The organism is Rhodococcus sp. P4_B6 (genome assembly GCF_056402215.1).
Window position 1 is genome coordinate 1 of record NZ_JBFUHV010000056.1, and the last position, 53,206, is coordinate 53,206.

Genomic DNA, 53,206 nt, shown 5'->3' on the forward strand with positions numbered 1-53,206 from the left:
GTGATGCACGGTGCATCACCCACGACCGCCTTCGTCGAATGTGTCGCTGACTAACCGAATGCTGTCCATCTGGCCGGGGCTTTCTGGAGTGCTCAGTACACCTTCCCCGCCCGGTCCTGGGTAAGATCTGGCGATCAGGTTGTGGATCGCGGTCTAATTCGTTTCTGTCCCGAACGCTCGGACTGAGCGCCAACCATCATGACGCGGCGACCCGCCTCGCCTGTCGTAATCCAACAGACGAGGCGAAATTTCTAATACTGCGTGCAAACGTCTCATGATCCGTCGAGCGGTGCAGCACCCTGGCGCACGGGTCAGTCTTCCCGCTAGACCAATCCGACGGGAAGTTGGGTGATCCCTTAGTCAACGTCCCGGCCATCTCCGCCTGATCACCCCCGACCTCGTCTGATCAATCCATCGGGGTGATGCACGGTGCATCACCCCGATGCGGTGGGCTCCAGGGCTTGAGAACACAAATCCGAGGGCTCGAAGCGAATTCCAGTCGACTCGCCCGGCCGTCGCACATCCAGCGCCGTCAACCGCTAGTCCAGGATCGCCGGATGGCAATCGAACATGACTGAGGCCGTTGATTCTTCTAGCGATTTGGCCGGGTACCGGTCGGCTTATGCATCCACTCATCGGTTGAAAGTTCGGCTCGGGAGTGCCAGCCGCCGCGTCTCGACGCCACCGCAAAACGCCGGGTAGGTCATGGGACGAAACGTTTACGGGTGCACGTGACTTGGGTCAAGACGGCGGTCTGTGTCCGCCACCGCGCTCGTCGGCCGCAGACTGATCGGTTCCGCGTCTGACCGGCCTGTCGTAGCCAGGTGCATGGGCCTACGATATCGACCTGCAGCAGATCCGGACGGACCAACTTGCCGGCGCAACCCCCGACCTGCTGCACTAGCTACTGACGGTTCACCCACACCCTGATGAGGCCGACGCACGGTGCGGCGCCGACTACGGAACAACGCTCCGACGAGCGCGGCAACGGCCGGAACGGCTACCGGCACCGCGGCTTCGACACCGTCGACGTGGCGATCCTCAAGCTGCGATCCGGTTCGTACTTCCCGGAGCATCTGGTTGCTGCGGCGCCGCAAGAGCGCCGAAAGGCACAGGCCACCGTGATTGTCACTTGCTACCTGCTCGGCGTCTCCACCCGGCGGACGGAGCGGCTCGTCTACCCGTTGGGCATCAGCTCGCTGTCGAAGTCGCAGGTATCGGTCATGGCCGAGGACCTCGACGCCCAGGTCGAGGCGTTCCGCAGCCAGCCACTCGATGCCGGGCCTTACACGTTTGTCGCTGCCGACGCACTGGTGCTCAAGGTGCGGGAGAACGGGCGGGTGGTCAACGTGCAAGCGCTGGTCGTGGATGGGACCTGGTCCGAGGACGGGGCCGGGGGCTGGAATTTTTCCGGTCCCTGGTCGCCCGCGGCTTGTCTCGGGGTGCGATTGGTGACCTCCGACGCGCACGCCGTGCCGGTGGTTGCGATCGGCGATACCCTTCCGAGTGCCTTGTGACCGAGGTGCCGCACCCCCATTACTTCGACGAACCTCATGGCGGTGACCCGAGAAGGCGTCGCGGCCTTGGGTGAAGATGATGCTGCACTCGGTCTACGACCAATCGGCGCCGATTCCGTTCATGCCTAATATGATCGAATCATTGGCGCTTCCGCCGAGAAGCTGCCGAAGGTCGCCGATCACCTCGACGCCGCCCGGCCGGACCTGTTGGCACGTTCACCGCATTCCTCGAGCAGATCTGGACGAACAATCCGCAGGAGGACCTCCATAAGGAAATCCGCCGGACAACCGATGTGGTTGGAGTCTTCCCCGACCGCACCGCCCGGATTCGGCTCGTCGGAGCGGTCCTCGCCGAACAACACGACGAGTGGATCGAAGGGCGCCGCTATCTCAGCCTGAACGCGCTGGCCCGCTCCCGCAGCGACAATTCCCACCGACAGCACCAGCGAGTCCACCGAGGAGGTGACACCGGCCTTGACTGCCTTGCTCACCAACGAGTAGGCACACAACGACCTTCGTACACCACGCCCCGGGACTTGACCCGGTGAGACGAACGATGGACCAAGGACACGACTAGACACTGCAATACAAACCGGCCACCGGCCCGGCGACTGGTTGCGCCGGGCGCCAAGCTCTAACGCGCAGTGCAGAAGTGGGCCCATGCATCTGGACTGCAAAATCACGCTCGGCCTCAGCGATCGCCATTCGCTGAGGGGCCATGACGCCCTAAACCATCGCCTACGCAGCGCACGTACCTGCACCCAGAACCCTTTCGCGAATTGGCTGCCCCAGAACCGGCCATTGGCTTCTGCCTAAGTCGATCATCAGTGGTCAGGTATGCGCATCAGCCTTTCGACGCTCAAGCAGCTTCGACGTTAGGGCTTGTTTGCACCGCTCACGGTGCCCAGGAGTCGCCACGACGTGATCACGGCAACCGAGACGCGCGTCGCGGTCAGCAATGCGCTGACGGGCTTCCTGGGCCGCTTTTTGGGCCATCTCAGATGGTGAGGGGCGGGACCAATCGATCTGAGTCAACCGCCACCGGAGGTATCCAACAGGCCTCTCGATATGTTGCGGCCAAATCCAGCCCCGCTGTTGGGTATCGCGCGTGAGCTCAGCGGCGATGTCACGCCCGCACCAGCGATTCCAATCAACGCCGGCACTCGCAAGGACTTCGCAGATTGCCCCAATGTGCCCAGCCGATTCGAATGCTGGTGCATGAACGACCAGCTCTGCGGCTGTGCGCTGCAGGGCGATCGGTCGAGGTTGCTGTGCCAGGGCCTTCGGATGCTTAGATTGCTGGCCCGCGCGCGCTCGCGCGCGTTTTGGTGATAACTCTCTAACAAGAGATAACAACTTAAATCCCCTGGAAGGGGATAGGGGGCCACGAGCGAGCAATTGGGGATAACTCGAGCGAGCCACATTCTTTGAGCGTTGGACCTTCTTGGAGAGCTTTTTCCCCGCGCGTCCAGCGGCTATGACCAGGGATTTCGGTGATGTCAGCGCCCAAACTGACGCCGCACGACGTTGAATCCGCCCGTGATGAGATTCAGCAGCATACGATTCGTCAGCTCTCAGGTACCTCCCTCGTACCATCTCGCGGGCGACAGAAAGTGTCTGAAGTGCCCTTCTCGCGCGTTTTACAACTGACACGCTGACTCCGCTGCGGTGGGCGATCGTATCCCGCGCGGCGCATACGCGCCGGCCCGTTGACCGCTCTGCGAACGAGGCCATGGTCACGGCCACGGCGAAGACAAACTCTGTGCTCACCTTGAATCGCCGGCAAACGTCACGTCCGGTAGTGGAGTTCAACACATTGCGGACCTGGAGCTGCCAGGCAGTTCGCCCGGTCCATGCTGGTGTTGAGGCTTGTCGGCCGGGATCGACGGGTAACGACCAGGACCGGCCACGCTGCTCGCTCTCTGCGTTGAGTCGCTCGATTTCATTGACCCGCTCGACAGCGGCCGAGACGAGAGCGTCCCATTCTGGGTCGTTGGTCGTAGAAACCTCGCCAACAGGGGTGATCTGAACAGCGTCGACGGAAAATGCGGCCGCTTGAGCCGCAGAATTGGGGTGCATGACGCGCCTTTCACGCGCCCTTAACCAGGTTGTTGCCGTGAGTCGCTGGCATCACCAGCAGGACATGGCTTACCCTGACAAGAGCGCACGGTATCGACACGACTGCTCGCGGGACTGCCAATCACAGGAGCGGTCGTGTTGGAACGGCCAAATATGGGCGGTGGGTCTCATCCGGAAACGGTGGGACCCACCGACGTTTTCGCTAGTGGAATCGACACCCCCTCACGGCATGCGTAAACGCCGGAAGGGCCGGCGACATGAGGTCTGCGTACACGGAAGTGTCACGTTGACGCTGAGATGAGACGTCGCGAACACCAATATCACGTCGTGTCGCGTGCGCACGACGAATCGCGCGTCCTATACTCATAGAAGGCAGACCTCCTCCCTTGCGTGGCGGTTTGTACGACGAGCGGAACCCCCGGAGCTGGCGAGCGAAGGGGGGTTTCGCCTTTTCTGGGCTCTGTTCAGCCCGTCATCGGCAACTCTTCCTGTCTGGCTTGCGCTGGAATCGCTGGCTCGTTCTCGAGTGCCAGCTGAACAAGCGCGATCATCCGATCGGTGATTGTCTTGACACGACCATCGTCAACCGGTGCGAGAATCCGGTCGGCGATCTCCGCGGGGAACTCAACCCCGATATGGCGAACGGCGACGTCGCGGGCTGGGCGCCCGCCCCGACTTTTCCGAGTTGTCATGCCTTAAATCCTGCTCTTTGGGTTTAACTAAACCGCGCAGCGACACGCCGGGTTAAATAAAACTCGAAAATGACGCGTTGGAGCCTCCTCCAGGCGTGAATCTGGCTCTGAATCGTATGCGATCGACACTCTGCCTAGCGGAGAAATATCTGATCAAATCTCGCGATGCGGCCGAAGGCGATCACACCACCCGAGAAACGTCACGTGATGAATGAAAATCTGTGTGGTACAGCAATTTACGCACACTTGCACCGCGTCGCCGGCAACAAGGGATTGGAAGAAAATCACGCACTGTCCATCGCGAATGCCACCCGCGCTCCCCGTAAGGCCAATCTCTGATCTCGCCATTTCCGCAGATCGGACCTCCTTTTAGGACTTTCGATGCACTCCCTATCGGCGTGCTAGCGAGATGTGGCGAAACCCATTTGTTCGAGCCGCGGAACCGTTGGAAACGAATCACCGCCTCATCCGCCAAGGCATCTTCGCAGGAGTTGAATTTTGCGGTGCCATCGAAAGGAGTCACCCCCACCACCCTCAATCCGATGGGTGACACCGACACTCCGATTGGCCTTCGGGTGGCGCGCTACGCAGCCTTCACGTGGGACGAAGTAGTACAAACGCGCGCAACGAACGCCGCAACTCGGCCGAGAATCCTTGCCGACCTTTCGAACGATGACAGCCATGGCCATCTCCTAGTCGTCATGATCGGCGCGGGTCCGACTCTCGATCTGCTTGAGTCTCGGGCTGAGCGGCCCGTGACTACCACCGGGACGGCTGCCATTCGGACGGCCTCGATGTTGAACGTGCGCGATGCCTCGTGTTCGATACCGTTGAGCTCCTCGACGAGGATTGGACTCGGCGAGAAGGGTGGTTGGGCGCGTCTGACAAAGAAACGAGCAGTTGCGCCGCGTCCACTGGCGACTAGGCATACATGCCCAGTACAAGTGCGATGCTGGCGATTCAGCCTTCCGCCAAAGTATCCAGACGAAGGACGGGGAATTGACGCGGACAAGATCGCATTCACACAACCGGCGGCGATTAGCAAGACATACAGTCTGGCGGCGAAGGACGTTGTCGTGATTGTCCGTGCCGGCCGACTATCGCTGCGGGGCAGTAGCGCCGCTAGCTGACGGAAAGATTAGCAATGGTGGTTGGACCGTGCGGTTGGTGACGCTGCAAAGACGTGAGTGCGGCGTCCGAGCCGGTTGGGGAGCCCTAGATTCTTTCACAGTGCCCCGACTCGCGAGACTTCGTCCACGTACGGATCTCGAAGACCTACTTCTGCCGAAGATAGTGACGCCGACCTTTCCGATGGCGGACACCCCTATAGCCATATGTTGGTGGATCGATATTGGTCTCAGTGGGGGATGGATGGTGATGTACGGTGCATCACCCGGAGGTCAGGTGGTGGTGATGCACCGTGCATCACCGGTTGGGTATGGCACCCCGCCTCGCCAGGCACTGAGGCTTTCCGCCGTCACAGCCGCACGCGGTTTGCAACCTGTGCCATCTACGCGGTGATGCACCGTGCATCATCTGTGCGGCGTGGATCCCGTTTTGCCTGGGGGCGTTGATTCGATGTTGCGTCGCGCCACGTTCTGGGCTGTCGGATCCGCATTCTCGGTTTGGGGTGGTTTATGGCTGCGGTGATGCACGGTGCATCACCGAGCTAGGTCCTTCCTCAGGGGCGTTGCGGACCTGCGACCCCGATGTGATGGATAGGTGAGTTGCCGCTGATTTCGCGAGGGGCGCGATGACCATATTGACGGAGCAGGGACTGCGAGGCCGCTGAACAGGCCTAGTCGGACTGATATACCTCAGCGTGTGGGCTCGACTTCCTGGTACTTCCACCTCCTGGTCATCCCAATTGATCTGCGCGATGCTCGACTTTCGGCTCGATCGGCGCTGTGACGTAGGGCGATAGCAGGACTTGTTGTCGGTCAACACCGCTCGCGCCTCGCAACGAAGGGCGCCGAAGAACGCTCACCCCGTTCCCGGGGAGTGGAGGCGGCGGCCATGCCTTCGTCATAGTGCTCGTCCGAGTACGTCAGCCAGGAATGGGCGTCGAACGCGCGGTCTAGGAATTCGTGGGCCAGTCCCCGAGTCCTGTTGGGGCGGTTGTCGATGATCCCGTAGCTACGCGCGGCCGCTGGAAATGCGACCGATGGAGGGGAAACCCGATGCCTGACCGGCGTATGGCATCCGCGACACCCGATACCGGCGCGAGACCGCGTCGAGGTGTATTGAACCAGATGCGGGGGGCCGCCAATGCGTTGGGAAATGTTCTTAGGCAAGACAATCGGCCCAGCGCCGCCTCGCCGGATCGACCGGGCGCCAATCGACCGCGAAGGCAAGTGGGCGTCGGCGTGTTTCCGCAAGCGCATCGAGTACTTCGGCGGTGTGCGCGAACCACACAAATGCAGAGATCTACGCCTACTCGCGGGGTCCTTCGCCACCTACCCAAGACAGCCATCGGGTGATGCGCGGTGCATCACCCGGAAGTCGCGTGATGCACCGTGCATCACCCGAAGCCAATCCGGTTGGTTTGAGAGAGATTCGGTCTGGATCCAATACTTTCCTCTTCATAGATAGACCACGGTCGAGGCTAGAGTAAAAGGTTGCCGAGGTGGACTGTGACAATCGCCGGGGTCTTCGTGGCAAACCGCAGTCGGAGCGACTACCTCTAGTCTCTGCCAGTGGGGGCCCGGGCAGGTCAGGTTCAAAACAAAAGGGAGATCCACGCGTCCGTCAAGTCACCGATTGTATATGATCGACCGAGGCTGAGGCACCGAGGTGGCGGCGCTAAGAGCGGCGTAAACACCTCTTCTGCAATCGAATTCGGCGTAACAGTAACTTCGGGACGCGCCTGCCGATTGTCGTGAGGCRCAGCGCCGCAAGCCAGTATAGGTTGGCGAGAGTTCACTGCACCGGAGATGGATGGGCTCGTTTGACGCCACCACGTCGCATCGGGGCCAGATCGAGCCGCCTCAAGTTCCGAACCACGCGGAACCCCGCCGGAGCTGGCGGACGGCGGGGCCGCGACACCGGCAGTCGAGGATCGGTCAAGCAGCGCGAACCATACTGGCTGAACAGGATTCAGCTCAGGCGTTGCGACATCAGCGGCCTGCACATCGGATCAGCCGGTGCAAAACCGATCGTATGATGGCGACGGTGTCGATTCCAAGAGTGTGACGCACGCCACATACATTTTCTCGTCGGCGTTCACGACGTGTCCAGGAAGCTAACGGCGGCGTGCGAGGCCAGCTATACGCGTTTTGGCGTTGAAGACGCCGTTCATGGCGCGATCCGCAATCGATCCGTCGGTCGGTAGCAGCTTGATCTGGCGGGCGAACTTCATTTGGTCGTAGCGCACAGTGGTGGTGACGATGACGAAGTAGTCGAATCCCTCGAAGTCGATTCGCCGTCCGGTAGCGGCGATGCCGACGAAGGTGCCGACGTGCCGTCCGGTCAGGTGCCAGTGGACCAAGACGTCGTTGCCGGACTCGGCGATCGAGATGAGCTCGAAGGCAAAGTCGGTGACGGCGGCGAACACCTAAATTTAATTGAAGTAGGCGGCGATCTCGGCGCTCCCATGAGATGTTCCGGTTGGGAAGTGCACGGTGGAGCGTGCCGTCCAGAATTTGCGTAGGCTGTCGACGTCCTGGGCATTGATGCGGTCGAAAGTCCACTGGACGAGTTGTGCGGTGGAGGCGTCTTTCGGTGGAGCGATGGGGTCGAGGTAGAGCTGCGATCGGGCATTGCTACTCCCTGCACGTTGACCTGCAAACGTTGGCGAGCCTCACGCGGGATTTCTTCAGTCAAAGCTAACGTCGCACGCGCCAATCGTCGACTACTCGGGCACGATGCCAACGCCGTCGGAGACGAGACACGGGGGTTTGTCAACACCCGTTCGCTAAGGACATCTCCCAGTCTGCTGTCGACAACTCCAGTCGAGAGAGTCAACATCAGCGAACCCTCAATCAACCTGCGCCTGAGTCATATCGGGCAGCGCCCACGTCCACCTGATGATTGGAATCGTCACGATGTCCGGGGGCGGGCGGAGCACAAGAGCGCTTGCGCGCAACTTTGCAGGAATATCTGCGCGCAAATAGGTGAGCATGTGCCTATACTTCCTATAGGCACCACACGATCTGCTGATCGTCGAATTCGAGGTACGAAGCTCATTGGACGGCGCGCTGATGGTCAGCCACCCCGAGGAGAAAGGAACCTTCGATGCCGAACTCCCGCGGACTGGGAAGTCGCTCAGACCGGTCGCGGGGCCGAGCGCCCGCTTCTGAAGCGTCCGCGTTTTCGGCCGTATCAAGTCAGGATTCCGCGTCTCATGACGCTGCGAAGAGGCCTCCAGCTGGCGCGATGTTGGAGCCGAAGAAGGGGCCAGAGAAGGAACCCTTGAACACGCGCGTGCTGGCGAGCACATCCCGCCGCCTCGGATGGTTCACAAATGAGTACGGATACTCGGTGACGAATGTTGTCGACGTTGCGTTGCAAGAGTTTTTCGCGCGCAACGGAGTTCCCGATGTCGACTCAAACGGCGAGGTTGTCGACTAGATGGACCGCGGAGGGCGATCGATGGCAGGCGAGGACCAATACGCGCTATTCGAATTCGATGACACAACAGCTGACATCACGGCGGATGAGATCGCCGCTGAATCGGAATCAGACGACTCGCAGGATGTTGTCGAAGAAGTCTCGACGCCAGAACCACCACAGTCTCACCACGACGTGGGCAGCCCGCCGGTATGGGAGACGCTGCCCGCAGGAGAAGAAGCCGATGGCCATGCGTTGATCGTGACCGCCGCCGGGACCTACACACCGTCCGGGCGGGAGTTGACCGGTCCCGTCGACTCCGTCGAGAAGCTGGACAAACTGATCCGCTGGGCCTCGCTGACCCCGTTGGGCGCCCCCGCCCAGATCTGGATCGTCGGACAGGCCGCATGCGAACTGCTCGGGTGGATCATCGACCCGGGCAGCGAAGACGACGTCGACGACATGGAAGCCCTCCGCAACCGCGCCGCCCAAGAGCTGACCGCCGTCCTCCACGCCACCCTCACCCCACTACTGAATGCAGGGTGGGAACTCCGCGGCGAGCCCGGGCACGTGGTGCACCTGTCCCGCTCGATCGGGAACTTCACCTCCATGGTCGATGTGGTGATCGAACCATACGTGTGGACCTACTGGAACAAGGACTTCGGTTGGCACAACCGCGTCGGCGACATGGGCATCCTCGGCTCACCCACCGCCGGAACGTATCTCCCGGACAACGACCTCCCGGCAGCTCGTGAACTCGGCCGGCGACTGGCCTGGTGCGCCAAGCACCTCGGGGTGCTCCCGGGACCAACGCCCGCGCGCACCGGCGCCGCCCTCGTCGACAAAATCAAGCGTGAACGCACCCGCAGCGGCAAAGGCATCGTCGTCACCACACCTGGTTCGGTCCCACCCCTCGACGGCCCGCCACGGGGAGACCTCGAACCCGCTGTCGGCTGGACACGCCTCCCGGAGGCCGATGACCTCAACAACGCCCACCGGTTGGTCTCGATCGACCAACGCGCCGCCTACCTCGCCTCCGCGGGCATGCTCGAATTTGGCTACGGACAGCCCAAACACCTAGCTGGTGACAATGCCACGGCCGCGGCGGTAGGGGAGAAGGGTGCACCGTTCGGGCTGTGGCGGATCACCCTGCCTGCCGGACAGGCGCTTTCGCTTCCCGAGAAGCTACCCCTGCCGCACCCCCACATGCTCCCCGACCAACCGGTGCAGACCTGGGTATCCACGGTCAGCCTCGACGGACTGTGCTCACCAGTGGCAGACGGAGGAATCGGCGCCGAACGGGGTGACTTCGACATCACCGAGGCCTGGGTCTACCCACAACAGGGCCGCGCCCTCGACAAGTGGGCCAAAATCCTGCGCGAGGCCCGCAAGGCCGCGGTGGACACCGACGACGACGCGACGAAGCGGTTCCTAGGCACCTGCTACAAGGGCTACATCGGGCGAATGGTCAACCCGGACATGTGGACTGCGAAGCAGATGCAACATCACCACCAACCTTTGTGGCGTGCGTCGATCATCGCGCACTGCCGCTGGCGCGGCCGCCGCGTCGCGATGCGGATCGCCCGCGAGCACGGCCGCTGGCCGGTCCGCACCGTCACCGACTCCTGGGTGTACCTCCTTGCCGATGGCGAGGACATCGCCGACGCAAGCGAGGCGCTAGGGAAGATGTCGGTCGAAAAGGACGTGGTCCTCACCGACACCCTCCTGTCCGCCTTCACGTCGGCAGAAGACGTTCACGACGTAAACCTCGCGATCAAGGCGGCATTCGCCGAGGAAGAAGACGACTGATGGCCCTGCACCTTCCGAAGCCGCGCACCAAAAAGCCGGCACAGGAGGCGGTCGGCCTCGACGGCCTCAAGGTCTCCGTCGCCAACGCCGCGACCAGCGGTGTCGAAAAATCAAAACAGGTCAAAAGTGGGGGACTGGCCGGACTGACCAGCAAGGTCTCCGTCAAGCAGCTGCGCAAGGAACTCGGCAACGAGGGCCTGCGGCAGGCGGCGATCGATGCCGGCCGCACACCGCCGTCGGCGCGCACGTTGCGCCGGTGGGCGCAACAAGGCCGCATCCCACACGCCGACGTCCTCGAGCGAGCCCAGCGCCGTGCCGCGATCGAACGCCTCGGCGGTGTCGAGGCCGTGGCCGCCAAGATCGGTCGGTCCCGCTCCGCCGTCTCGCGGTACAGGTCCGGTGAAACGAACGAGTTGCGGGCGGACGCCAGCAAGAAGCTCAAGAACGTCAAGGCCGAGGACATCATGAAACGCGCCGGCGTGCTGCGGCCGGACGGAACCCCGAAGAAGGCCGTCATCCGCGTCAGGGGTGGCGTCATGGTCCGCAACGGCGCCGACGAGGGCTACGACTACCGGGTCCGCACCCTCGATTTCGCGAACTCCGACACCCCGTTCACCACTGAGGAGTCCCGCGAACTCGCCGCCGCGTTGGCCAACGACGATCACGCCCGGGTCGTCGCGCTGCTCGAACGGCACGCCACACTCGACTACCCCGAGAACAAGGGCTTCGACACGTACAGCGACCAGTTCGGATTCCACTTCGACCACATCGACTCCGTCCACATCGACTGGATCTGACCCAGGCCTGGCGAACGGGGGATGTGACGCTTCCGCGAGTCAGATCACGGAAGAGCTGCTATCAGAGCTAGYGTTTCTTGCATTGGTGCGGGATTTGGTCGGTCTGGCGGAACGCAGAGAAGGGCTGGCCAAGTCATCTAGTTTCAGGTCACCGCGACGGTACTGTGCCAACAGCCCGGTGATGTCGCCATCGGGTTGCAGTCGCCGAAGCTGGTGCCACGGCCCGCTGGGCGGCACTGCGCGTGCAGATGACCGCCACCGACCACCTCAACACGGAACCGGAATGGCCCGCACCATCACTTACAAGCTCGTACAGGTCAATTCAGGGTACGACGATCTGCTCGCGAGGAAGAACATCCGCGGAGTGATCGTGCACGAGCACTGATTTACCCACGGGTGTTCCACCCACGACGTCCGGAAACCCCGTGGGGAGTGTCACGCGAGTGAGGCCGGGCCCGGATAGGGAACGACGAGGAAACGTCGACGGTCGCAGGTGGCGCATGCCGGCAGGGTTCTGAAGAGTGCGCGCGGCGCGATCCCGTGTTCGACCCAGTCGACGAGTGCGGCAAGCCCTTTGCGAAGCCGGAGCTGACCGACGGGATCTGGCCCCCGACACCCGTCGGCCATCCCCAGACCAGGACGCCGGCGAACCGTTTCACGTGGGATAGTGCGCAGTGTTGACGCTCAGTGTGGACAGCGACTGCTGCTTGCAGCAGCCGGAAAGGTGCGGTCGATCCAGCGCCTGGGTGCACCGATTGACTCGAAGTAGTTCCGCCCTAGGTGTGGGACTTCTTCCGAGAAGTGCAGTGTGAGAGTCGCATCGCCGGTCGGGTTCGACAGCTTGGTGTAGCAGGATCCGCCGTTGTCGCAGAGGCAGTCCTCGTAGATGACGTGCATCCCGAGTCCCCATTGCGGATCGGTCAATGCGGCCACCAACTTCCCGTGGTCCTTCGGGACGGAGGGATCGAATTCGAACCAGAACCGGGTGGTGTCGGCGCCGCTCGAGTACGCGTAAGTGAGGTGGGCCGAGCTGAACTCTGTGAAGATTCCAATTCTTCGAAGGATCTTCGATTCCATCTCAATGCGTGGGCCTGGCCGCGTTCGGGGCGAGGGGAGGTCGGTCGAGTATGCGCGCTCGGCCGACGTCAACTCCTTGTGATTCCACAGCGGTGTTCCGTGTCCCTCCAACTGGCGGGAGTATGCCTTCCTTTCAGCGTTCCAGTCGGTTCCAGCAGAACCACGAACTATCAGGCGCGCAGTGGATTCGACGAGACCAAGTTGAAGGTCACGACCGTTCACGCCGAGGATGCGGATTCCGAGTCCCGACGACAGGCCGCCGCGATGGAAGTCGAACGGGAGGCAGAGTTCGAGAAAGCGTGCACTGACGCGGCCGTCCTCAAGGTCTCCGTCGAGGAATACGATCGGTACACAGTCTTCGCTCAACCTGATGCGCTTGACGTGCAGGGGATGGGCCGAGTGTTCGTGAATATTCGCGAGGCTGCGGAACACCAAGGACTCAAGTCGCTGCTGAGCTGGATCCGGCGAGGACAGAAGCGCCGGCGAGGGTGGTCTCGTCCGAGAAGCAAGATGCTGATGGGATTCGCCGGTGAACGTCTGAAAATCGAATGTAGACATCGTCGTCAACCAGTTTCCGCGTCTCTCACCTCAACGCGCTCTGTTCGACGTGGCCATAGTTCGATTTGCAGGCAAAACGCTTGTCTTCATCCGAGGGCCACGGTGAGTGTCGCGTCACGGAAAAGGTGAACCAAGCAACCGGAGCAGATAGTAACAACCGCTCCCGGCTACGGCAACCGACCTCAGAAGATCAATTTCCACAGCGACAGCGGCCTGCCCGCGTCTTCCGCGGCCCGAATGCGTGCGTCGATCGCGGCGGAATCTTCGCCGGCACGAAGGACTGAGCGCATCGCCTCGGCGATAGCATGGCTCCGGCCTGGCATGCCACGCACATCCGCTGACGGCGAGTTCAGGCTTCGACGGCGCACGTACTCGATGCGGTTGGTTGCGTTCGTGCCGAGGCGCATGTGCCCGGGGTTGGTGCACGCCGCGTAGTCGCACTGATGGCAGACCGTGACGTCGTTGGTAGCCGTTCAACCGAGCCGCGTGATGACTCCGTCCGACGACGGCAGCAATTGGGCCCGGACAGCCGCGAACTAATCTAGGACAGCGCAGAGGGCTGACGAAGTGATATGGGGAGGGGCGGGCGACGTACGAGAACTGTCGGGCGACACCCGCTCCGCCCCGCACCGGCCGTCAGGGATGAAGTGCCCCGGCAACCGGGTGGACGGCTAGCGACCGTTCGCCGCGAGTGTTAGGTACCCGTCGATATGCTGCACGCATCCTTACTGCTCACAGCGAAGAGACGGTGATCGAGTTGTCTGATGCGCAACGTGGCCAACCGGACAAGCCGCACGTCGTGGTGGTCGGCGCGATCCTCGACGTCGGCGCGCAGTAACCGTGGACGCGCACATCGTGTTGCCGACCATCGACGGGCAGTCGTTCGCGTCGTTGCGCCGCCGGGCCACGCCGAGGGCGGAGCGGTTCGCACTCGGCAAACGCCTGCGCAAGCAGACACCGCGGTCCGCGCTCGGCGAGTGGCGCGCACCGGACGATCGCCCCGATGTGGTGGATCAGATCGGTGTGTCGCACCAGGGTCGGGTGGAATCGCTCATACCGGTCAGGGTGGGGCGGATGGCGGCCTCGCCGTACGGTTTTCTGCGCGGCACCGCGATCGTGATGGCCCAGGACCTCGCCGGGCTGCCGGCGACCGGAATCCAGCCGGTGATATGCGGGGACGCGCATCTGGGCAACTTCGGGTTCTACGCCTCRCCGGAGCGCGACCTGGTGCTGGATCTGAACGACTTCGACGAGGCGCATCCCGGCGGCTGGGAATGGGACCTGCGCCGWTTGACTGCGAGCATCTGGGTGGCGGGCCGGCAGAACTCGGCGACCGAGGGGCAGTGCGAGAGTGCAGTGCAGTCCTGCGTCGCCACCTATCGCGAGCATGTGCGCTGGCTCGCGGAACAACCATTGCTGGCGCGCTCGTTCGAGCGACTCGACCTCGACCGGCTGCASRCGACGGCGTCGGACGAGTCKCTGCGCCACGAGATCACCCGCGCCGCGGAGCGGGCTCGGCGCCGYGTCAGCGACCGGGCGCTGCCCCGATTCACCGAGCAGGACGAAACCGGCCGGCGCATCGTGGAGGAGCCGCCGCTGATCACCCGGGTGTCCGAGGCGGAGGCCGAGMATCTCGCCGCCGGGCTCGACGAATACCTCACCACGCTGCCCAGCCAYTGGGCACGRCTGCTCAGTGGYTACACCGTCGTCGACGTCGCGCACAAAGTGGTCGGCGTGGGCAGCGTCGGAYTGCGTGCCTACGTCGTGCTGTGCGAAGGGAGCAGTGCCGAYGACGTGCTGTTCCTGCAGCTCAAGCAGGCGCGTCGATCCGTCGTGGCGCGCTTCGTACACGGCGAGTCCGCCTGGCACGACCACCAGGGCCGGCGCGTGGTCGAGTACCAGCAGGCCCTGCAGACCGTCAGCGATCCGTTGCTCGGCTGGACCACGGTGGAGGGCCGGCAGTACTACGTGCGGCAGTTCCGGAAGATGAAGGGCACGGTCCCGATCGACAACCTGAGCGCGGCAGCGCTGACCGACTACGCCGGCATCTGCGGGCGCCTGCTAGCGAAGGGCCACGCGCGGACCAGTGGTGCGTCGATGATCGGCGGCTACGTCGGAAAGTCGGACACGCTCGACGTCGCACTGAGCCGGTTCGCGCACGCCTACGCGGATCAGACCGAACGCGACCACGCGACTTTGGTCGACGCGGTGAAGCGGGGGAAGTTGCCGTGTGAGCCGCCGACGTGAATCGGTGTGTATTTGTTCGCCATCTCCCAACGCACCGCCGCCGGACACGGCGAACACAAATGATCAAGCTGGGCTTCACTTCCCGGACGCAGATCGCGGCTTGGGTTGTTGAACACCGACTACATCGACCCCGGGAAACGTAGTCCCCCAACAACTCTACCTACCAGGCCCCACCAACCGACCAACACCATTACGCGGTCACCTTCGGTGCCCGGCACGGGCATCTGGGAAAGTTCCCATGCACTAGGGAAACTCGGTAATGTTAGTTGACATAAGATTGGGTGTTTGCCCTTTTACTAGGGCGAGTTAAAACTATATGCAACAACAGGTTTCAGTTCATGACTGCACGCGCTGGCGGCCCTGGCCACGTTGTCGACAGATCGAGCAGGCCTGTGCGAGACACCGAACTGTGATGGTCAGCGCGAACCCGCGGCGTCATCCAGTTACGAGTCCGATTTGTTTGTAGACCTGGTGTTGTACGGCAACTGATTCCGGGGTGGCGAAGAGACCGCCCATGGCCCAGTCGTGGATTGCGCCATCACGGAGCACGAAGGTGAAGGTGTGACCGGGCGTTGATTCGGCCTGCTGTCGTAGTCGAAGGACATCGGCAGCAAAAAGCTCTCGGTTCCCGCAGTAGATGGTGGTGGGCGGTAGCCCCGTCATGGATCCGTAGAGGGGACTCACCAGCGGGTCTGTGAGTGCGAGGGTTCCCGCCCACTGCTGCCCGGCGGTGCGCAGACTCGTCGACCGCAGGACCGGATCGTCGATCGCATTGATCGCTGGGTTGGTCATCGTGGCATCGAGCCACGGCGAGATGAGAACCATGCTCCTGGGAGTTGCTCGTCCCGTCTCCACCAAGATCTGCGCTGCGGCCAGCGCCATCGCGCCGCCGGCGGAATCGCCGTAGACAGCAATGTTGTCGTCGCCGTGCTGGCGGACCTGCATTGTGAGGAAGTCCGCGAGCGCCGGAATCACTGTCGCGGCGCGGCCCTGCGGTGTCGAGGCGAGCGGATAGATGGGTATTACGACCGCACAGCGGTTTCGCCGGGCAATTTCTGCGTAGGCTGCCCAGTGATTGACGGTGGGCTCGACGACGTAGGCCCCACCATGCAGCGCCACCACCCTACTGTTGTGTTGTCGCTCGTCTTTTGACGTCAGTACATAGACCGGCCAGCCCTGAAAGATGTCGCGGTGGACGTGCACACCCGCCATCAGCCATGACGGTGGATGCGGGGACGCTATCAACGGCGTGATCTGAGTGCTGAAATCGACTCCGAGAACGTCAGTCACAGCAGTGACCCCGCGCAGCACCGCCGCCGCTCTCCTGGCCGCACGCGAAGGTGTCCCGATGAAGGCCGGATGCGATGCGACATCGACAACCGATTCCCTCAGCGCCAGGACCAGCGGAGCAGCCCGATCGGTGGTGCGTCGACGTGTGGCGCAGCCTATTACCGTGCCGATCGTCACCGTCACACCACCCGCGAGCACCACGGCGCCGATTTTTGCCATGATCGTCAGGAAGGCTTGCGGGCGATAGACAGCTTGTCTCGCAGCGTGACCGAGCCGGACACGCCACCATCGCAGGGGATATCGATTCCCGTCAAATACGACGCCTTTCCGGTTGAGCAGAACGCCAAGAGTTCGGCCACCTCGTCGGCGCGGCCGAATCGTTTCACCGCGGCATATCGCAACATCGCCGCGGTTCCCTTCTGCTCCTCCAACTTGCCCATATCGGTGTCGATCGAACCCGGTGACACCGACAGAATCCGAGCACCACGTTCACCGAACCGAACCGCCTGCGTGGCGCAATACCACTGCAYGAAGCTCTTGCTGATGGATTACGACAACCCGGGGCGCATCGAGCTCCCCGCAATCCTGCACGCCGACATCATCTTCGTGACGAAAACCTCGTCGTCGTCGAGCGCACGATGAAAACGCTCTTGGGGATCACAATTCGGGGAACCAAGTACGCCGCCATGGATGCGACGTTGACGCTGACGAACCCCTCCTGGGCGTGCGGCAAGAACGCCTCGTTGACATTGACGGTGCCCACCGCGTTGATCTTCATGATCAGTTCCGCTGAGCCCATACTCGGGCTCACCCCCGCCGTGTGGATCAACGACACCACCGTCCCCAGCGAGGTCGCGCTCTGGATCAACCCAGCCACCGAGTCCCGGTCCGTGATGTCACACCGCACCACGACCGCATCGATAGCATCCCCGCGCAACGCATCGATCGCCGTGCTCAGGCGCTCCGCGCTCACGTCGCAGATCACGACAGGGTGCTCACGCACAACGATCTTCGCCGTAGCCAGCCCGATACCACCGGCCCCGCCGGTGATGACCGATACATCTGTCATCGAGGAACTACCGCGCCTACCGCCTGCCACTCAGTCGGAACCCATCCAACTGGAATGATATCCAGACACCTGTCCAATTGCCAACCCGATGCAGMTTCCTCACGCCCCAGACCTCCAACCGCGGGCCTCTCGAGTCCGACGCTCCCACATCTCTGGAGAGGCGAATCCCGTCCCCCACCTACTCTCTGACGAGCGACGCCGATCGCTGGCTACAGCTCTCTGATCTGCACATATCTACTCGTCCTGCATCAACACGTCTCGTTACCAGCACAAAAAAGATGGTTTGCCGGCATATTTGGCGCACAACATTGCCAAGGCGATCGCTGCGGAGCGCGGGCTGATCACTCGATTAGCGAGCCGCAGACCGGGCAGGGCGGAGTGTTGTCCTGCAGAACCTGATCGCAGTCCCTGCATCGGAAGGCAGGGGGTTGCTCGACCGGCGGCTGCGCCTTCGGCCGGCTGCGGTCTTGAGCTGGCGGTCGTGTGATCGGCACACCTGCCAGATCTCTTCGGGCTGATCAGCTAATTGGATCCGCACAGTGTGCGTCGCCTCGTCTTGGCACTCGTCCATCTCGCACGGGACAAGTTCTGCGGTCATGGGGACCATTATCGCCCGTGGATGCGGCCCGAAAGGGGAGCCGCGTCAGATTCCAAGTTGGTGGCCGTTCGAGTGAGGGAGCGTTTCGAGTGTCCCGTAAGAGGATCGGCGGATTCTGGCGGTCATCGCAACAGCAGTCGTTCCATCTCTTCGATGGGTGTGCGAAATTCTAGCCGTTTCCGGGGGCGCTCATTGAGTTGCCGTGAGACCCACTCCAGGTCTGCTTTCGAGTGCACACTCAGGTCCGAACCTTTGGGTGCCTCTGTGTTTGTCAAGCGGCTGGGTGGGGCGTCGTAGAATCGCAATTGGCGGGCTTGGGAAGTGACTTGTCCGAAGAACTGGTGGTCGGGGTTGAGCCAGTCGCGCTGGATTGCAGAGTCGCCCCCGAGTGTCCACCCAGGCTCGCCTCTCGGCGGCGTTCGTCGGCAATCATGACCCGCCAGACGTGGTCGGCGAGTCGTCGCTTGAGGCAGCGCTTCGCTTCGCGCGGTGTCTTGCCCTCGGCGATTTTCGACTTGTAGTAGAGGTTTCCCCGGCTGCCAGACATTCGGATCTGAGTGATGGCCGCCGTGTGTAACGCGGCATTCAGTTGACGATCCCCGGTGCGTGAGAGCCGATGGCGCGTCTTGTCGGCGCTGGCCACTTCGATCGGGGCGACCCCGACGTAGTTCGCGTAGGCAGCCGAGCTCGGGAATCGACTGGGACGTCCGGTCCTCGCGATGAGCCGGCCGGCGATGACGGGACCGATACCGACAGTGTCGGTGAGCGTGCTTCCAGACTTCTCGACCAGCTCAGCGATGGCTTTCGTGCTGGCCTTCAGACGCGTGTCCAAGGATCGAATCTCGGCGACGAGATCGACTGCCACGGCTTTACGGACCCGCTCCACCTCGGCGCTCGGACGGATGCTGCGCAGCAGCGCCGCCGCAGTTGCAGCGGATAGGTCGGTGGGTGCGCCACCGGCGAGCAGTGCCCGCAGTAGCGCGTGCAACTGGTTGACCGCACGGACCCTGGCCTGGGACAGGTTGACGTTCGTCGAGCACGGCAAGTGCGTCGGCGGCACCTTCAGCAGCAACGGGTCGGGCATCGCCTTGCAATGCCGCCACGCAGGCTGCGGCTGCGGCGTCGATGCGGTCATTCTCGCGGCCACCGCCGCGAGAGAGTTGCCTGACCCGGGCAGTGGCCGTGGAAGGGACGTCGACGACGTCCTCACCGCGCGCAATCAGCCAAGAGGTCAGGTGCCGGCCGAGGCCTTCAGCATTCTCGATCGCCCACCGTCGTTGCGGCCACCGCGCCGCCCATGTCAGCATCCGCCGGTACTCCCGCAAACTTGCGTCGATGCGGATCGACGCGACTTCCCGATTCGTGCCGGGTTCAACAGCGGTGGCCGTGTGGGTGGTTTTATGTGGATCGATACCTATCAGCATCATCGTGGGCGGGTCCCTTTCTGTGACGTCGACGGGAGATCCGCGGCTGACAACCCGACTTCGAGAAACCGCTCACCAGTGCCTCGTTGTCACGCCTCTGTTGAGTCAAGCCGCGAACGGACGCCGACCGGGACGACACACCCAAAGGGAGCCAGCATTCGGCAGGAAGTACTCGAGTCAGCCCGCCCCGGCGTCCTACGGCCACGCTACGGGCAGCAAACCCGACCACGACACCGTTCATCACATACAAGTCGGGAAGTACTGGCGGAGAATGCCGTTCGTATTCTCGTTGGTCCCGCGCTGCCAGGGCGCGTGTGGATCACAGAAGTAGATGTCGATCCCGGTGGCCGCGCTGACGCTCTTCCAGTCCCGCATCTCCGAACCCTGGTCCCACGTCAGGGTTTGGCGCAGGCTCGTGGGCAGCGTCTCGAGCTGTTCGGTCAACGCGGGCGCGGTCTGCTCGGGCTTGGATCCGTCGGGCAGATGAACGAGCATGACGGTGCCGGTCGAACGTTCGACGAGTGTGCCGATCGCGCTCAGATTCCGTTTACCGACAATGAGATCACCCTCCCAATGTCCCGGTACTGCACGGTCTTTCACGTCTTTGGGGCGGTCCGCAATGTTGGCCATGTCGGGGATCCGATTCTTGCGCTGGCCGGCCTTCCGACTGGGTCGGCGCAGCCCACGTCCGGTCCGCAACGATCGGGTGAGGGTGTGTGTTCGAGTCCGCCGCGGGAGGGTTGGTAGAGCGATTGGTAGATGGTCTCGGTGCTCACCCGCATCTGTGGATCGTCGGGGAAATCGAGTCGGAGGCGGCCCGCGATCTGCTCGGGTGAATGGCACTCGGTCAGGGATTTCTCGACCGTCTCGCGCAGCGACGGATTGGTCGCGAGCTTGGACGGCTTGGGCCGCGAGGCCCGATGGTAGGCGGCTGCGTGAGCCGATCTGGCTCGGTACCGCCCGGACGGCTCACGATTGCGGGCGATCTCGCGTGAGATCGTCGACGGACTCCGGTTCCGGGCTTTCGCGATGTCACGAAGCGTGTGACCTGCGGCGATGCCGATGGCGATCTCTTCCCGTTCCGCGAACGTCAAACACCGGCCCTCGAGGTTGCGGCCACGCCGGGGACGCACCCCACCACAGGCCGCAAGCCACCGAGCACCCTGTTTGCGATACGAGCCGGTCGCCTCGGCCGCGCCCGTGATGAACTCACCCGCCGCCATCCCCGACCAGAACGTCTGAAAGATCTCCGGAACCATCCGATGAGAATATTTCACCATGTGCAACACCCTTTGATCAGTGGTGTTGCGATCACCGCACGAACCCAAGGATCGCGAGCGGGACGCTCGGCGCGCGTATGGACAATCGACTGGACGGGCTGCCTTTCATCATGACCACAGCGGGCAACTGGCCCGTCCCTGACGCCAATCGGGGAATCTATCGCACCGACTATCTCGTTTTGCGGCGGTGATCTCGCGTCGCCTATGGAATGCCTTCTCAACCGAGCTGRCCGACCGCACGATTCGATTCATCACCGAGCGTCCGCATAAGGATCGCCGGATTTCATCGGTTCTCAAACTTCCGGTATTCGGGGTGTGCCAGGATTTATCTGGGTAAATACTCGGGCCGAGCCCGAACACAAGGTTCGGGCGGTCGCCATTCAGGGTGGTCGACATGCGGTTTGTGAACCAGATAACGGCGATTGCGTTTGTCTCGATTCTCGTCAGCTCGGCGTGTAGCAACACTTCCGATCCGTCCAGTTCGCCACCGACGACTGTGGCTCATCCGCCGGCGGAGTTTGCCGAGGGTCCGTGCGCGAAGACGCCGCATCCGGTCCCACTGCTGGAGAATGCTCGCTGCGGGGACTTGTTGGTACCGGTGAACCGCACCAAAGCAGACAGCGGAACCTTGCGCTTGGCGGTAGCGATCGTTCCGTCGCAAACGCAGCCGCCGACCAAGGCTCCGATCGTCTTTCTCATGGGCGGGCCCGGTCAGGATGGGGTCACGGATCCCCCGATCAACCCGGACGTCCCGCTGAACCGTGATCGCGATCTGATCCTGATGGGACAGCGCGGCAACGCCACGTCCAGCTCGCCGTTGCCCTGCCCGGAGATTTTCGAGTTCTTCGCCCAAAGGATCGGAATGGCGTGGAACGCTGAGTCCACACGGGATGCGTACGTAGAAGCGGTGAAGGAGTGCCACGACCGCCTGGCCCCCACCGTGGACCTCTCGGCGTTCAATTCGACCGAGAGCACCTATGACCTGATYGATTTACGCAAGGCACTCGGCCTCGAGAAGTGGAATGTGTTCTCCCACTCGTACGGTACCGACCTTGCGCTGATCTACATGCGTCAAGACGCCGACGCYATCGAGTCGATCGTGTTCGACGGAGTGACGCCTCCATCGGTTGGTGCCCTGGGGTGGACCTGGGCCAGCGCTCGCCAAGCATTCGACAACATGGTCAAGGCGTGCGAGGACCAGCCGGCATGCAAAGAGCGCTATCCCGACCTGGGGGCAACATTCATCCGGCTGGTCAATGAGCTCGAGGCGAAGCCCATCACCACGACGGTCAACGTTGAGGGTGTAGGAGAGACGAAGGTTGTCGTCGACGGCGGAATGCTGCTGAACTGGTTTGTCCCCGTGGCTACCCATCTACCGAAAGAGTTCCCATCAACGGTCGATGAGCTCGCAAACGGGAATGCGCAGCCCATTGCGTCGCGTTGGGCCGAGGTTTGGGGGCATCCGGAGAGGGGCGTCCTCCATTGGGGTCTCACCCTGAGCATTTGGTGCCGTGAATGGATCCCGTTCGAGACCGTCGAGCAGTCAATGCAACAGGCGGAAAAGGAATTCCCTGAACTGCCGGAGTCCGTTCGGGCTCAAGCGCCGCAGCTGCCGTTCCTGCGCGACGCCTGCGAAGTGTGGGACGTGCCKAAGGCCCCTGACTCGATCCGAGACATCACCATCAGTGACATCCCTTCGCTTGTGCTGTCGGGAACCTACGACGGGCAGACCGGAGCGGTGTGGGGCGACTACATCGCGAAGGATCTCTCGCAATCCATAGTCGCGGTAGTGCCCGGAGCTGCACACGGTGTGTATGCAGAGCCACCGTGCGGAGCCGAGATAATCGCGTCATTCTTCGACAATCCGGAAAAGCCGGACACATCCTGCACGGACACGACGCAACTGCCGGCATACGACATTCTCCCGCCACGCCGATGACGACCGAGGTGTTCGCCGTCGGTGGCCCTGAGTTGTCGCGCCGGGCGGTGCTTGGCGGGGCGGTCGCCGGATTGGCGGTGCTCGTACTGCCGGCATGTTCGTCGAAGGAGTCGACCACCACAGCTACGAGTGTCCCGGCGAACGCGAAGGAAGCGTTCAACGAGCTCGACGCCAAGATCGACAAGGCGATGAAGGACTACGCGATCCCCGGGGTTGCGGTTGGCGTCATTGCCGACGGTGAGGAGTACATCAAGGGGTATGGGGTCACCAATGTCGACCACCCGACACCGGTGGACGGCGACACCCTGTTCCGGATCGGCTCCACGACGAAGACGTTCACCGGAACGACCGTGATGCGCCTCGTCGACGAGGGCAARRTCGATCTGGAGGCRCCGATACGCCAGTATCTGCCCGATTTCGCGGTCGCCGATCCAGAMGCCAGCGCCACGGCGACGGTGCGACAACTGCTCAACCACACGTCGGGTTGGCTCGGTGACGATCTCCAGGACTTCGGTCGAGGCGACGACGCGATAACCAAGTTTGTGGCGTCGATGACCCGGCTCCCACAGAAGACCTCGCCGGGCACGGTCTTCGCCTACAACAATGCGGGGCTGGTCGTGGCGGGGCGGATTGTCGAGGTCGTGACCGGATCGGTCTACGAGGACGCCGTCCAGAAGATGCTGCTGGACCCGCTCGAGTTAAGTCACACCCGCTTCTTCTCGGACCAGATAGTCGGCCGGAATATCGCCGCCTCCCACAACGTCGACGACGGAAAAGCCGTTGTGGATCCGGGTTTCTGGTTCTTCTCGCGCAGTTGCAACCCGACCGGATCGTTGATTTCCAGCGTGCGGGATCAGGTGCGCTACGCGCGCTTCCACCTCGGCGACGGCACTACACCCAAGGGAGATCGGTTGATGAGCAAAGACTCGCTCATCGCCATGCGTTCCAATCCAGGCGTCGGCGGCACGCTTCAGGTCGAACTCACCGGCRTGGGAGTGWCATGGATGCTGCGGCCGTCCGCGGAGAACGAGACGATCGTCCAACATGGCGGGACCTGGGCGGGTCAACGATCCGGGTTCTTCATGGTGCCCRGCCGTAACTTCGCCATGACCGTGCTCACCAATTCCGAGGGTGGAGSGAAACTGCTCAACGAACTGTTCGCCGAGGACTGGTCGCTTCGCCGCTTCGCCGGAATCASTAACCTGCCCGCRACGCCCCAGAAGTTGAGCACGGCCGAGTTGGCGCCCTACGAGGGGGYGTATGCCACTGACGACATCGATCAATCGGGCACCCTGGGGACCGTCGTGATCMACTTCCGCGGCAAAGAYGGCCAGCTCGTCGGCAACATGAGCGACGCCCCGGATGGYACCTACCTKCCGGATGAGCAGACAGTCCCGAATCTCGGTCTTGCGCTTTACAAGACCGACTATGGGCTYGACCTTGGCCCCGACCTCGAACCCACCGGCACCCGATCCAACTTCGTTCGGGGGTCCGATGGGAATGTCGCCTGGTTCAGCAACCAATAGCCACCCCGGGAACGCCGGTGGCGCAATGCGAAATTTGAATCAGTGCCGGCCCGAAGCCCACGCCGATCCGAGGGTGGGTACTCAGCGCCTGGTCTCGTACCTGGTCAGGACCACGCCGTCAGGGAACGTCCCGGTCTCCACCAGGGTCAGGTTCACCCAGTTGTCCAGGGCCGCAAAGAACGGCGTGCCGCCACCTACCAGGACCGGGTGGGTGACGATCGCGTACTCGTCGATCAGCCCATCACGCATGGCCACTGCAGCGAGTGTGGCGCCGCCGATATCCATGGGGCCGCCGTCCTCGGCCTTGAGCCGGGCAATCTCGGTGACCGCGTCGCCGGTGACCAGGCGGGTGTTCCAGTCGACCGTGCTGGTCGTCGAGGAGAACACCACCTTCGGCATGTCCCGCCAGCGGCGGGCGAACTCGATCTCCGCCGGTGTGGCACCCGGCTGCTGGTCGGCGGTCGGCCAGTGGGAGCTCATCGTCTCCCACAGTTTGCGCCCGTACAGCGCTGTGCCTGTCGCCCTCACCCGGTCGGACCACCACTGGAACAGCTCGTCGCTCGGCACACTCCAGCCGAGGTCGTCGCCGGGTGCGGCGATGTAGCCGTCCACGCTCACGTTCATGGCGAAGGTCAGTTTCCGCATGGTGTCAGCCTCCCGTGGGTCGGTACTCGGTGTACAGACCAGCACGGCGCGAAGCAATCATCGGTCAGGCCACACCGAGGGCAGTTCCACCACGCCAAGCGGATGTGCGTACGGAGTCCGGCGGCAGTTCCTGCGCGAACATCCCGGCCACGTGCTGGACAGCTGGCCGCGGCCAGCCGATTGATTTCCTACAAGAACGACAGCTCACGACACGCTAAATTTGGGGCACCCCAAAGCAGAGGAGCGCCCCATGGGCAAGGTGGTCATGTACAGCTCGGTGTCGGTGGACGGCTTCATCGCGGACGAGAATGACCAGCCCGGACCGCTGTTCGACTGGTTGTCCAGCGGTGACGTCCCGTTGGACGAGAGCGGCGAGGTGAAGGTGTCACAGACGTCCTACGACTACACCCGGCCGTACTGGGACCAGATCGGGGCGACACTCGTCGGCCGCCACGTCTTCGACATGACCGACGGCTGGGACGGAAAGCCTCCGAGCGGGATCGACCACGTGGTCGTCGTGACGCACCGGCCGGAGCCCGAGGGCTGGGACCCCGAGACACCGTTTCACTTCGTCGACGGCGTCGAGGCAGCCGTGGCCAAGGCGCAGGAGCTTGCGGGTGACCGCATCGTCGAGGTCGCCGCTGGCGACGTCGGTGGCCAGGTGCTTGCCGCGGGCCTGGTCGACGAGGTGCGCATGGACGTCGTACCCGTCGTGTTCGGGTCCGGCAAGCGCTACTTCGGGTCGGTCCACGCGCAGCACCTGTTGGAGGATCCTGATGTGGTGATTCAGGGCAACCGGGTCCTTCACCTGCGCTATCGGGTGCGCCGTTGACCGATCGGAGCGGGTACGCGGATTTGTACGGGGTTGGTGCTGTAAAAAAGCATTTACGCAACGTCTCGCTTAAAAAGGCTGGTGAGCATACTTTTTTCTCTGCAGAGGGCCGATATTCGGCGCCGAGCGATTCGTAGATGGCGGTGTAGACGTGTACCGGGTATGACAGCCACCAGGCGAACAGGCTGGTACACACCAGACCCGCGCCGAGTCCGAGGGCCGTTCCGATCAGTATCAGTGTTTCCGATCAGTATCAGTGTCCACACAAGATCAACTTCGCGATCACCGACTGTGCTGTTACCGAGGCCGCCCGGCGCCGGCCCGTCACGGGCATTTCCGTCCCCACCTGCACGAAATCCACGGCCGCGGCACTATATAGGCCCTCTACGTGACCACCGGGCACATGGAATCGGTGAACCCCATCCCGTTTCTCGCCGCCGGCCTGATCGTCAGCGCGGTCCTCGGCGCGATCTCCGGCTTCCTCGCCGCGCACCGCGGCTGACACACCACGGCGCCTGATGCGCTGACCCGCGCCGGAGTCGCACCGACCGAACCCGGCAACGAGCAGCTTTCTGGACAGGTACCCGAGCACCCAGCTCCTCGCCGGCCACCCGAACGTTGTCAACATTCTGCAGGTCGGGGTCACCGCCCATGATCGGCCGGATATCGTGAGGCCCTTTTGCGCCCAAGGCTCACTCGATGCGCGGATCGTCCGGCACGGCCCACTTGCGCTGGAGGGGTGCTGCGGATCGCAGTCAAGATCGCGGGCGCAGGAGCTGCCGCACATCGTCTCGGTATTGTGCTGGCTGATTTGTTGGGGGTACTGGTTACGAGAGCAGTGGTGCCAGCTGAGCAGCTTGTTGTTGCAGTGCGTCTAGGTGGCGAAATATCAGGTGGAAATGGTCGATGTGTCCCGACAGAGCCAGGCCGGCGACGAGGGTGCCGGTGGTGGATCGGATTGGCACCGAGAGGCAGGCGGAGTTGTTGCGTAGCTCGCCCACCTGAGTGGCATAGCCCTGGTCGCGGACGAGGTTGAGGTGCCGGCGCAGTTCGCTGCGTACGTGGATGGTCCGGGCGGTGAGCTGTTGGGGGCCTCTGGGCTGGAAGGTCGAGTCGAGCACGTCGTGCTCGGCAAGGATTAGTTTGCCGACGGCGCTGGCGTGGAGGTGCTGGTTGAGGTAGTTCTCCTCGGACCGGTACTGGCATTCTGGATCCGGGTCGACTTGGCGTACCGCTGTGGCGGTGTAGGAGTAGAGGTGGACACCGAAGGGGGTCTCCTTACGCAGCTCGGTGAGGAGGTCGCGGGCCGCGGTGAACAGGGTTGGCCTGACGGCGGTGTTGGCGAGCGCGGCGACCTTGTGGCCAAGTGCGAAGCCTGGACGGTCAGGTCGCCGAAGGACGAATCCGTCGTCGATGAGAAGCGTCAGTAGTCTGTATACGGTCGCGGGGGGTATGGCCAGTGTGACTGCGATGTCCCTGGCCGTTACTCCTTCGCCCGCGCGGGCCACTTCCGTGAGAATCCTCAATGCGTTCTGGATCGCCCGTGGTTGTCGTCCTGAGATAACAGGGGCGGAGCCTGCGGTCTGAACATTCACGCTTTATCCGGATACGAGTGGTTGCTGCGGCCTTCTGCGCGCCAGCGGTTTGTGGGCCCGACCCCGGGTTTGTCGCCTGATTGGCGTCGTCCTCGGGGGCGGGCAGCGCAACCATTGACGGTCATTGTTCGGGAGTTTTCCTCGCCGTCTACCGCAGCAATGCTTGGTTCGCGGCGAGGAATCCCGATCATCAGTCCCGCAAAGTGTTTGTGATGGATCGGAGGAAGGCGACCGTCTCACTCTCACGATTGGTGGATTCGCTATCGGTGGTTCCGTACGCGCGGTTCGCTGACAGCTTGACGATGACGGCATTCGTTGACGGGTCGACATACACGAACTGGTTGTACACACCGATGGCGCTGAACTCGCCACGGTTGCCGGCAGGAATCCACCATTGGTAGCCGTAGCCGAGATCGAACCGGTGCGTGCCGACGATCGGTTGTCCTGGCTGGAACTGCGCGCCGCTCGGGACGACGGAGTCCCGTACCCACTGTTCCGGAACGATCTGCTTGCCCTGCCACCGCCCCCCGTTGCGGTAGAGCTCGCCGATCTTGGCGAAGTCCCGGGCGGTCATGTTCAGGCACGCGAATACGGCCTCCATCCCGGCCGAGTCGGTCAGCCAGTGCCCGGGTGAGGTCATTCCGAGGGGCTCATACAGCTTTTCCTGCATGTAGTCGGTGATCGAGCGCTTGGTCGACTTCACCAGCAGCGCGCCCAGTACCTGGGTGTCGCCGGAGTTGTAGCGGCAGAGCGTTCCCGGCGTCTCCTGGTGCACTGCACTGGCGACGAACTCGTCGAGGGAACCGCCGACATCCATGGCTGCGGCGAGGCGGAAGACGTCGGCTTCGCTGTCGTTGTAATCCTCGTTCCAGCGTGCCCCCGACGACATTAGCAAAACCTGCTTGATCGGGACGCCGTCGTAGGCGGATCCCGGGTTGACCGGGACATAGTCGCTGATCGGGTCGTCGATGCTCTTGATGTGGCCTTCCTCGACGGCGATACCAACAAGTGTCGAGATGAAGCTCTTCGCTACTGACATCGAGATCCACGGTACGTCGGGGCCACCGGTGAGTGCGTACCGCTCGTGACGAATGGCTCCGTCGACGAGCACCAGCAGGGCCGCGGTGTCGGTCTCGACGAAGAAGTCTTCGAACGACTTGGTGGCGCCGCCGAACTCGTACTTCTCCGGTAGGGCGATGGTGTCGGATGTCGGCCATACGTACGGGTCAGAGGACGGGGCCAACGTTGTCGACGGGAGCAGGGTGGCCATCTGACAGAAATTCTCGTGCTGGGCGATGCCGGTGAAGAAGCCCAACCCGGCGAAGGAGGTGGTCGGTTTGTCGGTCATGGTCGTCCTTTGGGTGCGGAGGGTGGTGGGCTGTGCAGGTCTTGGTGTTGTAGTGCCGAATCATTCCTGCGGCGTGTATCGAATTATGCTTATTTGCATTGTGTTTCGAGGTTTTGGGGCGCACGCTGCCTCGGGGCTGTGGCGACCCCTCTGCGCGTAGGGGCGGCGTGACCACCCGGCGGAGATGCCGGCGGGTGGTGCAGGTCGGTCAGGTCCTGTTCATCGGCGGTACACTGAAATTTATCAGTACCGACTGGTTATCACAACCATTTGGTACTGCTAAATTTGGTTCGAAGACAGGGTTAGGATTTGGCGATGAACGCAGAGCGCGTGGACGGTCGTACCGTCCGTTATCAGCATCGGCGACCGGAGTTGTTGGCGGCGGCAACCGAGTACGTTCTCGACCATGGCATCGGGGACGTGTCCCTGCGTCCAATCGCGCAAGAACTCGGGGTCACGCACGCGACGTTGCTCCGGCACTTCTCGTCCAAGGACGAGCTGCTCCTCGAGGTGCTGGGAAAGATCCATGCCGAGTTCCGGGATCGACAGAGGTCGGATGAGGGACTGCGCTCTGCGGAGTCGGCATCCGGGTTCCTTCGGGCGGCGTGGCGTTGGCTGTGTGAGCCTCAGGAGCAACGGCAGTTCGTTTTGCTGTTCGAGTTGGTCGGGCGCACGGGCCGTCAACCCGATCGCGGGGGCCGCCTGGTGCAGTCGATCATCAATGACTGGCTCGTACCGATCGAGGAGCGGTTGGTGCAGGATGGATGGCTTCCTGACGAAGCCGCGGTCATGGCGACCCTCCTGCTGGCGCAGGTGCGTGGTTTGCAGCTGGATCTCATCATGACCAGGGACCGTGATCGGATCGATCGGGCCTTCGAGGCCGCCATTGAGCTGGTAGCTCGTCCAAGAGTTCGGTAATCGAGGACCTCCATGTACGTCGTTTCCCTTGTTCGACGTGGGGCGCCGTATCGGTTAGGTCCCCGACTCCGATGGGCGAGATCGACTCTGGCCTGTCATATCCGAGCTGGAGTCGATCTCGACCGATCGGACTTCAGACCGGCTGTAGCAGTTGACCTTTCGCGACTGTGTACTCGCGGCTGAGGCGTTCGACGATCTGTGCCGCGGGGACGACGGCGCCGATGCCCTGCCCGGCGCCCCAGATGTCGCGCCAGGGCTTGGCTTAGGACTTCGCGGCGGTGTCGGCGTCCTCGCCGCCGCCGAAGTCCATGGCGGACGGGTCGGAGACGGCGAGGTTGTTCGGGTCGAGTCCGGCGGCTTCGATGCTGCCGCGCAGGTAGTTGCCGTGGCACGCCGGTGAACAGGTTGGACGTGCCAGCCGAGGTCGGCGATCCGGGCGGCGAGGGGAGCGATCATGTCGATGGTGGTGACGGTGTCGGCGGGGTTCCAGACGGAAAAGCGCAGTCCGCGTACTCCGCCGGCGTCGAGTCGGCTGCCCCGTGCCCGGTCGCCGCTGCGGGCGATGGCGTGCAGGAGTGCGGTGTTGTCGGTGCCGAAATACTTGGCCTGGACGAACACGGTTCGGTCGAGGCCGAGGCTCTTCCGCATCGTCCGGTAGTGGTCGAGGTCGGCGGCGGGGGAGAGACGATGAATGTGCTGCTTCTGCTGGGTTTGCTGATCACCGCGTTCGCTGCCGTGCTGGCGATGCACACCGACGAGCAGTCCCGCTCTCGGCACTGACCGGCGCGGCACCGGTGGTGTCGGTGACCGTGGGTAGATTCCCGGTGTGACGATCGAGGTAACCGCCAGCACGCCGGCAGGGTTGAGTCCGGCCGACGGTGGGTGGGGTGCGGTTCCGGAGCTGTCGGAGCAGGTTGTGGCGCAGATCGCTGGGGCGCTCGAGGCGTCGCAATCGGCGGGAACCCGCCGCGTCTATGCCTCGGACTGGCGCCGCTTCCGCAGTTGGTGCCACACCTATGGCCACGCGGCGTTGTCGGCGCACCCGGCGACGGTGGCCGCGTATCTGGTCGACGCCGCCGATACCCTCACCGAGGTGGGGGAGAAGGCCTACTCCCCGTCGACGTTGAACCGGTGGGTGTCGGTGATCGGGCACTACCACCGGACCGCGAACCTGCGGAACCCTTGCACCGAGGCCTTGGTGGTCTCAACGCTGTCGGGGATTCGCCGCACCTACGCCACCAACGGTGACCGACCCCGCAGTCCCCGGGCCCCGTTGCTGGTCGACGACGTCGTCACCATCGTCGGATCCGCCCGGCGGGCTGTTACCGGCTGGGCGGCCGAGGTGCACGAACGCCGTGACACTGCTCTGTTGTTGATGGGTTTCGCCGGCGCGTTCCGGCGCAGCGAACTGGTCGCCCTCACCTGTGGGGACGTGACCGTGCACAGGCTGGACGGGGTGCACGTGCGGTTGCGGCGGTCGAAGACCGACCAGGACGGCACCGGCACGGTGCGGGCGTTGCCGTTCACCACCCACCATTACAGTTGCCCACCGTGTGCGTATGTGCGGTGGGCGCAGGTCGTCGCCGCATACGATCTCGCCAGTCGACCCGGGGTGATCCGGTTGCTGCGCACCGCACCACCGTTCGAGGGCCATGTCTGCCGAACAGGGTTGCCGCGCATGCGGGCCCGGGCACCGTTGTTCCGGGCGATCGCCAAGAACGGCAACCTCTCCGACACCGCGTTGTCGGGGGCGTCGGTGCACGCGGCGATCCGCCGCCGCGCCGCCGCGGCCGGCTACGACGACAACGTCGTCGCTCAACTCGGTGCGCACTCGCTGCGGGCCGGGTTCGTCACCCAGGCGTTCCGCAACGGCGCCGACGCGCACGCGATCATGCGGCAGAGCGGACACACCAACCCCGCGACTGTGGAGCTCTACGCCCGCGAACACGCACCCCTCGTCGGGAACGCCGTCACCGACATCGGACTCTGACCGTGTACGTCGACTCCGGCACCATCACCTCATCGGTGGGTAACAGTGCGGATCTGGTGGTGTCGTGCCGTTACCGGCACGACTGGGCCTTGTTCGTCGACTGGTGCGAGGCCTGCGATTACCGCGTTCTGCCCGCGATTCCGTCGGTGCTGGCGGAGTTCCTCGCCGACCATCCGGCTGCCGATGGGACGCAGCGCCGCCGGGTCACTGCGATCAACGCCGTCCACACGAGCGCCGGCTTTGCGGCGCCGGGCCGCACGGAAACGATCCGACAGCTACTCAGCAACGCGCGCGCCGACCGGCTGGCTCGGGTCGGGGAGCGGGTGGCGCAGGTGGTGCCACGGATTCCGCTGACCGGGTGGCCGGGCGGGTTGTTCGGCCGCCGCGACGCTCTCCTCCTCACTCTGGCCGCCGCTGGTCTGGGGTTCGAGCAGATCGCCCGGCTGCGCCGCACTGATGTCACCACTGAACACGATGAGCTGGTGGTGCGAGTGGGGGAGGGCTGGGCCCGCATTGCTTCCAGCGAAGCGAATCCGGCAGCCGTGTATAGGAATTGGATTGAGGTGCTCGGGTTCTTGGACCGGTATCCGAGCACCCAGCTTCTCGCCGGCCGCCTCGACAAAGGTGCGAGCCTATCGGCGTTCGCGGACAGCGCGCGCTGCGACGAGCAACCACTTTTCACATCCATCGACCGGTGGGGGCATACCCCCTTCGATCCGACTCCGCTGACCGGGCATTCCATCGCCGTCCTGGTCCGGGCGCACCTGGCCGGGCAGGCACCGGTACACAAGCGGCCTCCGACCAAGCAGCCCCCGACACAGTCAAGCGAAGACGCACCGGTCCCGGTCGTGGTGGACATCGAGCTGGATCAGGGCTACTACGACCGCGGCATCGCCGCCCGCCGAGAAGCCCACACCCACCTCGAGGACGTCACCGACCTTCTCGACGGCATCGAAGAAGAAGCCGACAAGCTCCTCGCCGACCTGCTCACAATTCTTGACCACGCAGGCGACACCCAACGCTCGGGGACGGCGCGGGAGTCGGGCGACCCGAAGACGACGAGATGATTGTCCGCTCTCACCGTGTGAACGCGACTTCGACGTGAGCAGCTCTGCAGTTCGGCTAGGGCAGCTACACAACCCGTCTATCCTGAAAAGGCATGTCAGAGGTGGTGCCTAACCTATGACGGACGCTGACCCATCGGCGACCCAACGCGACGTCGATGTCGCGATCGAACTGTCCGCGGCTGGTTTCGAGGATGCCGCGGAGATCGGTCGTGGGGGTTTCGGGGTGGTGTACCGATGCGAGCAGGAGGATCTCGAGCGGACCGTGGCGGTCAAGGTTCTCACTTCGAACCTCGACCCAGAAAATCTTGCGCGGTTCATTCGCGAACAACGCGCCATGGGGAGAATGTCCGGGCATCCGAATATCGTCGATATCTATCAGGTCGGCGTCACCAGGACCAAGCGACCGTTCCTGGTGATGCCGTATCACTCGCGTGGATCCTTGGATGCGCGGATTCGCAGGGACGGCCCGCTCGAGTGGCCGGAGGTGGTGCGACTCGGAGTCAAGATCGCCGGCGCCCTCGAGACGGCGCACCTCGGCGCCGCCCTTCATCGTGACGTCAAACCTGCGAACATCTTGCTCACCGACTATGGAGAGCCCCAGCTGACCGACTTCGGTATCGCCCGAATCTCGGGTGGTTTCGAGACCTCGACCGGCTCGATCACCGGTTCCCCGGCGTTTACCGCACCAGAGGTCCTCGAGGGGCGGCCTCCGGCTCCCGAATCGGACGTCTACAGTCTCGGTGCCACCTTGTTCTGCGCACTCACCGGCCACGCGGCCCACGAACGGCGCAGCGGCGAGCAGATCGTCGCCCAATTCCTCCGCATAACCAGCCACCCGGTCCCGGACCTGCGAGAAGGCGGTTTCCCCCACGATCTGGCGACCGTCATCGAACACGCCATGGCACGCGCCGTTGAGAACAGGCCATCCAGTGCGGCCGAACTCGGAGACGAATTGCGTGCTGTGCAACAGCGTCATGGCCTGCCCGTCGACCAGGACTTGATCGCGCACGACATCAACTACTTCCTCAACCGGTTCCGCGACCACCTGGCCCTGATCCGGCCGCATGATCCGATTCCCGACATCGACGGTCGGCCGTGGCGGTTCACCACCCGTCAGTTTCGCCGCACCGTCGCCTGGCACATCGCCCGGCAACCGTTCGGTGTCGTCGCCGGAAAAATCCAGTACAAATATGTTCGCGTCGCCATCTTCGAGGGCTACGCCGGCACCTCGGCCTCCGGCTTTCGCTCCGAGGTAGAGGACGAACGCGCGCTCGCCCAACTCGACTCCTTCCTCGACCAGTACGAAGACTTCATCGCCGGTGTCCGCACCCCACCACGGCTGGCCGAGCAATTCGGCCAGATCCGGGCCGAACTCGGCGACCTCCCCGGCCGGGTGGTCGACCGCGCCCGTGTCCGTGCAATGCTCGCCAACACCGCCCGCACCTACTTCCCGGGCATACTCAACGACTGCTATTTCGACCCCGCCACAGCGCTCTGTCTCCCGCAACCCTCGGCAGCCACGGAGCCGGTAACCAACCACTGCCGACCCGAACTGTGCCGCAATTCCTGCGTCACCACCGCCCATGCCCCCGCCATCCGCACCGTCATCGCCGACGCCACCGAACTGATGGCAGTTCAACGACTCTCCGCACCCCAGCGGGACGCCCTGAAGAAGGAAATCTCCACGATGACCTGCCTCCTCGCACCGATCGACGGGGAGAGCCCAGCGTGACGGGCGTCAGCACGGCGACCGAGCAGGCGTTGGAGACCGCTCTCGATCGGCTGCTGTCGGGGCAACCGCTACGGACCGACGGGGCCTTGACCGTCGCGGGCCTCGCCCGCGAGGCGGGTGTTTCCCGGGCCACGGCCAACCGCGCCGGCCGTACCATCGAACGCTTGCGCGCCGCAACTACGACAAGCCAGACCCACAGCGGCACGAACCCCGAGTCTCTGCGACAACGGATCCGCACGCTGGAAACGGAACTCGCGGCCCGAACACGCCGCGAAAGCAGAGAAGTCGGCGCACTTCGCCAACGGGCACATATCCTCGCCCAACACGTCCAAGCTCTCACCTTGGACAACGAAGCCCTGCGTAAGACACTGGCCGACCACGACCTCCTGCACCAACTCCCACCCCACGCGGCCCCCGTGGATTGACCTCCACGGATCTCGCTCAGGATGCCGCTTTCGGGGGTTGAGAGATGTTGTGCTTGTGAATAAGGCGCATCGCCCCGGTGCGATCACGCGTATCGAGGGCGTCGACGAGATCGACGTCGACTTGGTGGAGCTCAGCGAGATACTCCGCCAGTGGTTTCCGGCCGACCGGATGATCGGGCGCGGTAGGCGACTCGACCACCTCCAGCAGACTGAGGTAGATCGACTTCAGGATCGCGTTGGGGCTCACCCGGGCGATCGCGGCGTGCAGTTCCCCGTGCGCTCGGACGAAGGCGGTTGCGTCGCCGTCGTCGGCGGACTGCCGCATGACGCCAAGGGCAGTGCGCATGCGGGCGATATCGACGGCGGAACTGTGATCGAGTGCGTACTCGATCACAAGGGGGTCGAGAGCGTCCCTTACGCGGACGACGTCGGCGAAATTTCCTTCCGCCGCACCGCGGGAGAGGATGGAGTCTCCAAGACGAGCAATGGGGGTTCGTGCGGCTGCGAACAGCCCCCCGCCGGGACCTGACCGGACGGTAATGACCCCACGGGACTGCAGGATGCGGAGGGCCTCGTTGAAAGTACTCTTGGCCACGCCACACTGCTCCTGAAGTTCCTTCTTCGTACCCAGCCGCGCCCCCTGAGGTGCCCGTTCCGCGAGTTGACCGATCGCCAGCGCAGCCTGCTCGGGACGGCTCAGCGCCGCATCCTTCAGCATGCGCTGCGCAAGATCGGTCATCGTGCCTCCGCTTATCGTGTGGTCCCATCTTGCCGCACTAATCATGCTCAATAGCGATCGATACGACTCGGATCGTGACGGTGAGGTCGGGTTACACGATCGTGCACATAGTGACGATGCTCAATACTCAAAACCGGAGGAACGGCCGACAACATGCAGGAGGCAACTCTCGATGTCGCGACGTCGATGCTCGTTGGGACCGATGCCACCCAGCCGGGCGATAAACTCCCGGCCGTGTCGTAGGTGTCGGGAACATCGACAAATGGGCGGTCACGGTCGAATCGCGTAAGCGAGTGCCACCGCCACCCACTATGGATGGAGGATCGCCGATCGTCTCGGCCGCCAGCGCGCGTACATGTGCAGAGCCAATGACCGATAGCGGCAGAAGAAAGCACGGTATGAGGGTCCGTACGCTCTGCGTGCAACACGGTTAGGGACGCTGACTCTTCCCCTGCTCGACTACCCAAGCAGCAATCTGGGCGCGGGAGGTGAAGCCTAGCTTGGCAAGAACGTGTTCGACATGCCCCTGCGCTGTGCGTTGTGCGATCACAAGCTCGCCAGCGATCGCTTTGTTGGTGAGACCCTGAGCTATGAGACCGGCAACCTCGCGTTCTCGTTTCGTCAGGCTGATCCGGTTGCGAGGTGAGTCAGTGGGCGCATGCACGTGTTCGTCGATGGCATAGGTGACGGCGTCCGCGCATATTGCACGTGCTCCTCGGCGGAAGGATGCTGCGAAGGCTCGGTCGCCGAGGGCGGAGCGGCTCTGTCGTTCGCACTGCTTGTGAAAAACGACCATTCCTGGAAGGTGGACGCTGGGGCTACCGACCGCATTCCATCGTGAGTGGGCAGCACCCATCAATACGGCTGCGCGCTGCGCCCGGCGTTCGCCGGCGGCGATCCAGGCCAACCCTTCTAGGCACCAAGCGGACGCAAGTGGGTCATCGACGACACGAAGAATTCGCAGGCTCTGTTTGAGGAGATCCGCCCCTCGAGCCGTATCCCCCGACCGCCACCAGGCCAAACCGAGAGCCCACAGGGCGTAGATCCGGTAGACCTGCTCTTGGCGGGGTTCGGTAACAGCCAGTATTTCTGCGTGGCAGGCAGCGGCGCGGGTGAAGTCTCCGAGCAGGCAACGTGCGAGCCCTAGTCCTTGCAACGCACCAATTCTGAAGAGGAGACCATTTTGATCCGCGTGGAATGCTGCGAGAGCGTTCTCGAAGGCCTCGACTGCTTGACGGTGATCACTCTGGTGAAGAGCCAACTGCCCGGCGGTGTACGCGACAAACCCGCAGATGTCGGTATCACCGGTGTCCTCGGCAATACCGCGGAGTGAGTCGAGCAGCGATGCGGCCTTCGGCAGGTTCCCTTGCCTGTCAGCGAGGACACTGTCCGCGCAGAGGGCTTTCGCCAGATCTACGGTGGGCTTTCCGTCGTGCAGGTTCAGCGATTGGTCCAGCCATCGTTGCCCCTCGGTGAGGAGCCCACGGCAGAACCAGAATGGGTACAAGGCGGCACTGATCTCGAGTGCCGCGGCTTCCTCACCCGGGACAGCGAGACAGAAGCCGATCGCGTCGCGTAGGTTGGGCAGTTCCCGAGTCAGCCGTGCAATCCACTCCACTTGCTGAGGGCCAATCCATTCGGCCTCCGCACGCAGCACCAGTTGCCGGTACCAATCCCTATGTTTGCGCTGAAGGGGCTCGTGGTCGGCGGCCTTCTGCAGCTTCTCCCGCCCGTAGTCCCGAAGTGTGTCGAGCAGCCGATAACGCACACTGCGACCGACTTCCTCCCGAATCAGTATCGACTTGTCGATCAGCGAAGCAACGACGTCCAACGTGGTCTCTGGAGCCGTTTCGCTGGCGCAAATACTTTCTGCCGCATCCAGTTCGAAACTACCGGCGAATACTGAGAGTCGGCCCCACATGTCGCGTTCTGCTACCGAGCACAGGGCGTAGCTCCAGTCGATGCACAACCGCAGCGTCTGCTGTCGTGTGGGAGCCCTACGGGTTCCTGCTGTCAGTATCTGGTAGCGGTCGGAGAGTCGTTGGAGGATCTGTTCAGCAGACATCACACGCAGTCGTGCCGCCGCCAGTTCGATCGGTAATGGAAGGCCGTCCAACCGCTGACAGATCTGCGTAATTGCAACCCGGTTCTGCTCGGTGAGGCCGAATTCGGGCACTTCGGCGACTGCTCGCTCCGCGAACAGCGTTATGGCGTCGTATCCGGGGAGCCCTTGAAGGGACGGARCGTGGCCGGTTCCGGGAACTGCCAGCGGTGGAATCCGCAATACGACCTCACCGCCGATCCCGAGTGGTTCACGACTCGTTGCAAGGATCCGAAGTTCGGCGCAATTTCGCAGAAGAGTCTCCGCGAACTCTGCAGCCGCATCGACTAGGTGTTCACAGTTATCGAGAACCAGCAGAAACCGCTGATCCGCGAGATGCTTTATGAGAAGTGGGAGGGCGGCGGTCGGTGATTGCTCATACAGTCCCAGGTCCGTCACCACCGCGTCTGCGATCATTGCTGAGTTCTGCAGCTCGCCCAGTTCGATCAGCCAGAGTCCGTCGAACGCCCGCCGCGCATCCGCAGCAACTCGCAGAGCCGTCCGTGTCTTACCGACCCCACCGATCCCGGTGAGGGTCACCAACCGCGACTTCGCCAGCTGTTGTTTGGCATAGGCAATTTCGCGGCGGCGTCCTACGAAACTCGTGAGTTCGAAGGGTAAGTTTCCAGTCTTGCAACGAACGGCGGGCGGCATCACATGCTCACTCTCAAACAATCCCCCGTCGAATTTCGGCACCCCGGGACTGCCGCACTCAGCCGATCATCACCACCTTCCCGTGTCGGCTTCGTTGCCAGCGACACGCTGAGACCGGACCGCGTCCAGCCTGGTTTATCTTGCTGCCTGGACATTCGGCGCTATCGGTCCGAATACACCATGCCGGTTGTCTTCGTCGGTCGTGTCAGTCAGGTCAGAGTTCGAACTGTGCCGCGGAGCGAGTGACGAGGTACGGACGCGCGAACTCGGTGATGATCGCTTGATGCTGCGGATGGCTCGTATAGGCCTCGAGCGCGGTCATCGAGTCGAAGGTGGCGGCAATGGCGAAGTCCGCGTTCGACTCGTGTAGCCCGAGATCGATGCCGCAGGTGTAGGACAGGATCCCTGGGCGGCCGTCGACGAACTCGGTGAGGCGTTGTTCGAGTTGCGGCATCACCTCTTCGGGGAGGTCGGCGGTGAAGCTCAGCGTGACGATGTGGCAGATCGGCATCTGCGGTCCTTTCTATTTCACGGTCGAGAGGCCGGCGCGTTCGATGAGCATCGGTGCGACGTCCGGTCCTGCGGTGAGGGTGCCCTGTTCGACGGCTTCCGCGATGTCGACCACGGCGCTGTTGACGGGTGCTGTGCCACCGAGTCGGAGTTGTTCACGTACGACGTGACCGTTGATCTCGTGGACCTCGCTGCAGCGGCCCTTGAGCCAGTCCTGGAGGACGGTGGTCTTCTGGCCCGGGATCGAGTACACGTCGTGCACCACGTCGAGCAATGCTGCGGCGAACCGGTCGGGCTCGGTGAGATCGGCTTTGGTCATCCCGATGATCGGCCGCAACGTGTGCCCGAGTTGCAGGGCTGTTCGCACTGCTTCGTTTCCGGCTTCGATCATGAGGTCGTGCATGCCCGGGACCTGCACAGCTTCCATGACGGTCATGTTCAGGACTGCGGAGGTGACCAGTTCGGTGCTGTTGGCGACCAGCTTCATCCATTTGGAGGAGCGGATGTCGTCGGATACTTCGACGCGCCCGGCGTGGGCCAAGATCGCGGCGATGTCGGCGGCGCGTGCGTGGGCGCGTTCTTCGATGCCCCCGACCGCGAACCAGGACTGTTCGCGGGGGGTGTCCCGGTTGACGATGCCGGGCTCGAACATGTTCGAGGCAATTTCGATGACGCTACCGAGGGTGCGGTGGGCGCCGAGGACGTCGGCCATCGGGTCGATGGTCATGCCGTTCTGGATGCCGACGACTATTCCGTCGTCGGCGAGGACGGGTTTGACGAGTTCACTGGCCCAGCGGGTGTCGTAGGCCTTCATCAGGATCAGGACGACGTCGAATTTGTCGCGGAAGGTGGCGACGTCGCAGAGGTTGAACGCCCGGACCGGGGTGAGTTCGGTGCAGTGGGGCATCCGCACTTCGACGCCTCGGGTGCGCATTGCCTCGACGTGTTCGGGCCATTGCTCGATTAGGGTGACGTCGAGTCCGGCTCGGGTGAGGTCGGCGCCGATGGAGGCACCGTTGGCTCCGCTGCCGAGTACGGCGATTTTGGTGTCGACCATTGCTATCTGCCTTTTCTGGTCACGGGGTCATCGAGTGGGTGCCGGCCATCAGTCCGGCGAGGTCGTCCGGGTTGATGAACGACGGCGGCGGCGTTGGTCCCCAGTTGAATAGGCCCTTGGCTCCCTCGAGGATTTCGGGAGTCCATAGCTGGTCCTCGACGATGCAATCCATGTCGGAGAAGTACTCGCTGAAGTTTCCGGCCGGGTCTTTGAGGTACCAGAAGAAGTTGCTGCCGGCGTGGTGCCGGCCGAGTCCCCAGACGTGCCGCTCGGGGTGGTCTTCGAGCATGCGTTGGGCGCCGCGACCGATGTCGTCGATGTCGTCGACCTGCCAGGAAGTGTGGTGCAGATACGTCACCGGCGCTTCGAGGACCAGCAGATTGTGGTGATCGTTCGAACAACGCAGGAACGCGCCTTTGTCCTTGATGAAGTCACTCGCGCGGAACCCGAGTCCTTCGACGAAGAATCGGGTCGAGGCGGCCAGATTGGTCGTGCCGACGACGGCGTGGCCGAGCTTGCGTGGATGGACACGGTCGGTTCGCAAAATGCCCGGGGCCCGGCCCGCGCGATCGATCCGGCCGGGACCGTTGTATACGGTGGCGGGCACGGTGGGCTGCGTTCGGCGTGGCGCCACCCGCAGCGTTGCCGTCACCCCTGTCGTGAGGTCGACCGAGGTCAATGCGTGTGCAGTCCGCTCGAACTCGATGTCGAGCCGGTGCAGGTTGTGTGCCACACGATCGAGGTCGTCCTCGTCGTCGACATCGACTCCGAGTTCGATCAGCCGGCGGGTCGGTGCGCCGGTCACCTGGAGCTGCCGACCTCCGTCAGTGGTGCGGAACCATCCGTCCGAATCGGGGGTGAGGCCGAATTCCTCGTAGTAGCTCCGTGTTTCATTCACGTTGGGCACGCCAATGACCACGGATGCAAGTCGATGCAGTGACATCAGTTCTCCTCGTCGATGCCGACGTACCGTGCGGTGGTGGCGTCGGATTGCTGGTGGTGGAGTGTTATTCGGACACTCCGTGCTTGGCGCACAGTTCGGCGGACCATCCCTCGACAGGGCTCACCTGGAAGCGCTCGAGTAGCGCTGCGCGTGCCTGTGCGTCTCCGGAGGCGGTGACTTCGGCCATGCCGGCGAGGTATTGGTCGAAGTTCCCTGGGCTGGTGATCTCGAGCATTTCGACGTCCACCGCACCGGAGTTCCACACCGCGTGGGGTAATCCTTTGGGGCGGTACACCGTCTCACCGGCGGATGCGGTCCATTCCTCGTCTCCGACGCGGACGCCCAGCTCTCCGCTGAGAACCACGATGACCTGGTCTTCGTTGACGTGGATGTGTGGCCAGAACAGGCTGCCGGCCTTCACGGTCTGCCGGACCACGCAGTACGCGCCGCCGACCATGTCGCCGGTGATCTCGAAGGTGGTTTCCAGCGGGCCGGCCAGCACGGTGGTCCCTCGAACGATGTCGCTCACGTCGAACTCCTCGAAGTCTTGTTTCGTCGTGACAGTTCGCTGCCATTGACTATGTTCGAAGCTTATTGTTATTTTCGAAACATGGCAAGCATTACGTTCGACGGTTCGAGTGCGCCATCCCACCCAGGCGGCGACCGGGTCACCGGCCTCCGTTCCTCGACATCCAGGAGAAATTCATGAAGATCGCCAGCATCGGCGGCCGCCTGTCACTGGTGACCGGACCGAGCACCGCCGTCGACGTCAACAAGGCCAGTGGAGGCGTCTTCGATGCCGACCCGCAGTCGATCTACGAGCGGTGGGACGAGTTCACGACGTGGGCGGCGACCGCGGAGCTGTCCGAGTCGATCGAGTTCGCCCCCGCCGATCTGCAGGCCCCGGTGCCGACACCGCGCCAGATCTTCGCGATTGGCCTCAACTACCGTGACCACGCCGACGAGTCCGGTTTCACCGTCCCGGAAGCGCCCACGGTGTTCACCAAGTTCGTCTCGTCTGTGACAGGGCCGAACACCACCGTGACCCTGCCAGCCGATGGCAACACCGACTGGGAGGTGGAGCTGGTCGCCGTGGTCGGTCGCACCGCCCACGACGTCTCTGAAGCGGAGGCGTGGTCCCATGTCGCAGGCCTGACGGTGGGACAGGACCTGTCTGAGCGCAAGGCTCAGTTCGTCGGCCCGGTGCCCCAGTTCAGCCTGGGCAAGTCCTTTCCCGGGTTCAGTCCAACCGGGCCGTGGGTGGTCACGCTCGACGAGGTCGACGATCCCGCCGACCTCGAACTCGGGTGCACGATCAACGGTGAACAGATGCAGCTCGGTCGCACCCGAGACCTCGTCTTCTCTGTGCCGAGCCTGATCGCGAAGCTCTCGGCGATCGTGACGCTGCTTCCCGGCGACCTGATCTTCACCGGAACACCGGCCGGCGTGGGTGTCGGGCGGGACCCGAAGGTGTTCCTCCAGCCCGGCGACACCTTGGTGAGCTGGGTGGACGGCATCGGCACACTCACGCAAACGATGACACGGGCCTGATTCAGGCGGCGCAGATCAACCCCACATCAATACGAGCACAAGGAGTTTGGCCATGCACGTTTGGTCCATCGATATGGAGTCGGTTCCCGAACACCGCGGGACCGCGACCACCAAATACATGATCCCGAAAGAAGCGCAGGAGTCGGAGACTACCGGCACGTACATGGCCCTGGCCGGGGTTTTCCAGGTGCAGGCCGGCGAGGAACTCAAGGCGCACCAGCACCCGACGCACGAGTACTGGTTCGTCATCCAGGGTAAGGGCGTGATGCAGATCGCCGACGAGGCCCGCGTCATCACGGTCGGCGACCTGATCTACACCCCGCCGAACACCCCGCATCAGGTAATCGCAGATCCATCCGGCGACTTCCGCGCCTTCGTATACGCGCTCGGCTATCCCGGTCAGGGATCGCAGCACATCGACGTCGACCTCACCCCGGTCGCGCTCACCGAGTGATCCGGCGGGCTCGCATCGGCTGACATCCACCGCGAGCCAGCCCAGGACACTGCCCGATGGCCACCATACCGAAGTGGCCATCGGGCACACTTATTCGAAAATGCTAGTAATGTTCGATTGTGATAGGGTGTTGCGATGAGCGAGAAACGTACGCGGCAGCAGGTCGCCTACGACGCTCTGCGCGCGGACGTTCTCTCCGGCCGCCTCGAACCCGGCCAGAAACTCCCGTTCGCAGAGATGTGCGAGAGGTATGGCACCAGCGTCGGCGTGATACGAGAGGCACTGACCCGCTTGGTGGGCGAGGGCCTGGTACAGAGCGTCCCGCAGATCGGGTTCACCGTGACGCCGCTTTCGCGCAGCGACCTTCTGTGGCTGACCGACGCGCGGTGTGAGATAGAGATCCTCGCACTCCGGCGGGCGATCCGCGACGGCGACGTGACGTGGGAATCGTCGGTTCTCGCCATCCACCATCAGCTCGAGCGGTGTCCTCAGATGGATCCCGACGATCCTGCACGTTTCAACGAGCGGTGGGCACAGTTGCATGCCTCGTTCCATGAGACCCTGCTCGCCGGCTGTGAGAATCCGCGGCTTCGCCGGACTGCGAACGATTTGCGTGCCGCCGCCGAGTTGTACCGGCGCTGGTCGGTGCCGCTGGGGCATTCTTCCGATCGCGACATCGCGAAGGAGCATCGCGACATCGTCGAGGCGGTCCTTGCCCGGGACACGGAGTTGGCAGCGGCATTGCTGCACCGCCATATCTCCTTGACCACGGAATTCCTTCTGTCGACGGACAGCTCGATCGCCGACTGACCGGTTCCTCCGACACGAACATACGAGAGGGCCCGTCCACATCGGACGGGCCCTCTCGTATGTTCGTTATCGGTCAGGTCCGCATGGCCGCGACCGCCGGGGTCCAGCTCGCCAATTCTCCGAGCATGGCGTCGGCAGACGCAATGAGAGCCTCGGTCGGTTCGAACCCGCCCTCATCGGTGATGAGCTTGCCGACGAAGGCGATGTTCACCGAAGAGAACACCGGCACCATGCTCAGCGTGGTGAGGACCTGCTTGAGCATCTGAACCGCCCGAGTGCCTCCCGCGATCCCACCGTAACTGACGAAACCCGCTGCCTTGTAATGCCATTCGCTGTAGAGATAGTCGATGGCGTTCTTCAGGGCGGCGTTGAATCCGTAGTTGTACTCCGGGGTGACGAAGACGAACGCGTCGCCGCGGGCTATCACTTCGCTCCATCGTTTGGTGTGGGCATGCGAGTACTGCCCGAGCCGGGGATGCGCCGGCTCGTTGAACATGGGCAGGTCGATCTCGGCGAGGTCGACGATCTCAATCTCGAAGCCGCCGTGGTCGGTGGCATGGTGGGCGAACCACTGCGCGACCGGAAGTCCCACGCGGCCCGGCCGGGTGCTGGCAACGATGATCTGGAGAACGGGCAAGGACACGGGATCTCTTCCTGAACAGGATCGTTCCGCGGGGGCGGGTACCGGGCGGAGTCGGGTGAAGGCCGGGGCCAGCTAGCTGGCCGGGGTGCCGGCATGGTCGGAGAGGAAATCCATGAGCGCGGCGGTGGTCTCCGCGGGACTTTCCTCGGGGTTGAAATGGCCGCCCGGTACCTCGACACCGAGGATGTGCGGGGCAAAGGTGCGGCGCCAGACATCGACGGTGGCTTCGGGTGCCTTACCGAGGAACGCCTCGCCCCAGATCACTAGCGCCGGGCACGCAACCGTGGCACCCGCGTCGAGGTCGGCGCGGTCGAGTTGCGGGTCGATTCCGGCGCCGGCGCGGTAGTCCTCGCAGTAGGCGAGAATCCGTGCAGGATCACGCCAGTCGCTCCGATACTCGTTCATCACGTCGTCGCCGAGTTCGTCGACCGTTCCGGAGGCGGTGTGGGCGGCGACCAGCTTTTCGAGTAGGTCGGGAGCCATCGCGTCCTCGGCGTCGGTCCCCTCTGCGGCGAACACCCGCCAGTGCGGGGTGAAGTTCGGGTCCACCGCCATGTTGTCCCAGATCACCGGGGTCGGATAGTTGTCGCAGATGACGAGCGCGTCCACCGCCTCCGGGGTGTCGAGGGCCAGCCGGTATCCGACGAGGGCGCCGCGGTCGTGGCCGACCACCGAAAATCGGTCGTGCCCGAGCGCTGCCATGAACGCAACGACCTCAGCGGCCATCGTGCGTTTGGAGTACCCCACGTGCTCGGGGTCGCCGGGAGCTGCCTGCGACCGCCCATACCCCTTGAGGTCGAGGCAGACGACCCGAAATCGGGTAGCCAGGGTCGGGGCCACCATGTGCCAGCACAGGTGCGATTGCGGGAATCCGTGCAGAAGAACGACAGCGGCGCCGTCTGCGGGGCCGCCGACCCGGGCGAACAGCTCGACGCCGTCCACCGTGGAAGTCACGGAGTCGAATCCGGGAAAGAAGTCGGTCATTGGGTGCTTCCTGTCAGCTCTCGAGCAGGTCATGTTGTTGGTGATCGACGAACGAGGCCAGGTGATCGAACGCCGGCCGGGTGTTGCCCGCGGGGCGGAGCGGGTCGACGGTCCATCCGGTACGGTCCGCGAGGTGGTCGCGTGAGGCGGTCAGGCGCCGCCGGATCGCGTCGATGTCCGCGCCGACGAGATCCCGCCGCCATTTGCGCAGCCGCCCGGCGATGAACACGGTGTCGACGTGACTGGCGTCGACACCCTGCACGATCGTCCCGATCGCATTGTTGAGGGGCATGTTGGTGATGTCCTCGGCCCGCAGCGCGACGATGTCCGCGGCACGTCCCGGTGTCAGTGAACCGGTCACCGCGCCGAGACCGTTGTCGCGGGCACCTTGGACGGTGGCGAACTCGAGGACATCCCGGTTGGTGAGCATCTCCGGGCAGTCGGTGTCCCCGCGGTAGCGGCGCATCGCGGTCCCCATCCGCTGGGTCATCAGGGTCGAGCGCATCTGGGTGAACATGTCTCCGGCGAGGGAGATCTCGACGTCGACACTCAGGCTGGGGCGGATACCGTGGTCGAGGGCGGTCTGGATCGGAGGCAACCCGGTCGCGATGCCGATCTGCTCGTCCGAGGTCGTCGCAAGCGTGACGTGGGTGCCGCTGGCGGCGAGCATCCTCCATACCTCGTCCGGAAGGTCGGTGCAATGAATCAGGGTGACATCCGGGCCTAGCAGGCCCTCGCGGGCGAGTTCGCCGATCTCGGGCGCGGCACCGGCTCCCAGCACACCGTCGAAGGTGATCCCGAGACCCTCGCTCCGGGCGATCGACAGCAACTCCCGCACCGGACGGACCCGGCTGATGTCCAGGCCCATACGGATACTGTGCCGTGAATCCGCTGCGCCGCAGTGCCGCTCACGGATCCTGGTGAGATCGGCCGGCCACTGCTCCTCCCACGCGCCGGCGTTGGGGGCGGCCGAGGCGTGCACCGCGCGGATACCCGACTCACGGTAGGCGTCGAACACCGCATCCGAGTGCGCGCCACTCCGCGAATTGTGGGAGAAGTCGACCACGGTGGTCACGCCCTGGTCGATCGCGCCGAGGGTGGTGGCCAGAACACTGATGTGCATGTCCTCGGGCCGGTAATGCATGGCCATACCGCCGTGCGTGGTGGCGACGTACGAGTCGAGATCGGCGTCGGCGATCAGCCGACGGAACGCGTTCTGCCAGCAGTGCCGGTGATTGTCGATCAATCCGGGCATCACGATCATCCCGGCCATGTCCACGATGACGGCGTCGGGACCGGCGCAGTCGAGCAGGTCGGGGCCAATCCCGGCGATCTGCTCGCCCTTGATCAGCACGTCGCCGGGGTGCAGGTCACCGATCTCCGGGTCCATGGTGATCACAGTGGCGCCGCGCAACAGGACGGGGCGACCGGCGCCGGTGTCGCTGCGTTCGCCGGCGAGGATGCGCGTGCGCAGATGCGCGGCCTCGGAGTCGGTGATGTCGTAGTACGCCCGCGGCGCCGGTCGCTCGGTGATCATTCAGACTGTCCCGTCCACATCGAGGTGTAGATGTTCTTGAAGTCGAAACTCGGTTCCCAGCTTCCTTCGGCCGGAAGGTTGTGGTCCTTGTCGAGGAAGACCCATCCGCCGCCCTCGCTGGGCAGTGACTTGGGATCCTCGCCGGCGAAAACGCGGTTCAGGGTGTTCGCCAACCCCCACGAGGCGAGCTCGTACGGTACAGGTGTCTCTGAAGTCTGCCGCCCTTCCCGCACCAAGTCGAGGTTCAGACCTTCACCACCGGCCGTGATGCCGCGGAAACCAGACTGTTGCAGCGCGCTCTGCAGCCCCAGACCCATCAGCGAATCAATACTGAAGGAGACCGCGGCCGCGTCCTTGTTCTGCAGCAGCGCCGAGTTCCAGACCGCGGTCGCCTCCTTCGGCACCTGAGAGAACGTGAACGGAACGTCGACGATCTCGCAGGCGGGGCAGGAGATCTTCATCTGGTCGATGAAGCCCTCGTGCGAGTAGGCGTGCGGGCGCTGCGAGGTCTCGTGGATCTCGAGCACCTTGCCCTGGCCACCGAGCAGCGCTGCGAGATACTCGGCGCGTGCACCGCCCCAGGCCCGGTAGTAATCAGCGACCTTTGTCGAACCCATGACATTCAGGCTCGCGGTGAACAACTCCTCACCACCGCCGAAGGCGGGATCGTCACAGTCGATGGAGGTGTATTGCACCACCGGGATCCCCGCGGCCCGCGCCTCTTTCAACCCGGAATTGATGCCGGGACAGTCGAGCGAGAACAACGCGATCCCATCCACGCGGGCCGCGACCGCCTGCTTGATCAACGAGGTGGCCACCGACGGGTCAGCCTTGCTGTCGACCAGGTTGGTGTTCCAGCCGAGCTGTTTCGCGGCATCGGTGAAGCTGGAGGCCAGGATGGAACAGGCCTGGTAGGACTGACCGCACGAGATCACCCAGACATTCTTTCCGGGCTGGGCCACTGGCCCGGTGCGGGTCGGTTCCTGCATCGCGGTGCCGTCGTATCCCGCCTGCAGTGCCTCGGCCTGTTCGGGGGTGAGGTCGGCGTTGACTGTCGAAGTGTCCGGTGTATCCGAACCGACGGTGGTGCAGCCGGATACGAGCGCGAGCGCCGCGGCACCCGCGGCGAGGGCGCGCCCCGCGCCAAGGAGCCGGCGGGACCGGCCCGTACGCGGCGGGGTCCCGACTCGTGAGAAGTACTTCATGGGGGTCTCCATCGACAGCGCTGCGGCAGATCCGCGCGCGGGCAAGACAGGGAGGCTTCGCACCCTGTGCTGGATTGAGTCCGACCGCACTGTGGTCGGACTCACTTTCTAGCACGTCATTTTGATAACAACAAGTACTTTCGAAATCTTGACTTACCTTCGATTCTGTTTAGACTCGTTGGTGAGCCGCGTCACTGCTATCGCCAGACGCGGCCCAGAACACAGACCGCTCCGCTTCGAAAGTTCCTCTACCTACCTGGAGTACGGCACCATGACTGCACCCCCTGCCGCCACGGAGAACAGGCGAGTCGCCGTCTCCGTCGAGAATGTGTCGAAGACCTTCCCCGGCGGACGAGCCCTCGACCAGGCCACGTTCAACATCCGCGCCGGCGCGGTCCACGGACTGGTGGGCGGTAACGGCAGCGGCAAATCGACCCTGGTCAAGTGCCTCGCCGGTGTCCAACCCGCGGATCCGAACGGTGGCGCCATCACCGTCGGCACCACCACCGTCGCCGCATCGGAGGTGACCCCGTCCTGGTCGCGACACGCTGGCCTGCGTTTCGTCCACCAGAATCCAGCGGTGTTCGCCACCCTCGATGTAGCCGAGAACCTCGCCGCAGGCGAACCACTGCCGCTCCGCTACGGCCGAGTCGACCGAGCCGCGCTGCACTCGCGTGCACGGACGCTGCTCGACTACTTCGACATCGACATCGCCACCACCGAGACGGTCGGCGAACTGCGTCTGGCCGATCAGACGATGATCGCGATCGCCCGGGCACTGCAGGATCACGTCACCGGGCGGGCACCGGTGTCCGCCATCGTGCTCGACGAGCCGACGGCCGCACTGCCCGAGGAGGAAGTCGCCGTGCTGCTCGACGCCGTCCGCAGGGTCGCGGCCGCCGGCGTCGCCGTCGTCTACATCAGCCACCGCCTCGACGAAATCCTGACCCTGTGCACCGACCTGACCGTGCTACGCGATGGTCAGCACATCACCACCACGACCACCGACGACCTCACCGAAAAGACACTGATCTCCCACATCGTCGGTCGCCCCCTCGACGAGGTCTTCCCCAAGTCCAAGACCCGCAGCGCTCTCGGCCCGGTCGTCGCCTCCCTCCGAAATGTGTGCGCCCCCGGTGTGAACGGCGTCGACCTCGATGTCTACGGCGGCGAGATCCTCGGGATCGCCGGCCTTCTCGGGTCCGGCCGCTCGGAACTACTGCAAGTTCTGTTCGGCAGCAATCCCGCGTCAGCCGGGACCGTCACCGTCGACGGCGACACCGTTGCCATCCCCTCCCCGCGCCGCGCGATGGACCTCGGGATCGCGTACGTGCCCGAGCACCGCGACCTGGAAGCAGCGTTCCCCGATCAGACCGTGGCGCAGAATATCTCGGCGGCCAGCCTCTCTGCGGTCAGCACCCTCAACCGACTCAGCCGACGACGCGAACGCACCCTGGCTCGACGGTCGATCACCGATTACGCCATCCGCACCCGAAACGACAGCGCGTTGATGTCGTCCCTGTCCGGCGGCAACCAGCAGAAGGTGATCCTGGCACGCTGGATGAGCCGATCCCCGCGCCTACTGCTTCTCGACGAACCCACCCAGGGCGTCGACGTCGGCGCCCGTACCGACGCCTACGCCCTGATCCGCCGCGCGGTCACCGCCGGCGCCGCGGCCATCCTTGTCAGCTCCGATTTCGAGGAACTCGCCGATATGTCCGATCGCGTCCTGGTCCTCGACAACGGACGCATCACCGCCGAGGTCTCCGGACACGACCTCGACCGCCACACCCTCACCGAACTCGTTTTCACCACCAAGGAGCAGTCAGCATGACCACCGTCGAGCCGACCCTCGAGCATCCCTCGCCCACCGAACCGCGGCCGACGACGACACCGACCACTGCCCGCTCCGCGCTGTCGAGCACACTCGAAAAGTTCGGGCTGCCACTGCTGTTCATCCTCGTCGTCATCGTCTTCACGATCCTGCTACCGCAGACATTCGCCTCCAGCGGCAACTGGCGGACCATCGCCACCTCACAGTCGGTCCTCGCCGTCGTCGCTATGGCTCTGCTCTTCCCCCTGGTGACCGGCCGGTTCGACATCTCCGTCGGCGCCAACACCGGACTGTGCTCGATCGTCGCCGCCGCCATCATGGCCGACTTCGACCTCCCCGTGATCGTGGCCATCGCCGCGGCCGTCCTGGTCGGCAGCACCATCGGAGTGATCAACGGCCTGCTGGTCGCCTATCTGGGCATCAACTCGATCATCACCACTCTCGGCGTGTCTACCGTGATCGGCGGCATCGTCCAGGCCTACACCAAAGGCATCCCCATCAGCGCCGGCCTCTCGCCTTCACTGACCGGGCTGAGCAACCAACTGTTCATCGGCATTCCCGTGCTGTTCGTGCTCATGCTGGTCATCGCCGCCGCCGTGTGGTTCGTCCTCGAACAATCCGTCCCCGGGCGCAACCTCGCTTCGGTCGGCTCGAGCGAGAAGGCCGCCGCGTTGATCGGTCTCCCGGTCCGGCGGACGGTCCTGCTGAGCTTCGTCGCCGCGGGCCTGCTCGCCGGAATCGCCGGTGTCCTCCAGATCGCCAGCCAGGGCAACGGCAACCCGCAGGTCGGCGGCATCGGCTTCATGCTGCCCGCCCTCGCCGCGGTGTTCCTGGGCGCAACCACCATCAAACCGGGCACCTACAACCTGATCGGGACCGTGATCGGACTCTTCTTCGTCGGTACCGCCATCAGCGGACTGTCCCTCATGGGCGTCGAACCGTGGATCACCGACGTCTTCAACGGCATGGCGGTCATCATCGCAGTCGGACTGTCCGCGGTCTTCCGCCGCCGACGCACCGGCGCAGCAGCCATCGGCCAGTAAGCACCACCGACAAATTCCGAGGAGAAGGTACGAACATGAACGCGCGCACAGTCTTCCGCGACGCCACCGTGATCTCGATGGACCCGGCAATCGGCACCCTCGAGAACGCCGATGTCCTGGTCGAGAACGACACGATCGTCCACGTCGGTCCCGGCCTCGGAGCGGTCGACGCCCAGGAGATCGACGGTACTGGCGCCATTCTCACCCCCGGATTCGTCGACACCCACCGGCACCTGTGGCAGTCCTCGATCAAAGGTGTCTTCGCCGACTGGACGACTCTGCAGTACATGCACGGTATCCGCCTGCACATCGCCCCCATGGTCACCGCCGACGACACCTACACCGCCACCTACGCCGGCGCCCTCGAATGCCTCAACAACGGCGTGACCACGGTGCTGGGCTACGAACACAACGTCAACACCACCGAGCACGCCTTTGCCGGCGCACAGGCCATGGTCGACGCCGGCGTGCGCGGCGTCTACGCCCTCGGTATGGGGCAGGCCCCGCTCGCGCCGCGCGTCTTCAGCCGCACCGCCGACTACATTCCGGTCCTCGACAAACTCCGGGACCAGTTCTTCACCTCCGCCACCGCGCGGGTCCAACTCGGCGTCGCCCCCGTCGAGCTGTTCATGGCATCCGAAGACGTTGTCGCCGAGCAGTTCGCACTAGCCCGCTCATTCGGCGCTACCCTCACCCTGCACATCAACGCGGTCCAGAACAGTGTCGGCGAGATCGCGCGCCTGGCGAAGGCAGGGCTCATCGCGTCCGACGTCGTCTTCGTGCACGGTGAAGCCAGCACCGACGACGAATACCGTCAGGTCGCCGACGGCGGCGCCGCCATCTGCGCCTGCGTCGAAGCTGAGATGGCCATGGCACAGGGCGAGCCGTCTCTGCGGAAACAGCGGGAATTCGGCCTGGCACCCACCGTTGGCGTCGATTCCGTCGGATGCTGCGGCGGCGGCGTAATCGCCCAAGTCCGGATGGGAATGCAGATCGTGCGCCTCGCCGACGCGCATGCGCAACTCGCCGCAGGACACAACCCCGAAGCGGTTTCCGTCACCGCGCACGAGGCGCTCGAGTGGGGCACCATCAATGGCGCCAAGGCGCTCGGCATCGACTCCCGTATCGGGAGTATCACCGTCGGCAAACAGGCCGATCTCGTGCTCTTCCGCACCACATCACCGGACATGGCCGGCTACCTGCGTTCCAATCCCGCAGCCGCCGTCGTCACCCAATCTTCTGCCGCCGACATCGACACCGTCATGGTCGCAGGAGACATCGTCAAACACGACGGCAAACTTCGCGACCCCGGCTGGGGCACCCAGCGCTCCCGGCTGACCGACTTGGCCGACCGAATCGCCGAACAGGCAAGACAGACCGACGGCTCCCTCATCCCCAGCCCACCGCCACAACTACCGACCGAACAGGGCTGGTGATACCAAACCCAGCAGCACAGCCTGTAGGCAGGTCGAGGGGAGCGACCCGCCGAAGAAGCCAGGCGCCCCGGAACGCAATCATCACATTCCACAGCCCGGAACCCCGACAGTGAGTGGTCACGCATGCCCGAGCACCCCGCACACCCGATCCCTCCCCACCACGGCCGAACATTCCCAACCGGCACAACCAAACCACTGCACACGGTCGATGACGACGTCGCCCGGTACCGGCACCTGCGACAACGCCGCCAACGACTGCGCCGACAAACCCACGACTGGCAAACCGGACACAGCGACACCGACGCAGTCATCGAGTTCGCACACGCGTGGGCACCCTACGGCGGAGCGCCTGACGAAGAGATCTTCGTCAGATTCGGGATGTCCGTCGACCGCTTCATCGAGACGCTCTGGCGCATACTCGAAAACTGCCTTTTCGCACCCCCGTTCATCGATGAACTCGCCGAGGTCTACCAACCCTCACGCCACTAAGGGATCGCGAGGAATTAACGTCGCTTTTAATGATGATGGCGTTACCGTTGTGGCATGGCGGATGCGGCAGAGGCGCTGGGATGGCGTTACGAGACTATTCGTGGGCACTTGAACGAGCGCCAACGTCGGGTGTGGCTGGGGGTCGAGGCCGCGCAGCTCGGTCCCGGTGGTGTGGCGATCGTGGCCTCCGCGACGGGTGTGGCCGCCGATACCG

The 53,206-nt window shown here is 63.8% G+C and carries 36 protein-coding genes and 7 pseudogenes; 19 read left to right on the forward strand and 24 right to left on the reverse strand.

Translation table 11 applies throughout. The features are described from left to right. Nucleotides 1-841 precede the first annotated feature (841 nt). Nucleotides 842-2,018: pseudogene (locus AC1DWT_RS24790) on the forward strand (IS256 family transposase). A gap of 2,042 nt (nucleotides 2,019-4,060) precedes the next feature. On the opposite strand, the gene AC1DWT_RS24795 reads toward AC1DWT_RS24790, so the two are convergent. The 3 genes from AC1DWT_RS24795 to AC1DWT_RS24805 all read right to left on the reverse strand — a co-directional run bounded on the left by AC1DWT_RS24795 (nucleotide 4,061) and on the right by AC1DWT_RS24805 (nucleotide 9,088). Next, on the reverse strand, nucleotides 4,061-4,288 hold the full coding sequence (locus tag AC1DWT_RS24795; protein WP_005262432.1) for a hypothetical protein: 228 nt from the start codon (nucleotides 4,286-4,288) through the stop codon (nucleotides 4,061-4,063). A gap of 3,241 nt (nucleotides 4,289-7,529) precedes the next feature. Beyond that, the gene (locus AC1DWT_RS24800) at nucleotides 7,530-7,841 is read right to left on the reverse strand and encodes an ester cyclase (protein WP_477922595.1); all 312 of its coding nucleotides are present in this window, start codon (nucleotides 7,839-7,841) and stop codon (nucleotides 7,530-7,532) included. A gap of 1,124 nt (nucleotides 7,842-8,965) precedes the next feature. Then, a complete protein-coding gene (locus tag AC1DWT_RS24805) occupies nucleotides 8,966-9,088 on the reverse strand; it encodes a hypothetical protein (protein WP_477922622.1) in 123 nt (40 codons plus the stop codon). A 3-nt stretch (nucleotides 9,089-9,091) separates the two neighbouring features. On the opposite strand from AC1DWT_RS24805, the gene AC1DWT_RS24810 reads away from it, so the two are divergent. Together AC1DWT_RS24810 and AC1DWT_RS24815 are read left to right on the forward strand one after the other, a co-directional pair. After that, on the forward strand, nucleotides 9,092-10,645 hold the full coding sequence (locus AC1DWT_RS24810; protein ID WP_477922619.1) for a hypothetical protein: 1,554 nt from the start codon (nucleotides 9,092-9,094) through the stop codon (nucleotides 10,643-10,645). Next, entirely contained in the window at nucleotides 10,645-11,442 is a 798-nt protein-coding gene (locus AC1DWT_RS24815; protein WP_477922597.1) for a hypothetical protein, read from the forward strand. The genes AC1DWT_RS24810 and AC1DWT_RS24815 overlap by 1 nt, the downstream gene beginning before the upstream one ends. 684 nt (nucleotides 11,443-12,126) lie before the next feature. Here the strand turns inward: AC1DWT_RS24815 and AC1DWT_RS24820 are convergent. Both AC1DWT_RS24820 and AC1DWT_RS24825 read right to left on the reverse strand, forming a co-directional pair. Continuing rightward, entirely contained in the window at nucleotides 12,127-12,519 is a 393-nt protein-coding gene (locus AC1DWT_RS24820) for a hypothetical protein (protein WP_477922599.1), read from the reverse strand. A 740-nt stretch (nucleotides 12,520-13,259) separates the two neighbouring features. After that, nucleotides 13,260-13,484, reverse strand: coding sequence for a hypothetical protein (locus AC1DWT_RS24825; protein ID WP_477922601.1), 225 nt, complete (start codon nucleotides 13,482-13,484; stop codon nucleotides 13,260-13,262). A gap of 433 nt (nucleotides 13,485-13,917) precedes the next feature. Here AC1DWT_RS24825 and AC1DWT_RS24830 point away from each other — a divergent pair, with 433 nt between their 5' ends. Then, the gene (locus tag AC1DWT_RS24830; protein WP_477922603.1) at nucleotides 13,918-15,324 is read left to right on the forward strand and encodes a DUF2252 domain-containing protein; all 1,407 of its coding nucleotides are present in this window, start codon (nucleotides 13,918-13,920) and stop codon (nucleotides 15,322-15,324) included. Nucleotides 15,325-15,759: 435 nt separating this feature from the next. On the opposite strand, the gene AC1DWT_RS24835 is transcribed toward AC1DWT_RS24830, so the two are convergent. The 5 genes and pseudogenes from AC1DWT_RS24835 to AC1DWT_RS24855 all read right to left on the reverse strand — a co-directional run. Then, entirely contained in the window at nucleotides 15,760-16,833 is a 1,074-nt protein-coding gene (locus tag AC1DWT_RS24835) for an alpha/beta hydrolase fold domain-containing protein (RefSeq protein ID WP_477922605.1), read from the reverse strand. Between the two features lie 5 nt (nucleotides 16,834-16,838). Further along, nucleotides 16,839-17,683: pseudogene (locus AC1DWT_RS24840) on the reverse strand (SDR family oxidoreductase). 720 nt (nucleotides 17,684-18,403) lie between these two features. Beyond that, nucleotides 18,404-18,538: pseudogene (locus tag AC1DWT_RS24845) on the reverse strand (IS30 family transposase); the annotation flags it as partial. Nucleotides 18,539-18,693: 155 nt separating this feature from the next. Then, a pseudogene (locus AC1DWT_RS24850) lies at nucleotides 18,694-19,708 on the reverse strand (IS110 family RNA-guided transposase); the annotation flags it as partial. 249 nt (nucleotides 19,709-19,957) lie between these two features. After that, nucleotides 19,958-20,985: pseudogene (locus AC1DWT_RS24855) on the reverse strand (IS30 family transposase); the annotation flags it as partial. Nucleotides 20,986-21,379: 394 nt separating this feature from the next. Between AC1DWT_RS24855 and AC1DWT_RS24860 the strand changes: the two are divergent. Further along, nucleotides 21,380-22,924, forward strand: coding sequence for an alpha/beta hydrolase (locus tag AC1DWT_RS24860; protein ID WP_477922607.1), 1,545 nt, complete (start codon nucleotides 21,380-21,382; stop codon nucleotides 22,922-22,924). Next, nucleotides 22,921-24,450, forward strand: a complete 1,530-nt coding sequence (locus AC1DWT_RS24865) for a serine hydrolase domain-containing protein (protein WP_477922609.1) — start codon at nucleotides 22,921-22,923, stop codon at nucleotides 24,448-24,450. Before AC1DWT_RS24860 ends, AC1DWT_RS24865 begins: the two co-directional genes overlap by 4 nt. Before the next feature lie 81 nt (nucleotides 24,451-24,531). Here AC1DWT_RS24865 and AC1DWT_RS24870 read toward each other — a convergent pair whose 3' ends face one another. Continuing rightward, a complete protein-coding gene (locus AC1DWT_RS24870) occupies nucleotides 24,532-25,095 on the reverse strand; it encodes a dihydrofolate reductase family protein (protein WP_206014048.1) in 564 nt (187 codons plus the stop codon). Nucleotides 25,096-25,345: 250 nt separating this feature from the next. Between AC1DWT_RS24870 and AC1DWT_RS24875 the strand changes: the two genes are divergently transcribed. After that, nucleotides 25,346-25,927, forward strand: coding sequence for a dihydrofolate reductase family protein (locus AC1DWT_RS24875; RefSeq protein WP_206014049.1), 582 nt, complete (start codon nucleotides 25,346-25,348; stop codon nucleotides 25,925-25,927). A gap of 827 nt (nucleotides 25,928-26,754) precedes the next feature. On the opposite strand, the gene AC1DWT_RS24880 is transcribed toward AC1DWT_RS24875, so the two are convergent. Continuing rightward, nucleotides 26,755-27,489, reverse strand: a complete 735-nt coding sequence (locus tag AC1DWT_RS24880) for an IclR family transcriptional regulator (protein WP_477922620.1) — start codon at nucleotides 27,487-27,489, stop codon at nucleotides 26,755-26,757. 223 nt (nucleotides 27,490-27,712) lie between these two features. Beyond that, nucleotides 27,713-28,870, reverse strand: coding sequence for a serine hydrolase domain-containing protein (locus tag AC1DWT_RS24885; protein WP_206014050.1), 1,158 nt, complete (start codon nucleotides 28,868-28,870; stop codon nucleotides 27,713-27,715). Nucleotides 28,871-29,245: 375 nt separating this feature from the next. Between AC1DWT_RS24885 and AC1DWT_RS24890 the strand changes: the two genes are divergently transcribed. Then, nucleotides 29,246-29,788, forward strand: coding sequence for a TetR/AcrR family transcriptional regulator (locus AC1DWT_RS24890; RefSeq protein ID WP_477922611.1), 543 nt, complete (start codon nucleotides 29,246-29,248; stop codon nucleotides 29,786-29,788). A gap of 133 nt (nucleotides 29,789-29,921) precedes the next feature. On the opposite strand, the pseudogene AC1DWT_RS24895 reads toward AC1DWT_RS24890, so the two are convergent. Continuing rightward, nucleotides 29,922-30,198: pseudogene (locus tag AC1DWT_RS24895) on the reverse strand (NAD(P)H-dependent flavin oxidoreductase); the annotation flags it as partial. A 1-nt stretch (nucleotide 30,199) separates the two neighbouring features. On the opposite strand from AC1DWT_RS24895, the gene AC1DWT_RS24900 reads away from it, so the two are divergent. The 5 genes and pseudogenes from AC1DWT_RS24900 (at nucleotide 30,200) to AC1DWT_RS24920 (ending at nucleotide 35,002) form a co-directional block, all read left to right on the forward strand. Continuing rightward, nucleotides 30,200-30,568: a hypothetical protein gene (locus tag AC1DWT_RS24900; protein WP_206014052.1), complete on the forward strand. Its 369-nt coding sequence runs from the start codon at nucleotides 30,200-30,202 to the stop codon at nucleotides 30,566-30,568. A 52-nt stretch (nucleotides 30,569-30,620) separates the two neighbouring features. After that, nucleotides 30,621-31,778, forward strand: a complete 1,158-nt coding sequence (locus AC1DWT_RS24905) for a tyrosine-type recombinase/integrase (RefSeq protein ID WP_420855140.1) — start codon at nucleotides 30,621-30,623, stop codon at nucleotides 31,776-31,778. Between the two features lie 2 nt (nucleotides 31,779-31,780). Next, the gene (locus AC1DWT_RS24910) at nucleotides 31,781-32,845 is read left to right on the forward strand and encodes a hypothetical protein (RefSeq protein ID WP_206014054.1); all 1,065 of its coding nucleotides are present in this window, start codon (nucleotides 31,781-31,783) and stop codon (nucleotides 32,843-32,845) included. A 115-nt stretch (nucleotides 32,846-32,960) separates the two neighbouring features. After that, nucleotides 32,961-33,839, forward strand: a pseudogene (locus AC1DWT_RS24915) (serine/threonine-protein kinase); the annotation flags it as partial. A 734-nt stretch (nucleotides 33,840-34,573) separates the two neighbouring features. Next, entirely contained in the window at nucleotides 34,574-35,002 is a 429-nt protein-coding gene (locus AC1DWT_RS24920; protein WP_206014056.1) for a hypothetical protein, read from the forward strand. A gap of 16 nt (nucleotides 35,003-35,018) precedes the next feature. On the opposite strand, the gene AC1DWT_RS24925 is transcribed toward AC1DWT_RS24920, so the two are convergent. The 6 genes from AC1DWT_RS24925 to AC1DWT_RS24950 form a co-directional block, all read right to left on the reverse strand. Continuing rightward, nucleotides 35,019-35,741 (reverse strand): FadR/GntR family transcriptional regulator, encoded by a 723-nt coding sequence (locus AC1DWT_RS24925; protein WP_206014057.1) that lies wholly within the window; start codon nucleotides 35,739-35,741, stop codon nucleotides 35,019-35,021. A 430-nt stretch (nucleotides 35,742-36,171) separates the two neighbouring features. Continuing rightward, nucleotides 36,172-38,538 carry an ATP-binding protein gene (locus tag AC1DWT_RS24930; protein ID WP_477922612.1) on the reverse strand — a complete coding sequence of 789 codons (2,367 nt, stop codon included), beginning with the start codon at nucleotides 38,536-38,538 and terminating at the stop codon, nucleotides 36,172-36,174. Between the two features lie 172 nt (nucleotides 38,539-38,710). Beyond that, entirely contained in the window at nucleotides 38,711-39,007 is a 297-nt protein-coding gene (locus AC1DWT_RS24935) for a Dabb family protein (RefSeq protein ID WP_206014058.1), read from the reverse strand. Between the two features lie 12 nt (nucleotides 39,008-39,019). Then, complete coding sequence (locus AC1DWT_RS24940) at nucleotides 39,020-40,063, reverse strand: ketopantoate reductase family protein (RefSeq protein ID WP_477922614.1); 1,044 nt, start codon at nucleotides 40,061-40,063, stop codon at nucleotides 39,020-39,022. Between the two features lie 19 nt (nucleotides 40,064-40,082). Beyond that, on the reverse strand, nucleotides 40,083-41,006 hold the full coding sequence (locus AC1DWT_RS24945) for a VOC family protein (RefSeq protein WP_206014060.1): 924 nt from the start codon (nucleotides 41,004-41,006) through the stop codon (nucleotides 40,083-40,085). A 64-nt stretch (nucleotides 41,007-41,070) separates the two neighbouring features. Then, on the reverse strand, nucleotides 41,071-41,535 hold the full coding sequence (locus AC1DWT_RS24950) for a cupin domain-containing protein (protein WP_133988261.1): 465 nt from the start codon (nucleotides 41,533-41,535) through the stop codon (nucleotides 41,071-41,073). A gap of 176 nt (nucleotides 41,536-41,711) precedes the next feature. On the opposite strand from AC1DWT_RS24950, the gene AC1DWT_RS24955 reads away from it, so the two are divergent. From AC1DWT_RS24955 to AC1DWT_RS24965, 3 genes are all read left to right on the forward strand, one after another. Continuing rightward, a complete protein-coding gene (locus tag AC1DWT_RS24955; RefSeq protein WP_206014061.1) occupies nucleotides 41,712-42,557 on the forward strand; it encodes a fumarylacetoacetate hydrolase family protein in 846 nt (281 codons plus the stop codon). A 52-nt stretch (nucleotides 42,558-42,609) separates the two neighbouring features. Then, the gene (locus tag AC1DWT_RS24960) at nucleotides 42,610-43,011 is read left to right on the forward strand and encodes a cupin domain-containing protein (protein ID WP_082764510.1); all 402 of its coding nucleotides are present in this window, start codon (nucleotides 42,610-42,612) and stop codon (nucleotides 43,009-43,011) included. 135 nt (nucleotides 43,012-43,146) lie between these two features. Next, a complete protein-coding gene (locus AC1DWT_RS24965) occupies nucleotides 43,147-43,821 on the forward strand; it encodes a GntR family transcriptional regulator (protein ID WP_206014062.1) in 675 nt (224 codons plus the stop codon). Nucleotides 43,822-43,894: 73 nt separating this feature from the next. Here the strand turns inward: AC1DWT_RS24965 and AC1DWT_RS24970 are convergent, their stop codons facing one another. The 4 genes from AC1DWT_RS24970 to AC1DWT_RS24985 form a co-directional block, all read right to left on the reverse strand. Beyond that, a complete protein-coding gene (locus AC1DWT_RS24970) occupies nucleotides 43,895-44,464 on the reverse strand; it encodes an NADPH-dependent FMN reductase (protein WP_241031407.1) in 570 nt (189 codons plus the stop codon). Nucleotides 44,465-44,536: 72 nt separating this feature from the next. After that, nucleotides 44,537-45,448, reverse strand: a complete 912-nt coding sequence (locus tag AC1DWT_RS24975) for an alpha/beta fold hydrolase (RefSeq protein WP_206014063.1) — start codon at nucleotides 45,446-45,448, stop codon at nucleotides 44,537-44,539. 13 nt (nucleotides 45,449-45,461) lie between these two features. After that, nucleotides 45,462-46,985 carry an amidohydrolase family protein gene (locus tag AC1DWT_RS24980; RefSeq protein WP_206014064.1) on the reverse strand — a complete coding sequence of 508 codons (1,524 nt, stop codon included), beginning with the start codon at nucleotides 46,983-46,985 and terminating at the stop codon, nucleotides 45,462-45,464. Beyond that, complete coding sequence (locus tag AC1DWT_RS24985; RefSeq protein WP_206014065.1) at nucleotides 46,982-47,974, reverse strand: sugar ABC transporter substrate-binding protein; 993 nt, start codon at nucleotides 47,972-47,974, stop codon at nucleotides 46,982-46,984. Before AC1DWT_RS24985 ends, AC1DWT_RS24980 begins: the two co-directional genes overlap by 4 nt. A 487-nt stretch (nucleotides 47,975-48,461) precedes the next feature. On the opposite strand from AC1DWT_RS24985, the gene AC1DWT_RS24990 reads away from it, so the two are divergent. The 3 genes from AC1DWT_RS24990 to AC1DWT_RS25000 are packed head-to-tail and all read left to right on the forward strand — an operon-like array spanning nucleotide 48,462 to nucleotide 52,503. Next, nucleotides 48,462-50,024, forward strand: coding sequence for a sugar ABC transporter ATP-binding protein (locus AC1DWT_RS24990; RefSeq protein WP_206014066.1), 1,563 nt, complete (start codon nucleotides 48,462-48,464; stop codon nucleotides 50,022-50,024). Beyond that, nucleotides 50,021-51,067: an ABC transporter permease gene (locus AC1DWT_RS24995; protein WP_206014067.1), complete on the forward strand. Its 1,047-nt coding sequence runs from the start codon at nucleotides 50,021-50,023 to the stop codon at nucleotides 51,065-51,067. The genes AC1DWT_RS24990 and AC1DWT_RS24995 overlap by 4 nt, the downstream gene beginning before the upstream one ends. Nucleotides 51,068-51,102: 35 nt before the next feature. Continuing rightward, nucleotides 51,103-52,503 carry an amidohydrolase family protein gene (locus AC1DWT_RS25000; RefSeq protein ID WP_206014068.1) on the forward strand — a complete coding sequence of 467 codons (1,401 nt, stop codon included), beginning with the start codon at nucleotides 51,103-51,105 and terminating at the stop codon, nucleotides 52,501-52,503. Nucleotides 52,504-53,206: the final 703 nt, after the last annotated feature.

Coding starts and splice junctions, on each gene's coding strand:
- AC1DWT_RS24795 (WP_005262432.1), bottom strand. CDS start 4,288: ATGACAACTCGGAAAAGTCGGGGCGGGCGCCCAGCCCGCGACGTCGCC.
- AC1DWT_RS24805 (WP_477922622.1), bottom strand. CDS start 9,088: ATGGCCATCGGCTTCTTCTCCTGCGGGCAGCGTCTCCCATACCGGCGG.
- AC1DWT_RS24815 (WP_477922597.1), top strand. CDS start 10,645: ATGGCCCTGCACCTTCCGAAGCCGCGCACCAAAAAGCCGGCACAGGAG.
- AC1DWT_RS24820 (WP_477922599.1), bottom strand. CDS start 12,519: ATGGAATCGAAGATCCTTCGAAGAATTGGAATCTTCACAGAGTTCAGC.
- AC1DWT_RS24825 (WP_477922601.1), bottom strand. CDS start 13,484: ATGCGCCTCGGCACGAACGCAACCAACCGCATCGAGTACGTGCGCCGT.
- AC1DWT_RS24835 (WP_477922605.1), bottom strand. CDS start 16,833: ATGGCAAAAATCGGCGCCGTGGTGCTCGCGGGTGGTGTGACGGTGACG.
- AC1DWT_RS24870 (WP_206014048.1), bottom strand. CDS start 25,095: ATGCGGAAACTGACCTTCGCCATGAACGTGAGCGTGGACGGCTACATC.
- AC1DWT_RS24875 (WP_206014049.1), top strand. CDS start 25,346: ATGGGCAAGGTGGTCATGTACAGCTCGGTGTCGGTGGACGGCTTCATC.
- AC1DWT_RS24885 (WP_206014050.1), bottom strand. CDS start 28,870: ATGACCGACAAACCGACCACCTCCTTCGCCGGGTTGGGCTTCTTCACC.
- AC1DWT_RS24925 (WP_206014057.1), bottom strand. CDS start 35,741: ATGACCGATCTTGCGCAGCGCATGCTGAAGGATGCGGCGCTGAGCCGT.
- AC1DWT_RS24935 (WP_206014058.1), bottom strand. CDS start 39,007: ATGCCGATCTGCCACATCGTCACGCTGAGCTTCACCGCCGACCTCCCC.
- AC1DWT_RS24940 (WP_477922614.1), bottom strand. CDS start 40,063: ATGGTCGACACCAAAATCGCCGTACTCGGCAGCGGAGCCAACGGTGCC.
- AC1DWT_RS24945 (WP_206014060.1), bottom strand. CDS start 41,006: ATGTCACTGCATCGACTTGCATCCGTGGTCATTGGCGTGCCCAACGTG.
- AC1DWT_RS24955 (WP_206014061.1), top strand. CDS start 41,712: ATGAAGATCGCCAGCATCGGCGGCCGCCTGTCACTGGTGACCGGACCG.
- AC1DWT_RS24960 (WP_082764510.1), top strand. CDS start 42,610: ATGCACGTTTGGTCCATCGATATGGAGTCGGTTCCCGAACACCGCGGG.
- AC1DWT_RS24965 (WP_206014062.1), top strand. CDS start 43,147: ATGAGCGAGAAACGTACGCGGCAGCAGGTCGCCTACGACGCTCTGCGC.
- AC1DWT_RS24975 (WP_206014063.1), bottom strand. CDS start 45,448: ATGACCGACTTCTTTCCCGGATTCGACTCCGTGACTTCCACGGTGGAC.
- AC1DWT_RS24980 (WP_206014064.1), bottom strand. CDS start 46,985: ATGATCACCGAGCGACCGGCGCCGCGGGCGTACTACGACATCACCGAC.
- AC1DWT_RS24985 (WP_206014065.1), bottom strand. CDS start 47,974: ATGCAGGAACCGACCCGCACCGGGCCAGTGGCCCAGCCCGGAAAGAAT.
- AC1DWT_RS24990 (WP_206014066.1), top strand. CDS start 48,462: ATGACTGCACCCCCTGCCGCCACGGAGAACAGGCGAGTCGCCGTCTCC.
- AC1DWT_RS24995 (WP_206014067.1), top strand. CDS start 50,021: ATGACCACCGTCGAGCCGACCCTCGAGCATCCCTCGCCCACCGAACCG.
- AC1DWT_RS25000 (WP_206014068.1), top strand. CDS start 51,103: ATGAACGCGCGCACAGTCTTCCGCGACGCCACCGTGATCTCGATGGAC.